The 57671-nt window shown below is 70.7% G+C and carries 49 protein-coding genes (2 of these 49 running past the window's edge); 21 read left to right on the top strand and 28 right to left on the bottom strand.

All coding sequences use genetic code 11. From position 1 onward, the window contains the following. Positions 1-581 carry the beginning of a leucine--tRNA ligase gene (leuS, locus tag BLQ63_RS19085; RefSeq protein ID WP_091038805.1) on the bottom strand. Its footprint begins 2236 nt before the window's first position, so 581 of the gene's 2817 nt are visible here — the first part of the coding sequence; it begins with the start codon at positions 579-581; its stop codon lies off the left edge, out of view. Between the two features lie 328 nt (positions 582-909). Here leuS and BLQ63_RS19080 point away from each other — a divergent pair, with 328 nt between their 5' ends. The 5 genes from BLQ63_RS19080 (at position 910) to BLQ63_RS19060 (ending at position 9292) form a co-directional block, all read left to right on the top strand. Continuing rightward, positions 910-1914, top strand: a complete 1005-nt coding sequence (locus tag BLQ63_RS19080) for an AAA family ATPase (protein ID WP_218125357.1) — start codon at positions 910-912, stop codon at positions 1912-1914. Positions 1915-1916: 2 nt separating this feature from the next. Beyond that, positions 1917-3161: a DUF58 domain-containing protein gene (locus BLQ63_RS19075; protein ID WP_091038803.1), complete on the top strand. Its 1245-nt coding sequence runs from the start codon at positions 1917-1919 to the stop codon at positions 3159-3161. Next, positions 3158-5521: a transglutaminase TgpA family protein gene (locus BLQ63_RS19070; RefSeq protein WP_143014995.1), complete on the top strand. Its 2364-nt coding sequence runs from the start codon at positions 3158-3160 to the stop codon at positions 5519-5521. Before BLQ63_RS19075 ends, BLQ63_RS19070 begins: the two co-directional genes overlap by 4 nt. 10 nt (positions 5522-5531) lie before the next feature. Then, a complete protein-coding gene (locus tag BLQ63_RS19065) occupies positions 5532-7280 on the top strand; it encodes a DEDD exonuclease domain-containing protein (protein ID WP_091038798.1) in 1749 nt (582 codons plus the stop codon). Between the two features lie 401 nt (positions 7281-7681). Further along, positions 7682-9292 (top strand): RelA/SpoT family protein, encoded by a 1611-nt coding sequence (locus tag BLQ63_RS19060; protein ID WP_245681018.1) that lies wholly within the window; start codon positions 7682-7684, stop codon positions 9290-9292. Positions 9293-9353: 61 nt separating this feature from the next. Here BLQ63_RS19060 and qcrB read toward each other — a convergent pair whose 3' ends face one another. From qcrB to ctaE, 4 genes are all read right to left on the bottom strand, one after another. Then, on the bottom strand, positions 9354-10940 hold the full coding sequence (qcrB, locus tag BLQ63_RS19055; RefSeq protein ID WP_091038794.1) for a cytochrome bc1 complex cytochrome b subunit: 1587 nt from the start codon (positions 10938-10940) through the stop codon (positions 9354-9356). Next, a complete protein-coding gene (qcrA, locus tag BLQ63_RS19050; RefSeq protein ID WP_419774933.1) occupies positions 10937-12061 on the bottom strand; it encodes a cytochrome bc1 complex Rieske iron-sulfur subunit in 1125 nt (374 codons plus the stop codon). Before qcrA ends, qcrB begins: the two co-directional genes overlap by 4 nt. Then, the gene (qcrC, locus tag BLQ63_RS19045) at positions 12055-12864 is read right to left on the bottom strand and encodes a cytochrome bc1 complex diheme cytochrome c subunit (RefSeq protein ID WP_091038789.1); all 810 of its coding nucleotides are present in this window, start codon (positions 12862-12864) and stop codon (positions 12055-12057) included. Before qcrC ends, qcrA begins: the two co-directional genes overlap by 7 nt. 181 nt (positions 12865-13045) lie before the next feature. Beyond that, positions 13046-13699, bottom strand: coding sequence for an aa3-type cytochrome oxidase subunit III (ctaE, locus tag BLQ63_RS19040; RefSeq protein ID WP_218125356.1), 654 nt, complete (start codon positions 13697-13699; stop codon positions 13046-13048). A 225-nt stretch (positions 13700-13924) separates the two neighbouring features. On the opposite strand from ctaE, the gene BLQ63_RS19035 reads away from it, so the two are divergent. Together BLQ63_RS19035 and trpD are read left to right on the top strand one after the other, a co-directional pair. After that, a complete protein-coding gene (locus BLQ63_RS19035) occupies positions 13925-14284 on the top strand; it encodes a response regulator (RefSeq protein ID WP_245681017.1) in 360 nt (119 codons plus the stop codon). A gap of 21 nt (positions 14285-14305) precedes the next feature. After that, positions 14306-15367 carry an anthranilate phosphoribosyltransferase gene (trpD, locus tag BLQ63_RS19030; RefSeq protein WP_091038783.1) on the top strand — a complete coding sequence of 354 codons (1062 nt, stop codon included), beginning with the start codon at positions 14306-14308 and terminating at the stop codon, positions 15365-15367. A gap of 78 nt (positions 15368-15445) precedes the next feature. On the opposite strand, the gene BLQ63_RS19025 is transcribed toward trpD, so the two are convergent. The 3 genes from BLQ63_RS19025 to BLQ63_RS19015 form a co-directional block, all read right to left on the bottom strand. Further along, positions 15446-16228 (bottom strand): zinc ribbon domain-containing protein, encoded by a 783-nt coding sequence (locus BLQ63_RS19025; RefSeq protein ID WP_091038781.1) that lies wholly within the window; start codon positions 16226-16228, stop codon positions 15446-15448. A 1-nt stretch (position 16229) separates the two neighbouring features. Further along, a complete protein-coding gene (locus BLQ63_RS19020) occupies positions 16230-17054 on the bottom strand; it encodes a Nif3-like dinuclear metal center hexameric protein (protein ID WP_091038779.1) in 825 nt (274 codons plus the stop codon). A 280-nt stretch (positions 17055-17334) separates the two neighbouring features. After that, entirely contained in the window at positions 17335-18573 is a 1239-nt protein-coding gene (locus BLQ63_RS19015) for a helix-turn-helix domain-containing protein (protein ID WP_091038776.1), read from the bottom strand. A gap of 439 nt (positions 18574-19012) precedes the next feature. Here BLQ63_RS19015 and BLQ63_RS19010 point away from each other — a divergent pair, with 439 nt between their 5' ends. Further along, positions 19013-19267, top strand: coding sequence for a hypothetical protein (locus tag BLQ63_RS19010; protein WP_091038774.1), 255 nt, complete (start codon positions 19013-19015; stop codon positions 19265-19267). A 109-nt stretch (positions 19268-19376) separates the two neighbouring features. On the opposite strand, the gene BLQ63_RS19005 is transcribed toward BLQ63_RS19010, so the two are convergent. Continuing rightward, positions 19377-20171: a metallophosphoesterase gene (locus tag BLQ63_RS19005; RefSeq protein ID WP_091038768.1), complete on the bottom strand. Its 795-nt coding sequence runs from the start codon at positions 20169-20171 to the stop codon at positions 19377-19379. A 141-nt stretch (positions 20172-20312) separates the two neighbouring features. Between BLQ63_RS19005 and BLQ63_RS19000 the strand changes: the two genes are divergently transcribed. Beyond that, positions 20313-22352, top strand: coding sequence for a M3 family metallopeptidase (locus BLQ63_RS19000; protein WP_091038766.1), 2040 nt, complete (start codon positions 20313-20315; stop codon positions 22350-22352). Positions 22353-22506: 154 nt separating this feature from the next. Here the strand turns inward: BLQ63_RS19000 and BLQ63_RS18995 are convergent, their stop codons facing one another. The 6 genes from BLQ63_RS18995 to BLQ63_RS18970 form a co-directional block, all read right to left on the bottom strand. Next, on the bottom strand, positions 22507-24132 hold the full coding sequence (locus tag BLQ63_RS18995) for a stealth family protein (protein ID WP_091038764.1): 1626 nt from the start codon (positions 24130-24132) through the stop codon (positions 22507-22509). A 304-nt stretch (positions 24133-24436) separates the two neighbouring features. Then, positions 24437-25078, bottom strand: coding sequence for a 2'-5' RNA ligase family protein (locus BLQ63_RS18990; protein ID WP_143014994.1), 642 nt, complete (start codon positions 25076-25078; stop codon positions 24437-24439). A 100-nt stretch (positions 25079-25178) separates the two neighbouring features. After that, positions 25179-26942, bottom strand: coding sequence for a thiol reductant ABC exporter subunit CydC (gene cydC / locus BLQ63_RS18985; RefSeq protein ID WP_091038759.1), 1764 nt, complete (start codon positions 26940-26942; stop codon positions 25179-25181). Next, positions 26942-28645: a thiol reductant ABC exporter subunit CydD gene (cydD, locus tag BLQ63_RS18980; protein ID WP_091038757.1), complete on the bottom strand. Its 1704-nt coding sequence runs from the start codon at positions 28643-28645 to the stop codon at positions 26942-26944. The genes cydC and cydD overlap by 1 nt, the downstream gene beginning before the upstream one ends. Further along, positions 28642-29655: a cytochrome d ubiquinol oxidase subunit II gene (gene cydB, locus BLQ63_RS18975; protein WP_091038755.1), complete on the bottom strand. Its 1014-nt coding sequence runs from the start codon at positions 29653-29655 to the stop codon at positions 28642-28644. The genes cydD and cydB overlap by 4 nt, the downstream gene beginning before the upstream one ends. Positions 29656-29674: 19 nt before the next feature. Then, on the bottom strand, positions 29675-31090 hold the full coding sequence (locus BLQ63_RS18970; RefSeq protein WP_091038753.1) for a cytochrome ubiquinol oxidase subunit I: 1416 nt from the start codon (positions 31088-31090) through the stop codon (positions 29675-29677). A gap of 190 nt (positions 31091-31280) precedes the next feature. Here BLQ63_RS18970 and proC point away from each other — a divergent pair, with 190 nt between their 5' ends. Further along, positions 31281-32087 carry a pyrroline-5-carboxylate reductase gene (gene proC / locus BLQ63_RS18965; RefSeq protein ID WP_091038750.1) on the top strand — a complete coding sequence of 269 codons (807 nt, stop codon included), beginning with the start codon at positions 31281-31283 and terminating at the stop codon, positions 32085-32087. A gap of 42 nt (positions 32088-32129) precedes the next feature. Beyond that, positions 32130-32567, top strand: a complete 438-nt coding sequence (locus BLQ63_RS18960) for a GNAT family N-acetyltransferase (RefSeq protein ID WP_091038749.1) — start codon at positions 32130-32132, stop codon at positions 32565-32567. Positions 32568-32626: 59 nt separating this feature from the next. On the opposite strand, the gene BLQ63_RS18955 is transcribed toward BLQ63_RS18960, so the two are convergent. The 5 genes from BLQ63_RS18955 to BLQ63_RS18935 form a co-directional block, all read right to left on the bottom strand. Further along, entirely contained in the window at positions 32627-34240 is a 1614-nt protein-coding gene (locus tag BLQ63_RS18955; protein ID WP_091038747.1) for an endo-1,4-beta-xylanase, read from the bottom strand. A 242-nt stretch (positions 34241-34482) separates the two neighbouring features. Further along, positions 34483-34965 (bottom strand): bacterioferritin, encoded by a 483-nt coding sequence (bfr, locus tag BLQ63_RS18950; RefSeq protein ID WP_091038744.1) that lies wholly within the window; start codon positions 34963-34965, stop codon positions 34483-34485. A 176-nt stretch (positions 34966-35141) separates the two neighbouring features. After that, a complete protein-coding gene (locus BLQ63_RS18945; protein WP_091038741.1) occupies positions 35142-35327 on the bottom strand; it encodes a (2Fe-2S)-binding protein in 186 nt (61 codons plus the stop codon). 151 nt (positions 35328-35478) lie between these two features. Next, a complete protein-coding gene (locus BLQ63_RS18940; RefSeq protein ID WP_091038865.1) occupies positions 35479-36486 on the bottom strand; it encodes a GntG family PLP-dependent aldolase in 1008 nt (335 codons plus the stop codon). A gap of 58 nt (positions 36487-36544) precedes the next feature. Then, the gene (locus BLQ63_RS18935; protein ID WP_091038739.1) at positions 36545-37555 is read right to left on the bottom strand and encodes a TY-Chap domain-containing protein; all 1011 of its coding nucleotides are present in this window, start codon (positions 37553-37555) and stop codon (positions 36545-36547) included. A gap of 125 nt (positions 37556-37680) precedes the next feature. Here BLQ63_RS18935 and BLQ63_RS18930 point away from each other — a divergent pair, with 125 nt between their 5' ends. From BLQ63_RS18930 to BLQ63_RS18900, 7 genes are all read left to right on the top strand, one after another. Further along, positions 37681-38439: a DUF3159 domain-containing protein gene (locus BLQ63_RS18930; RefSeq protein ID WP_281187995.1), complete on the top strand. Its 759-nt coding sequence runs from the start codon at positions 37681-37683 to the stop codon at positions 38437-38439. A gap of 16 nt (positions 38440-38455) precedes the next feature. Continuing rightward, on the top strand, positions 38456-39136 hold the full coding sequence (locus BLQ63_RS18925; protein WP_177155012.1) for a Crp/Fnr family transcriptional regulator: 681 nt from the start codon (positions 38456-38458) through the stop codon (positions 39134-39136). Positions 39137-39142: 6 nt separating this feature from the next. After that, positions 39143-39376, top strand: a complete 234-nt coding sequence (locus BLQ63_RS18920; RefSeq protein WP_091038732.1) for a hypothetical protein — start codon at positions 39143-39145, stop codon at positions 39374-39376. Between the two features lie 39 nt (positions 39377-39415). Continuing rightward, entirely contained in the window at positions 39416-39934 is a 519-nt protein-coding gene (locus tag BLQ63_RS18915) for a hypothetical protein (RefSeq protein WP_091038728.1), read from the top strand. Between the two features lie 170 nt (positions 39935-40104). Continuing rightward, positions 40105-42075, top strand: coding sequence for a P-loop NTPase family protein (locus BLQ63_RS18910; protein WP_091038725.1), 1971 nt, complete (start codon positions 40105-40107; stop codon positions 42073-42075). Continuing rightward, the gene (locus tag BLQ63_RS18905; protein WP_091038722.1) at positions 42072-44504 is read left to right on the top strand and encodes a WD40 repeat domain-containing protein; all 2433 of its coding nucleotides are present in this window, start codon (positions 42072-42074) and stop codon (positions 44502-44504) included. The genes BLQ63_RS18910 and BLQ63_RS18905 overlap by 4 nt, the downstream gene beginning before the upstream one ends. A gap of 7 nt (positions 44505-44511) precedes the next feature. Then, positions 44512-45327, top strand: coding sequence for a hypothetical protein (locus BLQ63_RS18900; RefSeq protein ID WP_091038720.1), 816 nt, complete (start codon positions 44512-44514; stop codon positions 45325-45327). 205 nt (positions 45328-45532) lie between these two features. Here BLQ63_RS18900 and BLQ63_RS18895 read toward each other — a convergent pair whose 3' ends face one another. The 6 genes from BLQ63_RS18895 to BLQ63_RS18870 all read right to left on the bottom strand — a co-directional run bounded on the left by BLQ63_RS18895 (position 45533) and on the right by BLQ63_RS18870 (position 52608). Then, entirely contained in the window at positions 45533-46531 is a 999-nt protein-coding gene (locus BLQ63_RS18895; protein ID WP_218125354.1) for an ABC transporter ATP-binding protein, read from the bottom strand. Further along, complete coding sequence (locus tag BLQ63_RS18890) at positions 46528-47550, bottom strand: ABC transporter ATP-binding protein (RefSeq protein ID WP_091038715.1); 1023 nt, start codon at positions 47548-47550, stop codon at positions 46528-46530. Before BLQ63_RS18890 ends, BLQ63_RS18895 begins: the two co-directional genes overlap by 4 nt. Before the next feature lie 9 nt (positions 47551-47559). Then, complete coding sequence (locus BLQ63_RS18885) at positions 47560-48717, bottom strand: ABC transporter permease (RefSeq protein WP_091038713.1); 1158 nt, start codon at positions 48715-48717, stop codon at positions 47560-47562. Positions 48718-48724: 7 nt separating this feature from the next. Further along, positions 48725-49720 carry an ABC transporter permease gene (locus BLQ63_RS18880; protein ID WP_091038711.1) on the bottom strand — a complete coding sequence of 332 codons (996 nt, stop codon included), beginning with the start codon at positions 49718-49720 and terminating at the stop codon, positions 48725-48727. Positions 49721-49738: 18 nt separating this feature from the next. After that, on the bottom strand, positions 49739-51790 hold the full coding sequence (locus tag BLQ63_RS18875) for an ABC transporter substrate-binding protein (protein WP_091038709.1): 2052 nt from the start codon (positions 51788-51790) through the stop codon (positions 49739-49741). Positions 51791-52065: 275 nt separating this feature from the next. Continuing rightward, positions 52066-52608 carry a hypothetical protein gene (locus BLQ63_RS18870; RefSeq protein WP_143014991.1) on the bottom strand — a complete coding sequence of 181 codons (543 nt, stop codon included), beginning with the start codon at positions 52606-52608 and terminating at the stop codon, positions 52066-52068. 136 nt (positions 52609-52744) lie between these two features. On the opposite strand from BLQ63_RS18870, the gene BLQ63_RS18865 reads away from it, so the two are divergent. Next, positions 52745-53182: a PH domain-containing protein gene (locus tag BLQ63_RS18865; RefSeq protein WP_091038704.1), complete on the top strand. Its 438-nt coding sequence runs from the start codon at positions 52745-52747 to the stop codon at positions 53180-53182. On the opposite strand, the gene BLQ63_RS18860 is transcribed toward BLQ63_RS18865, so the two are convergent. Beyond that, positions 53179-54090 carry a 2-hydroxyacid dehydrogenase gene (locus BLQ63_RS18860; protein WP_091038702.1) on the bottom strand — a complete coding sequence of 304 codons (912 nt, stop codon included), beginning with the start codon at positions 54088-54090 and terminating at the stop codon, positions 53179-53181. The genes BLQ63_RS18865 and BLQ63_RS18860 overlap by 4 nt on opposite strands. 276 nt (positions 54091-54366) lie before the next feature. Between BLQ63_RS18860 and BLQ63_RS18855 the strand changes: the two genes are divergently transcribed. Next, complete coding sequence (locus BLQ63_RS18855) at positions 54367-55521, top strand: PQQ-dependent sugar dehydrogenase (RefSeq protein ID WP_091038700.1); 1155 nt, start codon at positions 54367-54369, stop codon at positions 55519-55521. Continuing rightward, the gene (locus tag BLQ63_RS18850; protein WP_091038698.1) at positions 55522-57099 is read left to right on the top strand and encodes a metallophosphoesterase; all 1578 of its coding nucleotides are present in this window, start codon (positions 55522-55524) and stop codon (positions 57097-57099) included. Between the two features lie 88 nt (positions 57100-57187). Here the strand turns inward: BLQ63_RS18850 and mgtE are convergent, their stop codons facing one another. After that, a protein-coding gene (mgtE, locus tag BLQ63_RS18845) for a magnesium transporter (protein ID WP_091038695.1) crosses the window boundary here: on the bottom strand, positions 57188-57671 show its 3' end. 863 nt of this gene lie beyond the right edge of the window; 484 of the gene's 1347 nt are visible here — the last part of the coding sequence; the start codon falls outside the window, past its right edge; it ends in the stop codon at positions 57188-57190.

Below are 57671 nucleotides of genomic sequence, written 5' to 3'. Positions count from 1 at the left end.
CGACCGTCGGGGGTGGCCCGCTCACCGGACTCGAACGCGGCGATCAACTCGGTGATCGGCTTGGCGCGGTCGGCCTCGGTGTCGTAGTAGGAGTTGAAGATCTGCAGGAAGATCCACTGCGTCCACTTGAAGTACTCGGGGTCGGTGGTGGCGAACTCGCGGCGGTTGTCGTAGCCCATGCCGACCATGCGCAGCTGGCTGCGGTACCGGCGGATGTTCTCCGCGGTGATCTCGGCGGGCTGGCGGCCGGTGGCGACCGCGTACTGCTCGGTCGGCAGGCCGAACGCGTCCATGCCCAGGGGGTGCAGGACGTTGTACCCGGCCATGCGCAGGTAGCGCGAGTACGCGTCGGTGGCGATGTACCCCAGCGGGTGGCCCACGTGCAGCCCCTCCCCCGAGGGGTAGGGGAACATGTCCATCACGAACTTCTTGGGCGCGCCGGCCCGCGGGTGGTCCGGTTCGGCCAGGTCGCCGACCGGGTTCGGTGCGCGGAAGGTCTGCTCGGCCTCCCAGCGGTCCTGCCAGCGCGGTTCGATCTCGTTGGCCAGCTTGGCGTCGTAACGGTGTGCGGGTTCGCTCATGACTCGTCCTGTGGTCCTGTGGTGCGGCTGTGGGTTCGCGGCGCGCTGGTGTGGACACCGACCGGCCTCGGCGAGCTTGCGAGCCGTAAATGATCCTGGCAGCAAAAAACCCCTGGCATGCAGGGGTCGCCGTGATGGTCTGGTCCACCACGGCTAGATAAGGAGCGCGAAACGCCGGGACATGCGACCAGTGTAGCCCAGCGCGACCCGGACGGCGCGGGACATCGCCTTGGGCGCGTCCGAGTACGATGGGCGGACAGGCGACCGTTACGGCGTATGCGTTGTCACGGCGCCTCTTCTCATCTCAGAGCTCTTCCCGGGAGGACCATTGACCTTCGAGTCGTCCCCAGCGCAGCCGCCGCAGGGTCCGACGCCGCTCTCCCCCCAGGAGTTCAAGGCGACGGTCGAGGGCATCTTGACGAACGTCGAGTGGGTGATCGAGGGCAAGTCCCACACGATCAAGCTCGCGATCGCGGTCATGCTCGCCGAAGGGCACCTGCTCCTCGAGGACGTGCCCGGGGTCGGCAAGACCCAGCTGGCGAAGGCGCTCGCGCGCTCGGTGGACTGCTCGGTGCGCCGCATCCAGTTCACCCCCGACCTCCTGCCGTCCGACGTGACGGGCGTGAGCATCTTCGACCCCGAGAAGCGCGACTTCGTGTTCAAGCCCGGGGCGATCTTCGGGAACCTGATCCTCGGCGACGAGATCAACCGCGCGAGCCCCAAGACCCAGTCGGCGCTGCTGGAGTGCATGGAGGAGCGGCAGGTCACCGTCGACGGGAACACGTACAAGCTGCGCAGCCCGTTCATGGTCATCGCCACGCAGAACCCGGTGGAGATGGAGGGGACCTACCCGCTGCCGGAGGCGCAGCGCGACCGCTTCACCGCGCGCCTGGCCATCGGCTACCCCGACGTGAACGCCGAGCTGGCGCTGCTGGACCGGCGCGAGGAGTACAACCCGCTCGACGCGCTGCGGCCGGTGGCCGACGCGGACATGATCGTGCGGATGATCGCCGCCGCCCGCGCGGTGCACCTGGCGCCCGAGCTCAAGCGCTACGTCGTCGACCTGGTGACCGCGACCCGCACGAACGCGCAGGTCCGGCTGGGTGCGAGCCCTCGTGCGACGCTTCAGCTGCTGCGGTGCACGCAGGTGCTCGCGGCGATGGACGGGCGCGACTTCGCGCTGCCGGACGACGTCCAGCAGCTGGCCGTCCCGGTCCTCGCGCACCGGCTCATCCCCACGACGGAGACCACGATGGGCGGAGGCGACACGAAGGCGATCGTCTCCGACATCCTCAGGCACGTCCCGGTGGTGTCCAACCCGGGGAGGTTCTAGGCGTGGAGCTCACCGGGCGCGGCAAGACCCTGCTGGCGGTGAGCGTGGTCGTCGGCCTCACCGCCCTGGCCGTGGGCGAGGGCGACCTGCTGCGCGCCGCGCTCCTGGCCGCCGTCGCGCCCCTGGGCGGCCTGGTGATGCTGCGCTGGACGCGGCCGACCCTGGAGTCGAACCGGGTGCTCAACCCCGCGCAGGTCGAGGCCGGCCAGGCCACGCAGGTGCGGTTGGGCATCCAGAACACCGGCGCCCGCCGCCCGCCCGCGCTCATGCTCGAGGACCGCATCCCCTACCGGCTCGGCAACCGGCCGCGCCTGGTCCTGGAGAAGCTCGCGCCCGGCGCCCGCAGCGTCGTCAACTACACGATCACCCCCGGCACCCGCGGCGCCTACGAGCTCGGGCCGCTGACGGTGCGCACCGCCGACCCGTTCGGGCTCGCCGTCTCCGTCCAGGAGTTCCCGGTGACCACCGAGCTCATCGTCACCCCGCGCATCCAGCGGCTGCGGAGCCTCGTGCTGCCGGGCGGAGCCGGGATGTCCTCGGGCGAGTCGGCCGCGCACGCGGTCGCCATCACCGGCAACGACGACATCGCCGTCCGCGAGTACCGCCACGGCGACGACATGCGGCGCGTCCACTGGAAGGCCAGCGCCCACCGGGGCCAGCTCATGGTCCGCCGCGAAGAGCAGCCGTGGGAGAACAACGCGGCGATCCTCCTGGACGTGCGCCGCGGCGCCCACCGCGGGGAGCTGTCGAGCTTCGAGTGGATGGTCGACGCGTCCGCCTCGGCGATGGTGCGGCTCGCCCGCGACGGCATCGACCCGTGGCTGATCACCTCCCACCGCGACTTCGAATGCCGCCAAGGCGACTACAGCCAGGCGATGCGGTACCTCGCCACGGTCGCGGCGGCGCCCGAGGCGCCGGTCGGGCACATGGTCGAGAAGGCGCAGCGGGCCCGGTCGGTCTCGGGCGTCGTCGCGTTCCTGGGGCACCTGACCCCGGAGGAGGCGGCCAGCCTCGGGCGGCTCGCCAAGCGCGGCGGGCACTGCACCGCCATGGTCGTCGACCCGGTCCGGTGGATCCCGAAGGCCCCGACCAGCCGGGTCGACCCGCGCGAGCAGGCGTTCGCGCAGCAGCACGCGGCCGCGGTCAACACGCTGGCGAACGCGGGCTGGCAGGTGATCCCGGTCGTCGCCGGGACCGAACTTCGCCGGGTGTGGAACCGCCTGGGCGCGTGGAGGACTCTGGCATGAACGGACAGCGGCACGCCACCTTGGTCGCCGCCGCCACCCTGGCGCTGACCCTGACGCCCCTCATCGGCGTCTTCGCGGGCCTGGGCTGGACGGTGCCGGTGCTCATGGCGATCACTGCCGTGGCCGTGTCCGGGTCGCTCATGCGCGCCGCCGGGCGCGGGCAGGGCCTCCAGACCCTCGCGATGGTCGGATCGCTCCTGGTCATCATGACCGCGGGCTTCAACGGCGGCACCGCGATCGCGCTCATCATCCCGACGCCGGCCACGTTCTCCCACTGGGGCGAGCTCTCCGGCGAGGGCATCCAGCAGATCATCGTGAACTCCCCGCCGGTCCCGGCCGAGGGCGGCATCCTGTTCCTGACGATGCTCGGCGTGGGCGTCGTCGCGATCCTCCACGACATGTTCGTCGTCGGCCTGCGCACCCCGGCGCTCGCCGGGCTCACGCTCCTGACGATGTACCTGGTGCCGGTCTCGGTCGCGCCCGAGGCGACCGCCTGGTTCTGGTTCATCCTCCCCGCGGTCGCCTACCTGTGGATCCTCGCCGACGACAACCTCAGGCGGGTCTCGTCGTTCGGGCACCGCTTCACCGGCGCCGGGCACCTCGTCGGCCAGCACTTCCCCTCGCCGCTGGCGCGCACCGCGCGCTGGTCGGCGGCCGGGTTCATCGCCGTGACCCTCCTGCTGCTGACCGTGGTGCCGACCAACACCTCAGGACTGATCGACAACGTCGCCGAGGACTTCGGCGGCACCGAGAACTACTCGCTCGGCGACGTCAACCCGTGGGCGCAGCTGTCCGGCTCGCTCAACCGGCCCGAAGAGGTCGACGTCCTGCGGGTCACCACGACCGACCCCAGCCCCCGCTACCTGCGGATGCACGTGCTCGACGAGCTCACCGACGACGGGTTCGGGCCCAACGACTACAGCGGCGGCGACGACGCGGACGGCCTCACCGGCGCCGGCGACGACGAGCAGGTCTTCGAGGCGCAGATCGAGAACCTCCAGATGGAGGCGCCGGTCGTGCCCGTCTACGGGGACCCCGTCGGCCTCGACATCGAAGGCGACTGGCAGATCGACGAGGACACCGGCGTCATCGTCGGCGACGGCTCCGACATGGGCGACGTCGACGAGTACACCGTCACCTACACCGAACCGGTGCCCGCCACCGAGACGCTCGCCGGGGCCGCGGGCATGGACCCCTCGGACGAGCGCTGGGAGTCCAACACCGACCACCCCGACGTGCCCGAGCTGGCCGACACCGTCGCCCAGGCCACCGAAGGCGCCGGCACCGTCCACGAGAAGGTCCTCGCCGTCCTGGCGTACCTGTCCCCCGCCAACGGGTTCCGCTACTCGCTGGAGACCACCGACGCCGGCAACGACCAGGCCATCCTCGACTTCCTGGAGACCCGGGAGGGCTACTGCCAGCAGTACGCCGCGGCCATGGCGTGGATGCTGCGCGAGGCCGGCGTCGCCGCCCGCGTCGTCATCGGCATGTCCCAGGGCTCCCGCGACGGCGACCAGTGGGTGCTCACCAGCCACGACTACCACGCGTGGGTCGAGGTCTACTTCGACGGGCCCGGCTGGGTCCCGTTCGACCCGACACCCGCCTCGGGCGTCCCCGGCTCGGTCGGCTTCCCGTGGGCGACCGAACCGGACACCGACGAGAACGAGGAGGTCAACGAGGGCGACCCGAGCGCCGAGCCCTCCGAGGCGCCCACCGACGGCGCGACCGCGCCCACCGACGCCTCCCCCGGCGCCGAGGAGAACCCGACCGACGACCCGACCGCCCTGGCGGGCGGCGACGGCGGCGCGGGCGCGACCCGCTTCAACCCCGCCTGGCTGGCACTGCTGCTGCTCCTGGCCCTCCCGCTCGTTCCCGCCCTGTGGCGGGCCGGCATCCGCCGCTCCCGGCTCGGCCCAGGGCGCCTCAGCGCCCTGACCGCCTGGGACGAGGCCACCGACCTCGCCCTGGACTACGGCGTCGCCATCGCGCCCTCGCTCACGCCGAGACAGGCCGCCGGCGTCCTCGCGCACGCCGCGCCGGGAGCCCGCGACGCGGCCACCGCCCTCGGCGCGGCCATGGCCCAGCAGCGCTACTCCCCCAGGGGCGCCGCGATCGGCGGCCTCGCCGACGCCGTCCGCGACCTCCACTCCCAGCTCGACAAGGCCGCCGAACCGCGCCGGCGCTACCGGGCCATGTTCTGGCCCGCCTCGCTCGCCGTGAAACTCAGCGCCCGGCAGGCCGAGCAGAGCGCCGACATGGCCAGGCGGACCGCCCGGACCGCCGACCGGATGCGCTCGGCGATGCGGCGGGCGCGACGTTCGAACAGCCGCAGGGAACGGTCTGTCACAGGCCGCCCTTAAGGTTGCCCTCATGCACGGAAGCGGCACGGCCAGAAGCGGCGGCACCGTAGAGAGCGGACCCGAGTCCGGTTTCACCCAGCCGACGCTCGACAGCTTCGGCACCCCGCTGTCCGAAGTGACCTTCTGCGTCGTCGACCTCGAGACCACCGGCCTGGCCGCCGACGCCTGCGGCATCACCGAGATCGGCGCCGTCAAGGTCAGGGGCGGCCGGATCATCGGCGAGTTCGGCACCCTCGTCAACCCCGGCGAGCCCATCGACCCGCGCGTCACCCGCCTGACCGGGATCACCGACGAAATGGTCGCCGACGCCCCCGCCATCGCCGCGGTCCTGCCCGCGTTCCTCGAATTCGCCCACGGCGCCACCATGGTCGCCCACAACGCCGGATTCGACATCGGCTTCCTGCGCCACGCGTGCGAGCTGACCGACACCCGCTGGCCCCGCCCCCCCGTGGTCGACACCGTGGTCCTGGCCCGGCGCCTCACCGAGAAGAGCGAGGTCCCCAACCGGCGCCTGGGCACCCTCGCGCGCCTCTTCGGCTCCGAGGTCACCCCCAACCACCGGGCCCTCGACGACGCCCGCGCGACCGTCGCCGTCCTCCACGGCCTCATCGAGCGCGCCACCGGCCACGGGGTCGGCACCGACGCCGAACTCGCCGAGTTCTGCCGCGCCATCCCCTCCGAGCTCCAGAAGCGCAAACGCCACCTCGCCGACGGACTCCCCCACGCCCCGGGCGTGTACATCTTCCGCGACGCCGACGACCGGGCGCTCTACATCGGCGTGTCCGTCGACGTCGCCACCCGCGTCCGCAGCTACTTCTCCGCCGCCGAGCAGCGCCGCAGGCTCCGCGACATGCTCGCCTCCGCCGAGCGCGTCGAGGTCGTCGAGTGCGCCCACCGGCTCGAGGCCGGCGTCGCCGAACTGCGCCTCATCTCCGGCGGCAAGCCGCCGTACAACCGGGCCGCGAAGTTCCCCGAGCACCGCAGCTGGGTGCGCCTGACCGACGAGCCGTACCCGCGCCTCCAGGTCTCGCGCAAGCCCCCCGAGCCCGGCACGCCGCGCCTCGGCCCCGCCTCGGGCACGCAGGCGCAGGCCGCCATCAGCGCCATCGAGGCCGCACTGCCGATCAGGTCGTGCCGCACCCGCCTGTCCCCCAAGCGGTTGTCGCCCTCGTGCGTGCTCGGGGAGATCGGCAAGTGCGCCGAGCCGTGCCGCCACACCGTCACCGTGGAGGAGTACGGCGCGATCGCCGAGCGCGCGGCCCGGGCCATGGACGGGGACCCCTCGCCGGTCGCCGACGCGATCGCCGACCGCCTCACCGAGCTGTCGGAGTCCGAGCGGTTCGAGGCCGCCGCCGAGCGGCGCGACGAACTGGGCGCGTACCTGGCGCTGGCCGTGCACTCGCACCGCGTCAGGAGCTTCGTGGCGGCCGGGGAGATCGTGGCGGCGGGTCGGGCCAAGGGCGGCGGCTGGGAGGTCGCGGTGATCCGCCACGGGCTGCTGGCGGGCGCGGTCAAGACGCCGCCGAGGGTCGACCCGATGCCGTACATCGCGCGGCTGCGCGAGACGGCCAGGGCGGTCGAGCCGGTGGCCGACGCCGTGGACGCGGCGCACGCGGCCGAGGCGCGGCTGCTGCTGGACTGGCTGGGGCGCCCGGAGGTGCGCCTGGTGACCGTGGAGGGCTCGTGGGCGAGCCGCCTCGACGGCGCCGGACGCTGGGAGGGACTGGTCCCCCACGACCCGTCCCCGTGGCGGCGGTGACGCATCGGTGTTCCACATCGTGAGACCGCGTTCCGGACCCTCCGCTGTCCCAGTGAAACGCACCGTTTCACCCTGCGGGAACGCCCCTTTCGGGCCAATCGGACGTGAGTCGTCTCGCATCCATTTGCGGCGCTTGAGGTTTCCGAGCCGCTGCCCGACCCGGTACGCTCAGTTATCCGTCCGTGGCGGCGGCTCTGCCGAAATCCGACAGTGTCTAGTGTCGATTCTCTCCAGGAATCGTTGTACATCTAGAATGCGGTCAACCTTGGGCATCGGAGGCTTTCATGTTGCGCGCATTGCTTTCGGCTACTCGGTCTGCCAAACCTGACGACCCGTGGGACCTCGCGGGAAAGGTGGCGCAGCTCGAAGCGGCTCACCGTGCCCACTGCGAGCAGCCCGACATGCTCCTGGTCCGCCGCGCCTACCGCATCGCCGAGCAGATGCACCGGGGCCAGGCCCGCCGCTCCGGCGAGCCCTACATCACCCACCCCATCGCCGTCGCCACGATCCTCGCCGACCTCGGCGTCGACACCCCCACGATCGCGGCCGGGCTCCTCCACGACACCGTCGAGGACACCAGCTACTCCCTCGAGGCCCTCCGCGGCGACTTCGGCGACGAGATCGCCGTCATGGTCGACGGCGTCACCAAGCTCGACAAGATCCACCTCGGGTCCGCCGCCGAGGCCGAGACCTTCCGCAAGCTGGTCCTCACCGCCGGCCGCGACATCCGCGTCATGGTCATCAAGCTCGCCGACCGCCTCCACAACATGCGGACCATCAAGTTCAAGAAGCGCCCCAGCCAGATCCGCATCGCCGAGGCGACCAAGGACGTCCTCATCCCCCTCGCCGACCGCCTGGGCCTGTACGTCATCAAGCGCGAGCTCGAGGACATCGTCCTGGAGACGCTCGAACCCGAGGTCTTCCAGCGCATCAAGGAGCACCTCGGCTCCGAGTCCGACCGGGGGCGCCAGGTCGCCGTCATCGCCCCGCAGGTGCGCCGCACGCTGCGCGAGTTCAAGGTCGCCGCGCGCCTGCTCGACCGCCCCCGCCACCCGTACTCGATCTTCCGCGAGATGCAGAAGCACCCCGGCACCGGCCCGTCCGACCCGCCGCGCCTGGTCATCGTGGTCGACGGCCCGCCCACCGACTGCTACGCGGCGCTGGGCGCGATCCACAAGCTCTGGAAGCCCATGGGCGGCAAGTTCCGCGACCTCATCGCCGCCAAGAAGTTCAACCTGTACCAGTCGATCCACACCGCGGTCGCCGGCCCGGGCGGCCTTCCGATCGAATTCCTCATCCGCACCAAGGAGATGCACGAGACCGCCGAGATCGGCATCGTCGCCGGGCTGCGCCAGTCGGGGACGAACCCGGTCGAGGTGCAGCTGCCGTGGCTCCAGCGCCTGCTCGACTGGCAGAACGAGGTGGCCGACTCCGGCCAGTTCCTCGACTCGCTCCGCTGCGACCTGGCCGACCAGGACATCCTGGTGTTCACCGGCGAGGGCCAGCAGCTCCTGGTCCCCAAGGCCTCCACGCCCGTCGACGTCGCCTACTGCTCGGGCCCCTCGAAGGGCCACCGCCTCATCGCCGCCTACGTCAACGGCGAGATCGCGCAGCTGTCGCGGCCGCTGCGCGACGGCGACTCGGTCGAGCTGGTGCTCACCACCGAGCAGCCGTACGGGCCCTCGAAGCAGTGGCTCGACCACGCCAAGACGCCCGAGGCGCAGCTGCACATCAACGACTGGTTCGGCGCGGTCGACGACATCGACTCGACCGGCGAGCTCCCCGTGATCCCCATGCAGCGCTTCGAGGACGAGCTCAAGGAGGGCAAGAACCGCCTGTGGCGGTCGCTGATCGCCCGCGGGCGGGGCCTGGCGGGCGAGCAGCCGCTCCACGGCGTCGCCTCGTCCCTGGGCTACCCGGACCTCGACTCGCTGTACCTGGCGCTCGCCCGCGAGAAGCTCGACCCCGACGAGCTGGCCGAGAAGCTCATCACCACCGTCGACCGCTACTGAGGCGACCGCCGCCGAGACGTGAAGAGGGCCCCGCCTCCCGGCGGGGCCCTCCTTCATGTCGCTACTTGTGCCCGGACTCGATCTCGTCGCGCCGTTCGGCGCCGCCGTTCTCGGACGGCTCCTCGATCGACTTGAAGAAGCCCTTGTCCGTCGGCTCCAGCGCGCCGACGCGGTTCATCTTCTTCGGGACCACCCAGCCGCCGTACTCCAGCTCGGAGTGGCCGTGCTCGTCGGGCTCGCCCAGCGGCTGGTGCACCTCGTAGAAGCGCCCGTTCGGGTCGCGCATCAGGATGCCCGTCTCCAGGCCGTGCGCGAGCACCTCGCGGTCGTGCTGCTGCAGGCCCAGGCAGATCCGGTACGTCACGTAGTACGCGATGATCGGCAGGACCACGATGCCGATGCGGCCGGCCCAGGTCATCGCGTTCAGGCTGATGTGGAACTTCTGGGCGAACACGTCGTTGCCGCCGGAGATGACGCCGATGATCCAGAAGACCACGACCATCATGCCCAGGCTCGTGCGGGCCGGGACGTCGCGCGGGCGCTGCAGCAGGTTGTGGTGCCCGCGGTCCTTGGTGAACCGCCGCTCCAGCGCCGGGTACACCAGCGGCAGCAGCACCGACAGGCCCATGCCCGCGATCGCCGGCCAGAACACCGCCGGGAGCGTGAAGTACGGCGGGACCCTGAACTCCCACGCCGGGAACAGGCGGATGAGCCCGTCCAGGTACATGACGTAGAAGTCGGGCTGCGAGGCCGAGGAGACCACCGAGACCTCGTACGGGCCGAACAGCCAGATCGGGTTGATCTGGAACAGCCCGGCCATCGCGCCGATCACGCCCCAGATGAACAGCATGAAGCCGACCTGCTTCATGACGTAGTTCGGGAACATCCGGAAGCCGACCACGTTGTGCTCGGTGCGTCCCGGTCCGGGCCACTGGGTGTGCTTCTGCGCGAACACGAGTCCGACGTGGACCGTGATGAGCGCCAGCAGGATCAGCGGGAAGACGAAGACGTGGATGATGTAGATCATCGAGATGACGCTGGTGCCGGGGAACTGGCCCCCGAACAGCGCCGCCGACGCCCACGGGCCGATGAACGGCACCGACTCGGTCATTCCCTCCATGATCCGCAGGCCCGTGCCGGACAGGCCGTCGTCGGGCAGCGAGTAGCCGAAGAAGCCCTCGAAGAAGCCGACCCAGAACAGCAGGATGCCGATCATCCAGTTCGTCTCGCGCGGTGCGCGGAACGCGCCGGTGAAGAAGATCCGGAGCATGTGCACCAGGATCGACGCCATGAACAGCAGCGTCGCCCAGTGGTGCATCTGGCGCATGAACAGGCCGCCGCGCACCTCGAAGGACAGGTCCAGGGCCGACGCGTAGGCCTTCGACATCTCGACGCCCTGCAGCGGCACGTACGCGCCGTTGTAGGTCACCTCGACCATCGACGGCTCGAAGAACAGCGCCAGGAACGTGCCCGACAGCAGCAGCAGGATGAACGAGAACAGCGCGATCTCGCCCAGGAGGAAGGACCAGTGGTCCGGGAACACCTTGTTGAGCAGGACCCGGGCCGGCCCGGCGAGCTTGAAGCGGTCGTCGAGCTCACCGCCGGCCTTGGTCAGCAGGCTGTCGCTCGTGCCTTTGCGGCGTTTCACTTCTCATCCTCCTCGGGGAGGGACGGGCGGTTCCAGAACGCCGGCCCCGGGGGCACCAGGAAGTCCGATTTGGCGATGAAGACGCCGTCGTCGTCCACGTCCAGCGGCAGGATCGGCAGGTGCCGGGTCGCCGGGCCGAAGATCGGAGCGGCGTTGTCCACCACGTTGAACTGCGACTGGTGGCACGGGCACAGCAGCCGCTGGCTCTGCTGCTCGTAGAGGCTGGTCGGGCAGCCCACGTGCGTGCAGATCTTGGAGTACGCGACGAAGTTGCCCCACAGGGCGTCCACGTCCTGGTACATCGGGTACAGGTTGCCGCGCAGGATCTCGGCGTCGGCCGCCCGCAGGTGGATCAGCAGCACCGGCGAGGTCGGGAACTGGTTGGTCGCACCGTGGTCGAGCGCCGGGTAGACGGTGATCTGCCCGCCGACCGAGACCATGTCGGGGCGCACCAGGGCGCCGTCCCGCATCATCACCTGCACGGGATCGCCGTCGTTGTACTTCTCGGCGTTCCAGCCCGTGACGGTGAGCATGTCGCCCGGGTCCTTCAGGAGCGCGCCCAGCGGGGCCACCGCGGCCAGGCCGAGCGGCGCGGCGCCCAGCAGGGCCGCCTTCACCAGGAACGGGCGGCGCTTGAGGCCCATGTCCTCGACGAGGCCGTCCACGGTGGCCTCGGCGATGCGCCGGTCCTCCGGGGACGAGCCGCCGTCGTGGCGGTCCTGGACCAGCTCCTCGACCGGCAGCAGCTTCTTCGCCCAGGTGAGCACGCCCACCGCGAACAGCAGCAGCGAGAGGCCGAGGGTCGTACCGAGGATCGGCGTGTACCAGGTCTGCGGGTCGCGCCAGGTGGCGGCGCCCTCGTACTCCCAGGGCCACCAGATGTACGCCACCACGAACAGCGTCGCGAACAGGCCGGAGAACAGGAACAGCCCGCCGACGATGCGCTCCATGCGCTTCTCGGCCTTGGTGCCCGGCTTGGCGAAGCGCGGCTCGTAGTGAATGATCTCGATGTCGTCGCGGCGCAGGCCCTCTTTGTAGACCTCGAACCGCGAGAGCTTCGGGTCGCTCAGGTCGACCGGTTCGGGTTCGTTGTGGGCACTGTCGTTGTGGGCACTCACGATTTACCTGCAATCCAGAGCGTGGTCAGCAGGAGCGCGGTCATGCCGACCAGGAAGATGGCCAGGCCCTCGGTGGCGGGGCCGAAACGTCCGAGGGTGAACACCCCGCCCGGGTCCCTGTCATCGTTCACGATGTACTGGACGTAGGCGATGATGTCGGCCTTCTGCTCGGGAGTCAGCTCGTTGTCCCCGAAGACCGGCATGTTCTGCGGGCCGGTGAGCATCGCCTGGTAGAGCTCCTCGTCGCTGACGCCCGCCAGCGACGGCGCGTGCGCGCCCGAGGAGAGGGCGCCGCCGCCGCCGGAGAAGCCGTGGCAGGAGGAGCAGTTCACCCGGTAGAGCTCGCCGCCCTCGCCGACATTGGCGTCAGCGACGAGGATCTCGAGGTCGTCGGGGACGACCGCGCCGCCGCCGAGGTACTCGATGTAGGCGCCGAGCCACTCGGCCTCCTCCTCGGTGAAGACCGGGTAGTCGGAGTCGGGGGCCTGCGCCCCCTGGGCCGCCATGGGCATGCGGCCGGTGTTCACCTGGAACTCGACGGCGGCGGACCCGACGCCGATGAGGCTCGGACCGCGCCCCTCGATGCCCTCGCCGCTGTCGCCGTGGCAGGAGATGCAACTCGTGTCGTAGAGTTCCTGGCCTTTGACGGCGTCGGCGTCGATGGTGTTCTCGGCGGAGTCCTGCGCGTAGAGGCCCGGTGAGAACACCGAGTAGAGCCCTCCGACGATGACCAGTGCGCCGGTGAACCTGGCCAGCGCGCCGAGGCGCTTGCGCCAGCCTCGCCGGCGTTTCGCTGATGCAGCCACGGTTGTTGCCTCACCTTTATCTAGCTCTCGAACCGGGCCCCGACCTGTTCGGCCTGGGCCCGACCGGCCGCCGCGAAGGGCGGCGGCCGTCGCATTTCTCGGTTGCGGCCTCGGCGCGGGCGCCGAGGCCTTTCACTTGCTGCGGACCGGACGCGGTGTGCCGCGTCCGGCCGGGTTGGCGTCAGTACTGGGCGATCGGCAGGAAGTAGATCACCGCGAACAGGGCGATCCAGACCACGTCGACGAAGTGCCAGTAGTAGGAGACCACGATGGCCGCGGTCGCCTGGGCGGGATTGAAGCGCCCCATCGTCGTCCGGATGAGATAGACGATGAAGGCCACCAGTCCGCCGGTCACGTGCAGGCCGTGGAACCCGGTGGTCAGGAAGAACATCGTCCAGTAGCCGTCGGAGGCGATCGTGTGCCCCTCGGTGACGAGGTTGCGGTACTCGTTGACCTGGCCGAGCACGAAGACGAGCCCCATGACGAACGTGATCGCGAACCAGCGCCGGAGGGCGTAGACGTCGCCCTTTTCGGCGGCGAAGACGCCCAGCTGGCAGGTGATCGAGGAGGCCACCAGAATCACCGTGAAGACCAGCGCGTAGGGGATCTCGAGGTGGTGGTAGCCCTCCTCGAACATCGACGGCGCGGCGGCCTGGATGGAGAAGTACATCGCGAACAGGCCCGCAAAGAACATGAGTTCGCTGCTCAACCACACGATGGTGCCGACACTGACGACGTTGGGCCGGGTCAGTGAGTGGATTCGGCTGGGGTCGATGGAAACTTCGGCGGCAGTCACGCGCACATTATTACGGCCCGGCGGGCCCAAGCTGCGCATGGGGTGTGTTTTTCGCGCGTGTCGCCCGGCGGTAGGCTCCCGGCCTTCTCACATCGTGTGCCCAGGTCATTCGCAGTTTGCCTACTGTAGGCGGTCCGTTTCGGGGAAGTGGCCGCGCCGGACTTCCCATTTCGGTGTGGCCGGTTTAATATGCGAAGCGTGAGCACCTCAACGGCTGAGTATGCAGTCCTCCTTTACAGTCATCGACCCACGGTCATCGAACAGATGCGCTCGGCTATCGGCGAGGAGCCGGTCGAGGGGATCAGGATCGAGTACGCGGTCGCCGGCGCCTACGACGAGGCGGTCGACCTCATCGACAAGTACGAGGTCGACCTCGTGCTGCTCGACGGGGAGGCGCAGCCCGCGGGCGGCCTCGGGATCGCGCGGCAGCTGCGCGACGAGTTCGACGAGCCCCCGACGCTCGCCGTGGTGGTGGCGCGCGCCGCCGACCGCTGGCTGGCGGCGTGGTCGCGGGCGGACGCGGTGCTGATGCACCCGCTCAACCCCGTCACCACCGGCCAGACGGTAGTAGACTTGCTGGTCAACCGCGCGTCCGGCGTGGCACCGGCGCAGCGCGCCGCGTGATCCTCCCCGACTGGAGTCCTTATGTCTAGTGCGACCTGGCCTGACGTCCTCTCGCGGCTGTCGAGCGGCGATCACCTCGACGAGGCCAGCGCGGACTGGGCGATGGCCGAGATCATGGCGGGCAACGCCGATCCGGCCCAGTTGGCGGCGTTCGCGGTGCTGCTGCGCTCGAAGGGCGAGACCTCCGAGGAGATCGCGGCGATCGCGGGCCGGATGCTCGCGGAGACGACCCGTCTGGACCTGTCGGACCTGGGTGTGGCGGTCGACATCGTCGGCACCGGCGGGGACGGCTCGAACTCGGTGAACATCTCGACGATGGCGGCGATCGTGGTCGCGTCGTCGGGTGTGCCGGTCATCAAGCACGGCAACCGTTCGGCGTCCTCCACCGTGGGGTCGGCGGACTTGCTGGAGGCGCTGGGCGTGGACCTGGAGGCCACGGCCGAGCGGGTCGAGGCGTCGGTGCGCGAGGTGGGGATCGGGTTCTGCTTCGCGCGGACCTTCCACCCCGGGATGCGCCACGCGGGCCCGATCCGGGCGGCGCTGGGGATTCCGACGGTGTTCAACCTGCTCGGGCCGCTGACGAATCCGGGCCAGCCGCAGGCGGGACTGATCGGCTGCGCGGACCCGGTGAAGGCGCCGCTGATGGCGCAGGTGTTCGCGGCCCGCGGCGCTTCGGTGTTCGTGGTGCGCGGCGATGACGGGCTGGACGAGATCTCGACGTCGGCGACGACGTCGGAGTGGATCGCCTCGGGCGGCCGGGTGTCGCAGGGTTCGATCGACGCCGAGGAGTTCGGGCTGGTGAAGGCCGGTCCCGAGGCGCTCAAGGGCGGGGACCTCGAGTTCAACATGGCGGTGGCTCGCGGCGTGTTCGCCGGCGAGCTCGGGCCGGTGCGGGACGCGGTGCTCATCAACGCGGCGGCGGCGATGGCGTCGCGCCAGGGCTTGATCGACGGCGTGGACCTGCACGACGTGAAGATCCGGCGGGGCCTGCTGGCCGGGAACCTGGAGCTGGCGTCGAAGGCGATCGACGAGGGCGCGGCCACCGCGCTGGTGGAGCGCTGGGCCGAGTTCAGCCGCGATTAGGGCGTATTCGCAAGCGCGCGATGAGAACTGAACAGGAAGGGGCGGGACGCTCGGCGTCCCGCCCCTTCCTCGTTCGCGCTACTGGTACTTCTTCAATTCGTCCTGGGAGGCGAGCGGTGCGGGCCCGGACTTCGGGAGTTCGGTGCGGATGAGGACGCATCCGCATTCCTCGCAGCGCAGGACCTCGTCGATCGGGGCGGACCTGATCGGGATCATGTCGGCCGGGGGCTTCTCGATGCGGCACGAGCCGCAGCGGCGGCCGACGAGTTCGGCGGCGGCGATCGGCTGCTTGGCGTGGATGCGCTCGTACAGTTCCACGAGCCGGTCGGGGATGTTGATGGCGAGGGCCTCGCGGGTGGAGGACGCCTCGGCGGTCTCGGCGTCGATCTCGCCGATCTGGCGGCCGCGGTCGGCTTCGGCGTCGCCGAGGACGACGCGGGCCTCCTCGACCTGGCGGCGCACGTCGTTCAGCTCCGCGTCGAGGCCTTCGCGGCGCTCCATGAGTTCGAGTTCGTCGTCCTCGAGGGTGCCCTGGCGGCGCGCGAGGGACTCCAGTTCGCTCTGGAGCCCTTCGAGTTCCTTCGCGGTGGCGGCGCCGGAGGCCATGCGGGCGCGGTCGCCGTCGGCGCGCTTGGTGACGAGTTCGACCTCGCGCTCGACGCGCTCGATGTCGCGGTCGAGGTCGGCGAGGTCGCCGGTGAGGTTCGCGGCCTTGTCGTTGAGGGCCCGCAGGCGCTGCTGGGCGGTCGCCAGGACGGGGTCGGCGTCGAGCTTGCGGCGGCGCTGCGCCAGCTGGCTGAGCTGGGTGTCCACCGCCTGGAGTTCGAGCAGTCGGCGCTGATCGAAAAGGTCGGCTTTCAACTCAGTTCACCCCGGATTTCTGGTGGAGGGTCCACGGATCGGTGTCGAGGTCGGAGACGAGGACGTCGTCGACCAGACGGGACAGGTGTCGGGCAACAGTATCGAGCCAGGGCCGCTCGGTCGCCCAGTGGGCGGCGTCGATGAGGGCCGGGCCGCTCCGGGCGAGGTGCTCGGAGGCGGGGTGGTGGCGGAGGTCGGCCGTGAGGTAGGCGCCCGCGCCCGCGGCGGTCGCGTCGGCGAGGTAGGAGTCGCCGGCGCCGCCGCAGACGGCGACGGTGCTGACGAGGCGGTCGGGGTCGCCGGCGGCGCGGACGCCGCCGACGGTGGGCGGCAGGGCCTTGGCGGCGCGTTCGACGAGGTCGGCGAGGGCGAGCGGTTCGGGGAGGCGGCCGATGCGGCCGATGCCGCGGCCGGTCCCGGCGTGCTCGGGGCCTTCGAGGGGGCGCAGCGGGCGGAGGTCGACCAGGCCGAGGCGGTCGGCGAGGGCGTCGGAGACGCCGGGTTCGGCGACGTCGGCGTTGGTGTGGGCGACGTACAGGCCCATGCCGGACTCGATGAGGGTGTGGACGAGGTCGCCCTTGTAGTCGGCCGCGGGGTCGAGGCTGGAGACGCCGCGCAGGAGGAGGGGGTGGTGGGCGACGATGAGGTCGCAGTCGGCCTCGATCGCCTCGATGACGGTGGCGGGGACGACGTCGACCACGCAGAGGATCTTGCGGACCGAGTTGCCGCTGCGGCCGCAGACGAGTCCGACCCGGTCCCAGTCCTCGGCCCAGCGGCGCGGGTACAGGTCGTCGAGTGCCGCGGTGATCTCGCTGAGCGTGCGCATGCCCCGAGCCTAGCGAGGCGGCGCGAGATGGGGGAACCGGAGTGGCGGGGCCGCGCGGGCAGGCCGCGGGCGCTCGTTCGGGTGACATTGGAGGGTCGGCGGCCGTTTCGGGGCCGGTTCCTGTCGGACCCCCGCGCCACGATCGAGCGGGGCGACAGTCTGTGCCCCTCTCGGGAGGGTGGGGGTTTGTGGACGGGCCGGGGGGAAGGCGTGTGCCCGGAGCGCGAGCAGCTTGACTCCGGGCACACCTTGCACCGGATTCCGGTGCGGTCGATGCGGTTCAGTTCAGGGCGCCTACCTCTTCGGCGAGGCGGCGCATTTCGGGGGCGGGCTCGCCCTTGGCGCGGTGCAGGATCTGGTCGATGAGCTCGATCGCGACCGGCCGGCACCGGATCTCGGCCGGGGCGTTGCGGTCGGCGGTCACCATGTGCCGCGCGGCCTGTTCGATGTCGCCGACCTGCACGCACGCCCGCGACATGTCGAGGTAGTGGTGCGCGCGCCGTTCGGCCACGAGGTCGGCCAGCGCGGCGGGCGGGATGCGGTCGTGGACGGCGAGCGCGTCGCCGCCTTCGCCGAGCTCGACGAACGCGGCCGCGCGGTGCAGCATCACGTTCGTCGGGCCGAACGAGGTGTAGTAGTAGTTCGCGTCCCGGCCGAGGATGTTGGCCGCGCGCGAGGCGCTGTCGAGCAGGTCGGCGCTGGTGGTGGCGTCTCCGGCGAGGGCGGCGGCCATGGCGCCCTGGAGCAGGAGCGCGCCGTAGACGCTGATCTCGGCGGGGCTGGAGGTCTCGCCTCCGGATTCGGAGATGAGGCCGTGGGCGACTTGGACGTTCAGGTCCAGGGCCGCCTGGTAGCGGCCGAGGGATCTGAGCGCGTTGGCGACCCGGGTGGTGGCGATGCCGGCCAGGAGCGGGTCGTTCCCGCGGTTGGCGGCGGAGATGGCGCGGTCGGCGGCGAGCCAGGCGAGCTGGGCCTCGCCGAGTTTGCGCAGCACCGTGGAGGCGATCTGGTAGACCTGCGTCATCACTTCGGCGGCGTCGGCGGCGGTGCCGCCGAGGGGCCGGTCCTCGGCGAGGGGTGTCTCGCGCAGGAGTTGGATGAGGGAGCGGGCGACGACCGGGTAGTGGCCTTTCTCGAAGGCGAGCCAGCAGTAGTTGACGGCGCCGCGCAGTTCGGGGATGGGCGTCGGGTCGATCGGGGCGGCTTCGAGGAAGCGTCCGAGTCGTTCGTAGCGTTCGAGGGATTGCCGGATGGACTCGACCTCGACTTGGTCGAGGCACCCGCCCAGGCCCGGGCGGCGCCGGGGTTCGCGGCCGAGCAGCTGCCCGGCGTCGATGCTGAGCGATTCGGCCAGTTCGGTGATGACCGAGTACTTGTCGAGGCGGCGCACGCCGCGTTCGATCTTGTCGACCCAGCTCTTGGACTTGCCGATGCGATCGGCGAAGACCTGCTGGGACATGCCGCGGCGTTGTCGCCAATAGGCGACGCGCCGCCCCATGGGCTGCGTTTCGGACTCCATGTCAGACCCCACCGTCTATAGGAGTTGCGGGTGGACTCGGGGACGTCGTCCCGTCGTCGTATTGGGTTGTGGCGGCCGCCGCGAGCGGATTGCTGGTCGTACCGGTTCGGGAACGGGAGGTCGCGGTAGCCGCGTCGGGACGCCGGCGGTGTTGTCAGCTGTGCTTGTTGTCTTGACCCGCACGAGGTTCGGTTCCGCTTGCGCGGCCCGACATTCGCCGCCTCGGCGTCCCGACCCTATGTGTTTACCGTCTTTTCCGTTCGTGCACAACGGCCGCGAGCTGCCAATGTCACGCTGTGCCGGGGCGCGCTTACAGTCTTGCCCGCCTCGTCCACTGCGACGCCGGTTATCTGGGGTTATGCCTGGTTTCGATCGCCCGAACGCAGGAAATCTGCACATGCAACGTGTCGATTCAAGGGTCTGGATCGTTGTGTCGGATATGAGACATAACCGAGTCGTCGCGCGCCGCGAACATCGACGCGCCTTCCGCAGGGCCTTCTCGGCCGCCGTCATCGCGACCGCGGCGGCGGCCGCCCTGGGCTACGCGACCGCCTTCTCGCCGCTCGCGGGGTGGGCGGTCCTGGGCATCGGCGGGGCGGTGGCGGCGAGCCTGTGGCTGGAGTCGCGCAGCGGCCGCACGGCCACGCCCGCGCCGGCCGCCCGCATGTACTTCTTCACGCAGGGCGAGGACTAGCGGGTTCGCGAACGCCTCCCGGGAAGCGTCCCGCGGGTCCGGGCGGGCCCGCGGGCACCGGAGGGCGGCGCCGCGGCGGCCTCCCCGTCGCGGCGCCGCCCGTCCCGCGTCAGTTGAGGCGGACCACCAGGCACTTGCCGCCCTGGTAGACCCCGCCGTCCACGTTGAGCGCGAGGCCGTCGCAGTAGCGGCGGGCCTCGGTCACCTGGCCCGGTTCCAGTTCGGTCGTGTCCGGGATCGTCGAATGGCCGTGGACGAGCTCGTCGCCGCCGAAGGAGCGCAGCATCCCGCGCACGCGGGCGGGGCCTTCGGGGCCCATGAACTCGTGCCGGCGGGTCAGCTCGCGGAACAGCTGCCACCACTCCTCGGGCTCGTCGGCCGACATGATCCGGCGGACCGCGGCGTTCACCGCCTCCGCGCTGCGCCCGTAGCCCAGGTACGACTCGGTGTCGGCGTGCACCAGGAGCGAGCGGTCGGCCAGGTGCACCACCCGGCGGGACTCGAGCCACTTCACCTCGTCGTCGGTGAGGTCGCCCAGCTCGTCCTCGAAGCCGCCGTTGAGGACCCACCAGTGGAGGAACTGCCGGTCCTGGCCGTCCACGTCGGTGAACGCGACGTCGCCGAACCGCCGCGAGCCGAGCACGAGCACCTCGTGGTTGCCGATGAGGGTGTCGACCGAACCGCCTTCGGCGGCGGCCTGGTCGGCGAGCGTGCGCAGCAGCCGGACCACCGCCACGCCCTCCTCTCCCCGGTCGAACAGGTCGCCCAGGATCCACAGGCGGGCGTCGGCGCCGGTCCACCCGGTGTCCCCGTCGACCAGTCCGCGGCCTCTGAGCGCCTCCACGAGCGCGTCGTAATGGCCGTGGATGTCGCTGGCCACGAACAGCGGACTCGTTTCAGACATGGACTCGATATTAATGCGGGCCGGGGCCGTTCGGTGAAGTTGTCGGCCGCTCTCCCAATGAGCTTGCCGGACGGCTAGCGCCGGGAATAGGATTCGGCCACCGCCAATCCGCGCGGCCCACGACCGCAGCGAGGAGCCTCCGTGTCCGAGAACCCGTTCCTGACCCCCTCTGACCTCCCCTATCAGCTCCCCCCGTTCGCGGACATCCGCAACGAGCACTACCTCCCGGCGTTCGAGGCCGGCATGGCCGAGCAGCTGGCGGCGGTCGCCGCGATCGGCGCCGACCCGGCGGAGCCGACCTTCGCGAACACGGTCGTGGCCCTGGAGCGCTCCGGCCAGGGCGTCTTCAAGCGCGTCAACATCGCCTTCCACAACAAGCTCTCCTCGGACACCGACGACGAGCTCAACGCGATCGAGACCGAGATCAGCCCCAGGCTCGCCGCGCACGCCGACAAGATCCTGCTCGACGCCGGCCTGTTCGCCCGCATCGAGGCGCTGTGGCGGAACAGGGCGGCACTCGACCTCGACGAGCAGGACGAGCGCCTCCTGGAGCGCTACCGCACCGAGTTCGTGCGCGGGGGCGCCGCGCTCGACGCCGCGGGCAAGGAGCGGCTGGCCGCGATCAACGGCGAGCTGGCCGAACTCGCCTCCGCGTTCAACCAGCAGATCCTCGCCGACATCAACGACGCGGCCGTCCACGTCACCGACCTCGCCGAACTCGACGGCCTCGGCGAGGACCAGATCGGCGCGGCCGCCGCGGCGGCGAAGGACCGGGACCTCGACGGCTGGCTCATCACCCAGTCGAACTTCTCGCGCCACCCGCTCCTGGAGGACCTGAAGGACCGCGGCCTGCGCGAGCGCCTCTACAAGGCCACGATCGGCCGCGGCGCCGGCAACGCCGCCACGCTCCTGCGGATGGCGCGCCTGCGCGCCGAGAAGGCCCGGCTGCTCGGCTACGAGCACTTCGCCGCCTACATCGCCGCCGACCAGACCGCCGGCAACGCCGGGATCATCGCCGAGCGCCTCGCGGGCCTGGCCGAGGCCTCGGTGCGCAACGCCCGCCGCGAGGCGGCCGAACTCCAGGAGGTCATCGATGCCGAGGGCGGGGACTACGCCCTCGCCGCCTGGGACTGGTCCTACTACGCCAAGCAGGTCCGCCAGTCCAAGTACGGCTTCGACGCCGAGGCCCTCAAGCCCTACCTCGAACTCGACCGCGTCCTCGTCGACGGCGTCTTCCACGCCGCCGAGAAGGAGTTCGGCCTCACGTTCGAGGCGCGCAAGGACCTCGAGGGCTACCACCCCGAGGCCCGCGTGTGGGAGGTCTTCGACGACGGTGAGCCCCTCGGGCTGTTCGTGGGCGACTTCTTCACCCGCGACTCCAAGAAGGGCGGCGCGTGGATGAACGCGCTCGTCGTCCAGTCCGATCTCACCGGCGACAAGCCCGTCGTGGTCAACAACCTCAACATCGTCAAGCCGCCCGCGGGCCAGCCCGCGCTCGTCTCGGTCGACAACGTGACGACCCTCTTCCACGAGTTCGGGCACGCCCTCCACGGGCTGCTCTCGGCCTGCCGCTACCCCAAGACCTCGATGACCTCGACGCCGCGCGACTTCGTCGAGTACCCCTCGCAGGTCAACGAGATGTGGGAGGACTGGCCCGAGGTCGTCGCCAACTACGCCCGCCACCACGAGACCGGCGAGGCCGCCCCGGCCGAGCTCATCGCGCAGTGGAAGGCCGCCGGCAAGTTCGGCGAGGGCTTCGCCTCCACCGAGTACCTGGGCGCGGCCCTGCTCGACCAGGCCTGGCACCGCCTCACCCCCGAGGAGGTCCCCGACGGCGGCGACGACCCGTACGCGGTCGTGCAGGCCTTCGAGCGCAAGGCCCTGGAGGACGCCGGGATCTACATGCCCGAGATCGCCCCGCGCTACCGCTCGGGCTACTTCGCGCACATCTCGATCGGCTACGCCGCCGGGTACTACTCCTACATCTGGTCGGAGATCCTCGACGCCGACACCGTCGAGTGGTTCAAGGAGAACGGCGGCCTCACCCGGGCCAACGGCGACCACTTCCGGGAGTTCCTGCTCAGCAAGGGCGGCTCGATCGACCCGATGGAGTCCTACCGCCGCTTCCGCGGCCGGGACGCCGAGATCGACCCGCTCCTGGAGCGGCGCGGCCTGAAGTAGCGACGCGGACATGACTGCGGGGCCGGGCGATGCCCGGCCCCGCAGTCATGCATGTGAATCCGAAATGGACGTTATGTCCCCGAGGGGGGACCCCCATGTTCAACGCTACGAGCCGGGTCCGACACGGACCGTTCGCGAGCGTCGCTCGGCACCGCTAGAACGCCAGCGCCTTCTCCCACGGGGAGGTCACCGGGAAGTACGACTCCAGGAATCGCAGCATCATCGCCGAGCGCTCCTCGGCCAGCTCCGGCGGGAGCCCGGCGTCGTTGATGCAGAACGTCTCCCGGTCGCGCCGCTCCAGCAGCAGCTCCAGGTGCTCGGCCACGTCGGGCATGCCCAGCTCCACGTACGCGACCTTGGCCTGCCCGGCCACGGCCCGGCCCGACAGGTACGCGTAGTAGTGCTGGAGCGTCACCGCCGAGACGTCCGTGACGTCGCGGAAGGCGCTCCTGGCGGTGCGCGCCAGGTCCTCGTCGAATTCCTTCGCCATCTCCGCGAGCACGCTGCGCTGCAACGGGTACGGCACGTGCTTCATCATCCGCGAGATCGTCCGCCCGAAGGCCCGCTCGATGAGCGCCCGGTCGTTCTTGAACGCCGCGTTCGGCGGCGAGTCGGACACGCTCACCGGGTCCATGCCGACGAACGTCTGGGCGGGGAAGAACTTCGCCAGCCCGTTGGGCTCGAAGAACAGCTGCGGCCCGATCGGCAGGCCCACGAACATGTCGTCGTTGAAGTACAGGAAGTGCTCGCTGAGCCCCTCGATGCGGTGCAGCTGCGTCTCGATCGCGTGTGAGTTGAACGTCGGCAGGCAGTCGGGGTCGTCGAACAGGTCGCGGTGGTCCACGACCGTCAGGCCCGGCGCCTCGTCGTCGAGCCAGTGCGGGCGCTGCTGGTCGGTCACCAGGTACACGTGGCGCACCCACGGCGCGTTCAAGTGCAGCGAGCGCAGTGAGAACCGCAGCTCCTCGCGGTCGAGGAAGCGCGCCACACTGGCGGACTCGACGTGGTACGGAGACTGGTCGGCCTCGGCGCGGCGGCGCAGCCACCCGTGGTCGGAGCCGTCGACCCACGTGTAGACCACGTCGATCGGGAAGCCCACGTGGTCGGGCCCGGGGACGCCGAACTCCGAGCGGGTCGCCACCGACGGCAGGACCGCGCGCGGGCCCGATCCGAGGGCCGTGAAGAAGCGGCCGGGAGCGGAGACGCGGGCGCCGTCGCGGCGGACGACCGGGGTGATCCGGTTGTGCCTGGGGGCGAGCAGGTGGCCGTCGCCGGTGTCGGACCAGAACTCGATGTCGCAGCCGTAGTCGGCGCCGAAGACCAGGTCGCGGCCCGCGTCGGTCCACAGCCAGTCGGCCCGGATCATCGGCACGTCGCCCATGTCGGCGCGCTGCGCCCACAGGGGTCGGTCGAGGCCGAGTTCCGATTCGCGGAAGGCCGGCTCGGGCACGGAGAGGCGCCCGCCCGTCGATTCGCACAGCATCGCCAGCGCGGTGCACACCCGCTGGCGGTCGGCGGCGTCGACGCCGAGGACCGGGCGGGTGATGCTGAAGCCGGGCACGGAGAAGAAGTCGATGCCGGCGGCGGTGAGGATGGCGGTGACGATCTCGAGGTTGCGCCGCCACACTTCGAGCGGCGTGGCCTGGGCGAGGGTGTAGGCGGGCCGGATCTCGCCGCCGTGGAGGACGTGGGCGGCCTCGAGGTCGGTGAAGTAGCCGTACGGTTCGGTGACGGCTTTGATCGTGGGCGGCTCGATGGGACGGGGCTCGGTGCGTCCCACCGCTTCCTCAAGCGGGGGAACGAAATCTGTCGCTCGGGTTGCGATGCGACGGTCATTGTCTGCGAACAATCGACACCTCCTGACGCTCACGGCTCATCGCCGCCCCGGTGGTGACCGGGAACTGCTACCGGCAGGGTGGAGGCGGGTCTCCGATGACCACGCCTGAACGCCACGTGGCCGGGCTAAGACTCTTACCTCAACAGTAGGCCACAGGCCAGTGACAAAATGGTGTCAGATCGTTGTCGGAACCGTCAACTGCAACGGGCGCCGCCGGTCGGCGACGCCCGTGAGGCAGACGAGATGCTTACTCCCCCAAGGGAATCCGTGCGACGTGTTTCCAGGTGTAGGTGGACGCGTCGTCGGATTGGATGACTCGGACGAGGTCTACCCCGGTGACGGTGATTTCGGTCCTACCGGGGCGGACGTCGCGGAGCTTGTTCTGGATCGCCCCGCGCTGGCGGTCGACGCCCACGTCATCGGCCCGGTAGGACAGGGAGACGTGTCCGGGTCCGCCGCAGGGGCGCCCGACGTCGCCTTCGACGATGTCGTTGACGCCCTCGACGCACGCGTCGACGAGCGTGTTGAAGGCGCTGTCGGGGAAGGTGTCGAGCATGATCGCGCCGGTGGCGGCCAGCGCGGGTCCGACGGTGAGCTGGAAGGCCGGGATCAGGGCGGCCTTCTCGCGCAGGCGAGCGATGAGCTTGAGCGTGGTCGGGGCGTCGATGCCGGCGGCGTCGCACTCGACGGAGGCGACGGTGGCGTGGAGCCATTCGTGCGGCACGGGCCGGTCGCCCGCGGTGAGGTCGATGACGTCCCGGTAGGACTCGGCGACCGCCTTGACCTGGTCGAGGTCGGTCAAGTAGACGTGGAGTTTGGTCCAGCCCTCGGGCCAGCGCTGTCCGGAGCTCGGAGCCTGGGTCCCGGTCATGGGCGCAGATTCGTTCACTGCTGCATCAAAGCCTTAGTGATTCAAGTGTGACGGCCTCCCGGGCGGGGGCCGTCGGGTCGTTCCACCGGGTCGATCTCGGTGTCACCGTTTCGGGAGTCTACCCAGCGGGAGCGACGTCCAATAGTCGGTTGTTCGGCGCGTCACGTGGTGTCGGCACGGGCGCGCCCAGATGGACGACGCGGTCGACCACTCCGTCGGGGAGCGGCCGGTGCGTGATCACGATCGCGGTCTTGCCTTCAAGAGCGGCGGCGGTGGTGCGGAGTACGCGTGCGGCGGTGGCGGCGTCGAGGTGGGCGTCGGGTTCGTCGAGGACGAGGACTTCGCGGTCGGCCAGGAGGCAGCGGGCGAGGGCGATGCGGCCCCGCTCGCCGCCGGAGACGGCGCGGCCGTGTTCGCCCAGGCGGGTCTGGAGGCCGGCGCCGGGGCGGTCCGCGGGAGCGCCGTCGTCGGGGGCGTCGTCTCGGGCGGCGCGGTCGAGGCCGTCGAGCCAGTCGCGCAGGCCGGCCCAGCGCAGGGCGCGGACGAGGTCGTCGTCGGTGGCGGAGGGCCGGGCGAGGCGGAGGTTCTCGGCGAGCGTGGTGTCGAAGATGTGGGCGTCCTGGGAGCACAGGCCGACGGTGCGGCGGATGTCGTCGCCGTCGTACTCGGAGAGTTCGACGCCGCCGAAGCGCAGGCTGCCCTCGTAGGGCAGGAATCCCATGAGCGCGGCCGCGAGCGTGGACTTGCCGGAGCCGGAGGGGCCCATGACGGCGACGCGCTCGCCGGGCTGGACGGTGAGGTCGAAGCCGTGGAGGGCGGGCGTGTCGCTGCCGGGCCAGGTGACGGAGAGCCGCTTGATCTCGATGTAGGGCGGGCCGCCGAGCGGGTTGGGTTCGAACTCCATGGGCTCGGCGGGGTCGGGCCGCGGTTCGGGTGCGCGGGTGATGTCGAGGAGCCGCTTGCCGCAGGCTTTGGCGACGGCGGTCTGCTGGGCGGCGGCGGGCAGGGCCAGGACGGGTTCGAACGCGGCGAGGGGCACGAGCGCGACGACGGCGAGCAGGACGCCGTCGAGGGTGCCGGCGGCGACGGCGGGCACCCCGGTCCACAGTGCGCCGATGAGCGCGGCGGCCATGGCGGCGAGGCCCACGGCCTGGCCGAGTCCGGCGGTCCAGGCGATGCGGGCTTGGGCGACCCGTAGGCGGTTTTCGACCTCGACTACGCGTTCGAGGGCGACGGCGTCGGTGCCGGCGGCGACGAGCTCTTCGCGGCCGTGCAGGCAGGAGCGGACGCCTTCGGTGAGGTCGCCGCGGGCGTCCCTGGTGGCGCGCAAGGCGATCCGCGAGGACCACGAGGCGAGCGCGGGCCCGCCGAGGGCGGCGGCGAGCAGGGCCGCGGCGAGTATCGCCCCGGCGGCGGGCAGGAGCGTGGCCTGGAGGGCGACGGCGGCGGCCGCGACGATGCAGGCGCTGGTGACGGGGAGGGCGCCGCGCAGCCACCGGTCGCCGACGCCGTCGACGTCGTCGACGACGCGGGCCTGGAGGTCGCCCGAGCGCCATACGGGGATGCCGGCGGGCGCGAGGCGGATGAGCTTGCGCCACACGGCGATGCGGAGGCGTTCGAGGCCGCGGAAGGCCGCGTCGTGGGAGACGAGGCGTTCGGCGTAGCGCAGGACGCCGCGGCTGATGCCGAACAGCCGCACCGAGGTGATGGCGACCATCAGGTAGAGGATCGGCGGCTGCTGCCAGGCCCGGGAGATGAGGTAGGCGGCGACGGCCAGGAGCGCGAGCGCACTGAGCTGGGCGAGGGCCCCGAGCACGGCGCCGAGGCCGAGTTCGAGTGCGATCGCGTTGCGCCACTGGGACAAAGGACGGCGTGGGAACATCACCAGTCCACCTCTCGGTCGGCGATCGCGCGCACCGCGGAGCGGTGGGAGGCGATCAGGACGGTCCGCGATTCGCGGTAGGGCGCGAGCGATGCGAGTACGGCTACCTCGGTGTCGGTGTCGAGGTGCGCGGTGGGCTCGTCCAGGAGCAGGATCGGCGGGTCGAGCAGGTCGGCGCGCAGCAGGAGCCGAGCGAGGCCGACCCGGGCGGCCTCCCCGGCGGAGAGGCCCGAGCCGTCGGCCGCGACGCGGCGGCGCGGATCGGGCGCGTGGGCGGCGGCGATGGCCTTGGCCAGGGCCGGGTCCGAGATGTCGCCGGGCGCGGCCAGGCGCACGTTCTCGGCCACGGTGCCGTCGATGAGGACGGGCCGCTGCGGGAGCCACGCGATCGTGCGGCGCACGGCGGCGAGGTCGAGCACGGTCAGGTCGGTGTCGTCGAAGCTGATCGAGCCGGACACGGGCCGGCGGAATCCCAGCAGCGCGGCCATGAGCGTCGACTTGCCCGCGCCCGAGCGCGCGGTCAGGACGGTGGTCTGCCCGGCCGGGACCGTGAGGCTCAGCTCCGGGAGCGGTTCGCGTCCCGGATAGGCGAAGACGGTGCGGCGGAACTGGATCGTGGGCGCCCGACCCAGCGGCGTGCGCAGGTGCGCGGCACTGGTGATCGCGGTGGCGCCGGTGGCGGCGGGGGTCCCGGACGGTGCCGGCGGGGCGTCTTCGGGCCGTTCGGCGAGGATCGCGAAGACCTTCTCGGCGGCGGCCAGGCCCTCGGCGCTGGCGTGGTAGTGGGCGCCGACGTTGCGCAGCGGCAGGTACGCCTCGGGGGCGAGGATGAGCACCAGCAGCGCCGTCTGGAGCCCGAGAACGCCGGTCATGCCGCCGTGGACGAGGTCGACGCCGACGGTCACGGCCACGACGGCGACCGACAGGCTCGCGGCCAGTTCGAGGACCAGGGCCGAGCAGAACGCGATGCGCAACAGCGACATCGAGCGGCGGCGGTACTCGCCGGTGGTGACCTCGATGGCCCCGGTCTGCCGCGCGGCCCGCCCGAACGCCTTCAGGGTCGGCAGCCCGGCCACCAGGTCGGCGAAGTGGTGCGCCAGGCGGGAGGTCGCGGCCCACTGGCGGTCGGCCCGGGTCTGCGTGTAGCGGCCGATGAGGATGCCGAAGACCGGGATGAGCGGCAGCGTCGCGAGCACGATGAGCGCCGCGGGCGGGTAGACGGCGAGCATGACCGCCAGGATTCCGACCGGGACGACGGCCGCGAGCACCAGCTGCGGCAGGTACCGCGCGAAGTAGTCGTCGAGCGCGTCGATGCCGCGGACGAGGAGCTGGGCGGCCTCGCCGGTGTGGTGCGTGCCCGAGGGCAGGCGCATGAGCTGTTCGAGCGCCTGGCGGCGCAGCCCGGACTTGACGCCGGCGGCGGCGCGGTGCGCGGCCGCCTCCTGGACGGAGGCGAGCAGGGCCCGCGCGGCCAGGACCGCGGCGAGCGCGATGATCTGCGGCGACAGTGCGGCGAGGTCCTCGCCGCCCGCGAAGGCGCCGGCGACGACGCTCGCGGTGAAGTAGGCCCCCGCGACCACGCACGCGGTCTGGACGAGGCCGAGCGCGGCGCACACGCCGATGTAGGCGGTGGCGCCCCGGGCGCGGTGCAGGAGGCGGCGGTCGAAGGAGCCGCGGGTCCGGTTCGGCGCGAGCGCGGTCATGACGCCACCGCCTTGCCCGCGGGGATGTGGTCGACCGAGACCCTTCTGCGGAACACCCAGTACGTCCACCCCTGGTAGAGCAGGACGATCGGCAGGAACACCAGCGCGGCCCACGTCATGATCCCGAGGGTCTTGTCGGTGGCCGCGGCGTTCTCGCGGTTCAGGCCGTTCGCGGGGTCCGAAGTGGAGGGCAGGACGTCCGGCCACAGGGCGCAGAACAGGGCCGCCGAGGCGAGGCCGATCGTCAGCGCCGTCGCCGCGAACGCCCAGCCGCCGCGGCCGGTGAAGTCGAGCGCGAGGCCCGCGACGAGGGCGAGCACCGCGAGGACAATGAGCACCAGCGAGACCCCGCTCCCGAAGGAGGCCTGCGTCCAGATCAGGAACACCAGGGCCGGGACGGCCGCGGCGGCGCCGAGTCTGAGGCCGAGGGCGCGGGCGCGCTCGGAGAGCTCCCCGGCGGTCTTCAAGTGCAGGAAGTACGCGCCGTGCGTCGCGAACAGCAGCAGCGTCGTCAGCCCGCCCAGCAGCGCGTACCCGTTGAGGAGCCCCCAGATCGAGCCGGTGTAGTCGAAGTTCTCGTCCAGCGGCACCCCGCGCACGATGTTGGCCATGACCGTGCCCCACAGGAACGCCGGGACGACCGAGCCGACCCAGATGCACCGGTCCCAGTTGCGCCGCCACCGCGCCGTCTCGCCCTTGCCGCGGTACTCGAAGGCCACGCCGCGGACGATCAAGGCGAGGAGGATCGCGAACAGCAGCAGGTAGAACCCGGAGAACAGGCTCGCGTACCAGTGCGGGAAGGCCGCGAACATGGCCCCGCCGGCGGTGATGATCCAGACCTCGTTGCCGTCCCAGACCGGCCCGATCGTGTTGATCAGGGCGCGCCGCTCGCGGTCGTCCCTCCCGAGCACCGGCAGCAGCGCCCCGACCCCGAAGTCGAAGCCCTCCAGGATGAAGTACCCGGTGAACAGGACCGCGACGGCAATGAACCAGATCGTCGTCAATTCCATGAGCGTCCCCAGTCGGCGGTCAGTAGGCGAAGGCCATCGGCCTGTCGGCGTCGTCCGAGTCGTCGGGCGGCCTGGAGGAGGCCAGCGCGTCCTCCTCGCTCGGCGGGCCCGCCTTCACGAACTTGATGAACAGCTTCAGCGCGATGACGGCCAGCACCAGGTAGACGAGCGTGAAGCCGATGAGCGAGATGACGACGGTGGTCGCGCCGACGCGCGGCGAGACCCCTTCACTGGTCTGGAAGAGGCTGAACACGACCCAGGGCTGGCGGCCCATCTCCGTGAACAGCCAGCCGGCGCTGTTGGCGAGGAACGGGGTGAGTGCCATCCACATCGCGGTCGGCCAGAACAGGCGGTGGGTCGGCATGCGGCCGCGGCGGGTGGACCACCAGACGATGACGGCCATGGCGACCGCGAGCATCCCGAAGCCGATCATGAGCCGGAACGACCAGTAGGTCAGCGGGATGTACGGGATGTAGTCGCCGGGGCCGTAGAGGGCGTTGTACTGGGCGTTGAGGTCGTTGATGCCTTCGACGCGGCCTTGGAACGAGCCGGTGCCGAGGAAGGACAGGAGCCCGGGGATCTCGATGATCGGCGTCCCGGTGCGCCCGTCGAGCGGGCCGATGGTGAGCACGGAGAACGGCGCGTTGTACGTGGTCTGGTACAGCGCTTCGGCGGCGGCCATCTTCATCGGCTGGGTGGCGGTCATGACCTTGCCGAGCGGGTCGCCCGACAGGACCAGGCCGACGCCGGCGACGACGGAGGTGAGGATGCCCAGGCGCATCGCGGGGCGGTGCACCTCGAGGTCCCTGCGGTGCATGAAGTGGTAGCCGGAGACGGCGATGACCACGGTGCCGGCGGTGAGCCACGCGGCGAAGACGGTGTGCGGGAACGCGGCGAGGACCACCGGGTTGGTGAGGACGGCGCCGAAGTCGGTGAGTTCGGCGCGTCCGGCGGTCTCATTGATCTGGTAGCCGACGGGGTTCTGCATGAACGCGTTGGCGGCGAGGATGAAGTAGGCGCTGGCGGTGGAGCCGAGGGCGACCATCCAGATGCAGGCGAGGTGCAGGCCCGGTTTGAGGCGGTCCCAGCCGAAGATCCAGATGCCCAGGAACGTCGACTCGAGGAAGAACGCGACGAGCGCCTCGAAGGCGAGCGGGGCGCCGAAGACGTCGCCGACGAAGCGCGAGTAGGCCGACCAGTTCATGCCGAACTGGAACTCCTGGACGATGCCGGTGACCACGCCCATGGCGATGTTGATGAGGAAGAGCTTGCCCCAGAACTTGGTCGCGCGCAGGTAGGCGGTCTTGCCGGTGGTGCGCCACAGGGTCTGGAGGATCGCGACCAGGAGCGAGAGCCCTATGGTGACGGGCACGAAGAGGAAGTGGTAGACGGTCGTGACGCCGAACTGGATCCGGGCCAAGTCGAGAACGTCCATACCGCCCCAATCGTGCATTGCGTGACTGAGTGATTATCGTGGCAGCCTCCCGGGACCTCAGGGGACGAAACGCTCAAGCGCGCATGTTTTCGCGCGGGCGTTTCGCCCGCGGCCACCTGTTGGCACGACGGGCCGGTCCGGGCGCGGCGCGAGGCACAATCGATGGGGCCATCGATCGTGAGGAGACGGTATGCGGACAGTCGCGGTGCTGGGTGCGGGGAAGATGGGGCAGGCGATCGTGTCGGGCCTGCTGCGTGCGGGCTGGTCGAAGGAGGCGGTGATCGCCACGGCCCGCAGCGCCGACCGGGCCGCGGAGCTGCGCGGGGCCTACGGCGTGCGGGTCGAGTCGAACGCGGTCGCCGCGCAGCGGGCGGACGTCGTGGTCGTGGCCGTCAAGCCGCAGGACGCGGGCTCGCTCCTGGAGGAGCTGACCGGCGTCTTCGACGGGGGCGCCCCGGTCGTGAGCATCTGCGCGGGCCTGCCGGTGGCGTTCTTCGAGAAGCGGCTGCCGGACGCGACGCCGGTGGTGCGGGCGATGCCCAACACCCCGGCCCTGGTCGACGAGGCGATGACGGTCCTCTCCCCCGGCTCGCACGCGGACGCGGCGTGCCTGGCGGCGGTCGAGGAGCTGTTCAAGCCGCTGGGCCGCACGCTGGTCGTGGACGAGAAGCACCAGGACGCGGTCACCGCGATCTCCGGTTCGGGGCCGGCGTACTTCTACTACCTGGCCGAGGCGATGACCGAGGCGGGCGTCCTGATGGGACTGCCGCGGGCGGTGGCCTCGGAGCTGGTGACGCAGACGGCGCTGGGCGCGGCGCGGATGCTGCGCGAGAGCGGCTCGTCGCCGGTGGAGCTGCGGGAGGCGGTCGAGTCGCCGGCGGGGACGACGATCAGCGCGGTGCGGCAGCTGGAGAACCACCGGGCGCGGTCGGCGGTGACCGACGCGATCGAGGCCGCCCGGGACCGTGCGCGTGAGATCGCCGACGAATACGCGTGAGCGAGGGGCGCCGTCGCATCCGGCGCTGCTCTAATGGCGGGTATGCGGGAGATTCGGCAGGGAGCCTTCAGTGAGCTCGACGGCGCGGCGGTGTTCGCGCTGGCCCGGTTGCGGCAGCAGGTGTTCGTGGTCGAGCAGGAGTGCGCGTACCCCGACCTCGACGACTACGACACCGCCGCGGACACCAGGCACTTCTGGATCGACGGCGAGGGCGGCGCGGTCGCGTGCCTGCGGGTGCTGCGCGACGGCGGGGGCTGGAAGATCGGCCGGGTGTGCGCCGCGAAGGCCGCGCGCGGGACGGGGCTGAGCGCGAGTCTCATGGCGGCGGCGCTGGAGTGGATCGGCCCGGAGGCCGACGTGGCGCTCGGCGCGCAGACGTACGCGGCCGGGTTCTACCGCAGGTTCGGGTTCGCCGAGGAGGGCGAGGAGTACATCGAGGACGGCATCCCGCACATCACGATGCGCCGCGCCGGTACCTAGCAGAGTCCGGGAGCGGGGCCCCGGATCTACATGCCCCGCTCCCGGACGTTCAGCGCCCCTTAGCTTTCGGGCAGCGGTTCGAGTTGCGTCGGGTCGACCACGCCCCAGTAGGCGGCCTTGGCCTGGAGACGGTCGTCGAAGAACAGCGGGGCCTCGTGCGGGCGCGAGACGGGCCAGTTCCGCAGCCACGAGACCGCGTCGTACAGGCCCCACATGGTCACCGACTCGAGGTCGTCGGCCCGCTCGCGCAGGACTGCGAACAGCTCGTTGTAGTACCAGCCCTGCGCGACCAGCCGCTCGGGCGGGGTCGCGGGTAGGCTCTCCTCCATGTGGTCGGAGACGGACACGTCGAGTTCGGTCACGGCCTGGAGGACCCTGAGCCGCTTGAACGCGTCGATGGACTCGCCGAGGAGCTGGGGGTCGCGCCGGTAGTCGACGTGCGCCTGGTGGCCGATCCCGTCGACCGGGACGCGCCCCCGTTTGAGGTCCTGGACGAGGTTGTACATCGCCTCGCGCTTGTCGGGGAACTCGGTGTTGTAGTCGTTGACGAAGAGCTTGACGCAGCGGGGGAAGGCCCGGCGCGCGATCTTGAAGGCCTCGCCGATGTACTTGCCGCCGCCGAAGATCTCGTACCAGCGCGAGTGGCGCAGCCCGTCGGTCTGCTCGGGGTCGAGCACCTCGTTGACCACGTCCCAGGCCCAGACGCGGTCGCCGTAGTGCTCGGCGATCGCCTCGACGTGGGCTTTGAGCCGGTCGAGGATGAGCCGCTGGTGGGCGCGGGTGTTCTGGAGCGGGGCGCCGTCGGCGTCGAGGAACCACCAGGCCGGGGTCTGGTTGTGCCACAGGAGGGTGTGGCCCCAGATCCGCATGCCGTTCGCCTCGGCGAAGTCCACGATCTGGTCGGCCCTGGTGAAGTCGAAGACGCCCTCGGTCGGCTGGATCGCGTCGGGCTTCATCTGGTTGCCGGTGGTGACCTGCCCGAAGTGCAGGGCCAGGAGCTCGGCGGGCCTGCCGACGACCTCGGCCGGCTCGACGGCGCAGCCGATCGGGAAGTCGTCGGCCAGGAAGTCCTTGAGCGGCAGGAGGTCCTGGATCTCGGGTTCGGCGATCCGGGTGAGCGTGAACGAGTCGATCATGACCGGGACGAGGCTCGAGTCGGACTCGACGTAGAACTGGAGCAGGTCGGCGGCCTGGCTGATCGAGTACGTGCCGGTGAACTCGGTCCAGGCGGCGTCGGTGACCGCGGTGTTCCACTTGACGGTGTCGTAGCTGGAGGACCCGGCGGTGTCGCGCTGCACGGTGGTGCGCAGGTCGGCGGGCTCGGCGCCTTCGAGCAGGCGCAGGGAGACCTGGAGCCGGTAGCGGACGCCGACCTCGACGTGCTCGGTGATGTCGATCGCGGCGCCGTGCCAGGTGGCGGTGCGGTCGGAGACGAGGAGGAAGTCCGCGGCGTCCACCGCGAGGGTGACGGGGCCGCGGGGGTTCCAGCCCTCGGTGGTGCCCGAGGCGAAGTCGCTGGAGAGCAGGACCTCGTCGGCGTGGGCCGGGGCCGCGGCGAGGGCCACGACGCCGGCGGGGATGAGGGCCGAGCCGCCGACCGCCGCGGCGGCCGTCAGGACCGAGCGGCGGCTGGCGGGGCTGTCGCGGAGGGGGTGCGCGGAGGGGTTGGACATGGACGCTCCTTTGCGAAGTGAGGGGACGGCGCGCCCGGTAGGGGGGGGTCGGGGAGGTGCCGGGCCGCGACCGAGATTCCGAGAGTTTCGGAAACTTTCATTCGAAGTATTGATATGTTACGATCCTCGTGTCGACGCTGTCAAGGCGACGACCTACCACTGTGGTGGAGATGTGAGGGGCTCTGCCGCAAGAGTAAGGAGGGGGCCGGCTGTGAAGCCGGCCCCCTTCGCTCGCGTCTCGGCTACGCCTCTTCGGGCTGCTCGATCAGCGTCTGGATGTACAGCGACTCGCCGATCTTGGCGATGATGTCCAACTGCGTGTCCAGGTAGTCGATGTGGTGCTCCTCGTCCTTCAGGATGCCCTCGAAGAGGTCCCGCGAGACGTAGTCCTTCACCGATTCCATGTGCTCGATGCCGCGCTTGAGGCGGTCGATCGCCTCGACCTCGACCTCGCGGTCGCAGCGGAAGACCTCCTCCACCGACGAGCCGATCCGCAGCGGGAACAGCCGCTGGTAGTTCGGCATGCCGTCGAGGAACAGGATACGGTCGGTGAGGATCTCGGCGTGGCGCATCTCGTCCATCGACTCGGCCCTGGTGTACTTCGCCAACTTGACGTAGCCCCAGTTCTCCTGGATCTTGGCGTGGAGGAAGTACTGGTTGATCGCGGTCAACTCCGCCGTCAACTGCTCGTTGAGGAATTCGATGACCTGCTTGTCGCCCTGCATTCGCAATCCGTCCTTCCCGGTTCGTCAATGGTCGGCCGCTTGTCCGACGACCCCAGACTAGGACCAGGTGAGGGCCCATTTCCAGCCAGGAATGCCTAAAATAGGACAACCTATCCTAAGGGAGGACAACCTAAAGCGGCAGGCAAATGCCGATAAAAGGAAGCAAGGAACGCGGCCTACGCGGCGGCGGGGACCGAGTCGGTGAAATAACTCTCGATCATGTCGACCAGGCGCTCGTGGCACGTGCCGCAGCTGGTGCCGGCGTCGCAGGCCTCGCCGATGGCGGCCTCGGTGTGCGCACCGGCGCTGATGTGGTCGCGGACCTCGTTCTCGTGGACCGCGTGGCAGATGCAGGCGTACACGCACCGACCTCCGAACAGGTTAGGCAAGGCTTATGAAGGCATGCCTAACCTACCTGCGGCCGGGGCGTTCGGCAACCCCCGTTCCGGTGGATCACTCGAACCCGAACGGCCGACCCGCGCCCCACCGGGCGCGGGCCGCGGCGGCCGGGTGTCAGCGGACCAGGTCGCCGAGCACCTTGACGGCGTGCTCGATCCCGGCGTCGTCCACGTCCAGGTGCGTGAGCATCCGGCCCCAGTCGGGCCCGAGCACCGAGACCCGCACGCCCTGCTCGGCCGCCGCGGCGGCGAGCTTCGCGATCTCCGGGTGGCGCAGCAGCACGATGTTCGTCTCCACCTGCGAGGCGTCGCAGAGGCCGAACGGCTCCAGCGAACCCGCCAGGTGCCGGGCGCGGGCGTGGTCCTCGGCGAGGCGCTCGACGTGGTGGGCGAGGGCGTACCGCCCGGCCGCGGCGAGGAACCCGGCCTGGCGCATCCCGCCGCCGAGGCGCTTGCGGATGATCCTGGCCCGCGCGGCGCGCTCGGCGTCGGTGATGAGCAGCGAGCCGACGGGCGCGCCGAGGCCCTTGGAGAGGCAGACCGAGACGGTGTCGAACAGGCGCCCGTAGTCGGCGAAGGGGGTGCCGGTGGCGGCGTGGGCGTTCCAGATGCGGGCGCCGTCCAGGTGCAGGCCGAGGCCGTAGGCGTCGGCGAGGCCGCGGAGGGCCCGCAGCTCCTCGACGGGCTGGACGGTGCCGCCGCCGATGTTGTGCGTGTTCTCCACGGCGATGGCCCGTGTGACGGTGACGTACGGGTTCGGCCGGTTGATCAGCGGCTCGATGAGCGCGGTGTCGAGGCGGCCGTTCGGCGAGGCCCAGGTGCGGGTGGAGATGCCGCCGAGCGCGGCGGCGGCGCCCATCTCGAAGTTGACGACGTGCGCCTTGACGTCGGCGAGCAGTTCCTCGCCGGGCCGGACCAGGAGTTGCAGCCCGATCTGGTTGGCCATGGAGCCGGTCGGGGTGAAGACGGCGGCCTCCTTGCCGAACAGGGCGGCGGCCTCGGCTTCGAGGGCGTTGACGGAGGGGTCCTCGCCGTAGACGTCGTCGCCGACGTCGGCGGAGGCCATCGCCTCGAGCATGGCGGGGGTCGGACGGGTCACGGTGTCGGACCGGAGATCGACGATCATGACCCGATCTTAGCCGCGCGGCTAGTAGTGGCCGCCGACTCCGGGGCCGGGCGCGCTAGAAGGGGTCGCTGCCGTTCCCGATGCCCAGGACGGGCAGGTACATGCGCTCGCCGTCGGCGGTGAAGCCGTCGTAGACGATGTCGAACAGGTCCTGGATGCCGAAGGCCCGCAGGGCGTCGACCATCATGTGCGCGGCCTGGTTGGTCGCGGTGCGGTCGGAGGAGTTGAAGCTGCGCGACCAGTTGGGCTGGTTGCCGCTGGGGGCGCGGAAGCCCATGCTCGGCAGGTTCGAGAGCCCCGAGCGCCAGGAGCCGCTGACGGCGGCGCTCGCCTCGACCCGCAGGCCGTCGTCGACGAACGCGGCGACGTAGCGGGCCGACCAGTCGCCGGTGCGCAGCAGGACCGTCCCGGAGGTGTCGACCACGGAGACGTCGGCGGCCATGTCGGCCAGGAGGGAGGAGAGGCGCTCGGTGAACTCGCCCATGTCGTGGCAGGCGGGCTCGGGAGGGCGCTGGCCGGCGCGCGCGTAGGCGGACCAGCCGGAGACGTCGCCCTTGCCGACCGCGTGCGCTTCGAGCTGCTCGAAGAGGTCGGGCGAGAGCAGGCGCAGCGTCACGCCCCCGTGGAAGCGGCGCAGGTGGAGCTCGAACAGGAGCCCGTCGCGGTACCAGCGGACCCAGGGACCGCCGTCGCCGCCGCGGATCTCGGGGGCGCCGAGCTCGTTCATCATGGTGCGCAGGACTTCGCGGAAGATCAGGGTGCGGTGGTTCTCGCCCTGGCGGCCGCGCTCGGCCGAGCGCAGGACCATGACCTCGATGGAGTAGAAGTCGGCGCGCCCGTAGAGCGGGGTCTGGGGCGGGACGGAGTCGGCGATGGCGTTGCCGGTGTCGTACCCGGTCTCCGCGCGCCACATGCCGATGTCGACCTCGGCGGAGCGCACCTGCCAGCCGAGATCGGTCATGCCGCGCGTGAGGTCCGCCTTGCTCCAGCGTCCGAAATCGGTCTTTCTGGCCCGGCGGAGCAGGTCTACGAGCTGCGCTTCACTGATCCGATGTGTGCCGAGCATCCGGTACCGTGCCAATCCGTCCGTAGATGGGGCTGCGAGGCTGACGCCCGGCGTGCCACTGCGGTTAGGGTAGCCTTGCCTGTCGTAGCGAATCGCGAAGCGGGGGTCGACAGTTGTCCGATACTGTGCGGCAAGACACGCTTGTCAGCCTACTAGGCGGCAGGCGCGGCGCCTTCGACGCCACCGCCCCGCTCGTGGTGTTCATCCTCACCTGGCTCCTGACCGGCGACTCGATCGGCTGGGCCGCAGGGGCTTCGCTCGCCTGCGCGGGAGTGATCGCGGGAGTGAGACTCGGGCAACGCCGCAAACCACGGGCGGTGATCCTGGGACTGCTGAGCGTCGCCGCCGCGGTCCTCGTCGTCCTCTACACCGGACGGGCGCAGGACATCCTGCTCCCCCGCATCGTCTCGAACGCCGCCAGCGCGCTGGTGTGGGCGGGCTTCATCGTCTTCCGCAGGCCGCTGCTCGGGTTGATCGTGGGAGGCCTGCTGGGCCAGCGGACGACCTGGCGGCTGGATCCGGCGCTGCTGCGGGCCTACTCGCTGGCGTCGTGGGCGTGGGTGGCGATGTACGCACTGCGGGTGGCGATCCTGACCCCGTTCTGGAACAGCGACAGCGACGACCTGGCGGTCATCGGCGGAGGCGTGGCCCAGGTGGCGCTCTCCTGGCCGCTGCTGGTGCTGTGCCTGATAGTGAGCGGCTGGATCATCAAGGCGGCGCTTCCGGAGGCGCATCCGGGCCTGCGGCACCCGATCGACCCGAGCGAGCCCGCCGCATCGGAGAAGGCGGCGTCCTTACTCGATCCCCTTCCGCCACAAAGGGACCAATTTTCTGTCGGGATTGCGACACGCGGCCTGTCAATGCCAAGATCACGCTATGTGTAGTCATACACTTAGCTACATGGACAGGTACACATCCGCGGAGAACCTCCTCACCGACGAGGAGCGTGAGTCGCTGCTGCCCCTGAGCCATCCGGTGACCTACCCGGGCGGAAGCGTCCTGGTCCGCGAGGGCGATTCGTCGACGTTCGTGCTGTATCTGCGAAGCGGCCACATCAAGGCGGAGACCTCCAATCCGAGGGCGATCGTGTACATCTACTCCCCGGGGAAGATCGTCGGCGAACTCGCGGCGATCACGAGCGCGCGCCGGACCGCGGACCTGGTCGCCCTCAACGGCGTCGAGGCGGATCTCATCCCGGGAGACGTCTGGCTGGACTTCCTCCTCAAAAATCGCCGCGCGACCCTGGCGATGTTCGAGCATCTCGCCAACCGGATCGTGTCCAAAGACCTGTCCCGGCCCGAGTCGGTGACCAGCACCGAGCACAAGATCGCCAAGGGCCTGCTGCGGCTCGTGGCGGCGGGCATGGGCAAGCCGGTCGAGGACGGACTGCGCATCTCGGGCGTCACCCAGCGCGACATCGGATCGCTGAGCGGGCTCTCGCGGGAGTCCGCGGCGGTCGTACTGCGCATGCTGCGAGAGTCGAACACCGTATCGACCGGACGCGGACATCTGACCATCCACGATCTGGGGGCGATCGAAAAACTGGCGCAGCGCAACGGCCCTGCCCCTTTAGCGAGGTGACCGGACATGTTCCCTTCAGAGCTGCTCCCGATCGCCGCGTTCATGCTCCTCGCCACGCCGATCGCCCTGACCTCCCGAGCCTGGTTCCTCCATCGGACCGCGGTGGCGAGGGAACGGGCGCGGACCGAGCGGATGCAGCAGGCGCTGGCGAGCACGACGCCGGCCGAGCGCGCCGCGATCCTGCGCGCGCTCCACGGGCTCGAAGCGGGAGCGTCCGGTCCGACCGACGACGAACGCTGACCTCTCACCTCCCCGCACCTATCGCATTGGAATGTATTCGTGGCGCACGAGCGCGATGCCGCATACGGCAAGGACGAACTCACCGGGCTGCTCCGCAGATTGATCGACGACGAGGGCTTCGTCGAGACCGACTTCGTGCTCGCGGGCAGCGCGCGACTGCTGTTCCAGGACATACTGCTTCGCGTCTCGGACCTCGACGTCGTCGCCAGGGGGACGACACTGGAGCGGGCGTTCGAGCTCGCCGGGGGTCCGGGCCACGACGGCGTCACGACCGGGGAGAACACCGGCGACGACATCGCGCAGCTCTTCGGCGGCAGGATCAACGTCAGCGGCAAATGGGTGCACAGCCGCGACCGGACCGACGCGCTGATCGACAGCGCCGAGACGGTCGGAGGGTTTCCCTGCTTCCGCTGGCGCGACATCAGGTCCTACAAGCAGGACCTCGACCGCGAGAAGGACCGCTCCGACCTGGCCCGGCTCGAACAGGTGTTCGGATCGCCGCTCGTGTTGGCGACGAGGCTGAGCTCGCCGGCGCGGGCGACGGCGGGGGCCCGGTAGGCGCCTGACCCGCGTCGATCGGTGCGGCCCACCGGCGGCGGGCGCCGACTTCGCGACCCGCGATCGCGGCGGCGGTGATCTACAGTTGCATGCAACGCACTGTTCAGCCGGAGGATGCCGTGCCCCCCGACGCCCCTCACGCCGTCATTCTGAGTTCCCTCAAAGTCCAAGTGAAGGATGGGGGCCGGACGTTCCCGCTGCTCGAATTCGACGCGCAGATCGAGGGCTTCCGGGACGCGCTGAAGCAGTACCGGTACACCGTCCGCTGGGACCGGCTGACCGAGCACCAGGACATCGAACCGCTCAAGGCGGTCCGCGCCTTGATCGAGGACAATCAGGACCTCCGGATCGTCCACGTCATCGGGCACGGCACCGAAGGGGTCGACCGCTTCCTGCACCTGGTCCCGCCGTCGGGGACGACGTGCACCCACACCAACCTCAACGCGCTCTGCCAGAACGCGCAGACGGTCTGCGCCAACGACCCGCAGCGCGACCTCCTGATCATCCTCGACGTGTGCCATGCGGGCACCGCGGTCGACAGGCTGGGCCTCGAGCAGTCGGACCAGGTCTGGTTCGCGGCCGCCGCCACGCCGGGCGAGGGAACGCTGAAGGGTCATTTCACCACCGCGTTCGCCAAGGCGCTCAAGGACATCACCGACGGCTGGGTGGTCGCCGACCCCGGCCGGGAGTACATCAAGATGTCGCTGCTCCGCGAGGTCTTCGCGGAGCACTTCCAGGCGCTCATGGCCGCGGAGGGCGTCATCGCCCCGAAGTCGAAGTTCCTGGGCAAGTGGACGACGAGCCCCGAGCCCGAGTCGACCGTCATCCCCAATCCGCGGTACACGCCCGAGGCGAAGGAGCGCAGCCGGGCCCGCGCCGGGATCGATCCCGCCATGCGCGAGTACCTGGACGCCGGCCTCGACATCGGACACTTCCACGATCGGGTCGGACGCAACTTCACCGGTCGCGGTTCGATCCTGGACCGCCTCGGCACCTGGCTCGGCGGCGAGCCCCACCGGTCCGAGCTCCAGATCGTGACGGGCAGTGCGGGCGTGGGCAAGTCGACGGTGCTCGGCGCGATCGTGCTGACCCAGCATCCGCACATCGACCGGGTGCGGTCGTACCAGACGGCCATCCGCACGCTGCGGCGGCGGTTTCCCGAGAGCTTGCGGGCGCTGCGGCCCGCGGGCCCGGTCGCGGCGGTCCACGCCCGCCAGCGGCGGTTCGAGGAGATCGTGGGATCGTTCATCGAGCAGCTGCGGACGCAGATCCGAACGCCGCCTCCCGACGTCCGCGACCACGACGCCTTCATCGCCTGGATCTCGCGGGCGCCCGAACCGCCGCTCCTGATCCTCGACGCGCTCGACGAGTCGATCAATCCGCCGCACATCTCCGACACGCTGCTGCGCGGCCTGATGCAGGCCGGCGCGCAGCGCGGGCGCCCGGTCTGCCGGCTCCTCGTCGCCGGGCGGAACGCCGATGCCGACCAGCGCATGATGTTCACCCGGCTCAAGCGCTCGGCCCTGGGCTCGAACGAGTACGACCTCGACGGCACTCCCCCGGAGGAGCTGCGCAAGGACCTGACGGACTTTCTGCTCCGCGAGTTCGACACCGTCGCGCCCGGAGCCTCGGCCGGGACGATCGACACGATCGCGGAGCGGACCGCCGCGGTGCTGTCGGCCGGCGACCGCGACAGCGGCTACGGCGCGTTCATGGTCGCCGCGCTCTTCGCCCGGTACCTCAATCGCGCCGGACTGCTGGAGGACGGCGGCGACGCCGTCGACAGGGCGCTGGACCGCATCCCCCGGAGCCTGCCCGGGGTGTTGGAGATGGACCTCGCCAACGAGCATCTGGGATCGAGCCCCCAGGACCGGCGGGCGGTGCTGGCCGCCCTGGCGCACGCGAAGGGGACGGGGATGCCGGTCTCCGTCGTCGACCTGCTCGGCCGGGAGGTGTTCGAGGCGGGCCCGCATCTGGACACCGTGGACCTGCTGACGCGGAGCACCGACGTCAAGGTGTACCTGCGGACCGATGTGGACCCCTCGAGCGGGGAGGTCCTGTTCCGCCTGTTCCACCAGGGCCTGGCCGACCACCTGGCGAAGCACCCCCGCAACCCGCCGTCGGGGAGGAGGGTCTCGTGAGCGCCGAATCCCGGGACCGCCGGTCCATCGCGCGGGCCATCATGTCGGTGGCCTCGACGGTGCAGTGGGAGAACACGAGCGCCTACCTCAAGCGCCACGGGGCCGAGCACGCCTACGAAGGCGAACTGCTCGACGAGCTGGTGCTCCAGGAGGACTTCCTCCTGCACGCCAACGCGGAGAACCTCCTGCCGATGCTGTGGCACGTCCGCGGGGCGCGGTCGCAGCTCGCGGCCACGGCCTACCGCACCAGCGCCACGGCGCACGCGTCGGCGGGCGACCTCCGCGACCGGCACGAGATCCTGCGCCGCGACCAGATCCGCGTCAAGATGGAACGCCCCAGCGTGTCCGAGCCGGACCAGCTGTGGAACCCCCGCTGGGTCCTCGGACAGGGGATCACCTCGTCGCTGGCCGGAACGCTCACCGGCCACACCCGGCGGATCGAGGACATCGCGTTCGGCCTCCTCGACCGGCGCCCCGTCGCCCTCACCGCGAGCTGGGACCAGACGGGCCGGATCTGGGACCTGGCCACCGGCGACCAGCTCGGTCCCAGCCTCACCGGCCACACCGATCAGCTGACCGCGGTGAAGTTCGGGCACCTGCGCGGCATCCCGATCGCGCTCACCGCGAGTCTCGACGGGACCGCGCGAGTCTGGGACCTGCAGACCAGTCGCCAGATTCGCGTCCTTTCAGGACATGTCGGCGCCGTCCACAGCATCGCGTTCGGCGACATCGAGGGCGCGCCCATCGCCGTCACCGGCGGGTGGGACCAGACCGTCCGCGTCTGGGACCTGATCGCGGACCGGGAGAGCCGGGTGCTCCGCGGGCACACCGGCACCGTGCGCGGCGTGGCGTTCGGGACCGTCGACCGGGTCCCGGTGGCGCTGTCCGCCGCCTGGGACGGAACACTCCGGGTCTGGAACCTGCTCGACGGCTCCCAGACCAATGAGTTCGACGGGCGCAACGGCCTGCTGAACACCGTGGCCTTCGGCAAGGTCGACGGGACCGCGCTCGCCGTGACGGGCGGCATGAACGGCCCGGTCCTGGTCTGGAATCTGCAGGAGGGCACGGCCACCGACCTCTTGGGAGAGCCGGTCGCTCCGGGCGCCTTCACCGGCCTCGGCGGCGGCAACGTCGTCTCCGTGGCCCTCGGGTACCTGGGGGACGCGCCCGCGGTCATCATCGCCGACGACACCAACACCGCCACCGTCTGGAACCTTCAGGCCCGCCGCCGCGAGAACGTCCTCACCGGACACACGAACTACGTGACCGCGGTCGCGCTCGGCAACTCCGGCGGCCAGTCGATCGCGCTCACCGGAAGCGTGGACCAGTCGGCCCGCATCTGGGACCTCACCGGAGACGGCCGGCCGCGACGGGAGACCTCCGGCCACTCCGGCCCGGTCGAGTCGATCGCGCTGGGCCTCCTCCGCGATCGTCCGGTCGCCCTCACCATCGCGCGCGAGCCGAACGCGCTGATGTGGGACCTGCATTCCGGCACGCGGATCGGCCCGCCGCTGACGGGGCACGCCAAGGACCTGACCGCGGTGGCGTTCGGGCGTCTCCACGATGGCCCAGCGGCGGTCACCACCGCGCGCGACGGAACCGCCCGGGTATGGGACCTGAACTCCTGGAAGCAGATCGGAACGCTCGCCGGCTACACCGGGACGGTGAACGCGGTCGCCTTCACCCGGTTCGGCGACCGTCCCGTGGCCGCGATCGTCAGCGGCGCGGGAACCGCCTCGTACTGGGACCTGACCGTTCAGGCCCCGGCCCGCGGCGGCCCGAGCTCGGCGAGGGCGTTCGCGCCGCTGTCCGCCGCCAGGACCGACCTGTGCGGTGTCGGGCGGGCCTCCGACACGGGCGACTCCCGGCCCGGCGCGGGCGACGCCTCCGACGGGTCGGGCTCGTCCGACGGGAACGTCGGGGACGACCTCCGCCGCCTGGTGACGGCGGTGGCGTTCGATCGCCGGGGCAGGAATCCGATCGCGGTCAGCGCCATGAACGACGGCCAGGTCCACACCTGGAGCCTGCGCGGCGAAACGATCTCCGGCACCTTCCTCGACCAGACCGGCCCGTTGAGCGCGCTGGCGCTGGGGACGATCGGCGAGGAACCGGTGGCCATCGGCGCGGGCAGCGGCGGCGTCGCCCTCGTCTGGAGCCTCGCCTCCCGCTCCCGGCGCGGGAGCCCGATTCGCGGACACACCGACGAGGTGACGGCGGTGGCGCTGGGAGCGGTCGACGGCAAGCCGATCGCCGTCACCGGCAGCCGTGACGAGACCATCCGGGTCTGGGATCTGACCTATCCCGAGCACGCCCTGATCCGAACGATCCTGCTGCCCGCGCCGTGCAGGGCGGTGGCCGTCAGCGCAGAAGGCGCGATCGTGGCCGCGGCGGGAGACGAGGTCCTCATGTACGACCACACCGGCCGATAGGAGTCCCATGGGCCGCATCGTGGGCGTCCACGGCATCGGGAACTACCTCCCCGAGCCCCCCGTCCTGGCCGCACAGGTCAAGACCCGGGAATGGGCGGCGGCACTGGCCGGGTCGCCGTTCCGCCGATCATCCGAACCGGACGCGGACGTGCGGGTCGCGTACTACGCGGATCTGCTCCAACCTCCCGGACGGCAGGGCGGGCCCGAGCTCGACCAGGACGCGGAGTCCATGTTCCTGGAATTCCTGAAGGACTGGATTCCCGAAGGCGCCCAAGGATCCTCGACCTGGCTGCTGCGGCTGGCCGCGAGCAGGCTCGCCGACGCCGTCGCACTCTCGCCCGCGGCGGCGTTCGGATTCCTCAGCGCCTTCTTCCCCGAGGTGGCGGCGTTCCTGCGCGTCGAGGGCGCCTTCACGCCGAAGCACCACGTGCTCGCCCGCGTCGCCTCCGAACTGGCAGGGGCGGAGGTCGTCATCGCCCATTCGCTCGGGTCGGTGGTCGCCTATGAGGCGCTGTGGAAGTACGGCATCGAGGTGCCGCTGCTCGTCACGCTGGGCTCCCCGCTCGCGATGCCGACGGTGTTCGGACGGCTCACCCCCGCGCCCGTCGGGGCGCTCGGCGCCCGGCCTCCCGGAGTGGGGCGCTGGGTGAACATCGCGGACCGGGGGGATCTGGTCGCCGTTCCACCCGGCGGCATGAGCAAGCGGTTCGACGGCGTCGACGTCGACGTGCACGACACGATCGGGGCGTTCGACTTCCACCGCGTGGCCAAATACCTCCGGTGCCGCGAGCTCGACGCGGCCCTGCACGACCGGGCCGTGTAATCGTCGCCGGAGCGGCGGACGGGCCCGCGCCCCCGGCGGCCGGGTCGGCGCTCGCGGAGGACCGCGGTCGCTCCGGGTTCGAGGATTCGGGCTGGGGCCCAGGGCTTTCCGGTGAGGAGGGCTCCGAGGCATACGGGGCGGGTCGCGGTGCACCAGACTTCGCCTCGGTGCCCTTCGGCGGGAGGCCACGGGTGCAGAAAGCGCATCAGGACGGGGTGCCGACGATGCCCTGCAGGTCGAGTTCGCCGCTGCGCACGCAGCGGGCGCCGTCCCGCAACTCGATCGTCCCGGTGTCGCAGCGGCCCTCCTCGGCGTAGCGGCAGCGGCGAGCGAACGCGCAGCCCGGCGGCGGGTTCGCCGGGTCCGGCAGCTCGTCGGGCAGCAGGATGCGGCCCCCGCGGCCCTTCAGGGCGGGATCGGGGATCGGCACGGCCGACATGAGCGCCTCGGTGTACGGGTGCCGCGGGCGCTCGTACAGGTCGGCGGTCCCGGCGAGCTCGACGATCCGCCCGAAGTACATGACCGCGACGCGGTCGGCGAGGTTCTCGACCACCGACAGGTCGTGCGAGATGAACAGGTACGTCAGGCCGAACTCGGCCTGGAGCTCCCTGAGCAGGTTGAGGATCTGCGCCCGCACCGAGACGTCCAGAGCGGACACCGGCTCGTCGGCGACCACCAGGCGCGGGTTCACGATCAGCGCCCGCGCGATGTTGACGCGCTGGCGCTGCCCGCCGGAGAACGCGTGCGGGTACCGGTCCATGTAGTCCGGGCTCAGGCCCACGCGCCGCATCATCTCGGCGATGCGGTCCTCCAGCTCCGACCCGCGCGCCTCCCCGGTGGCCACCAGCGGGTCGCCGATGATCTGCCGCAGCGTGAACCGCGGGTTGAGCGACGAGAACGGGTCCTGGAAGACCATGCGGATCTGGCGGCGCAGCGGCGCGCGCTCGCGCCCGCCCATCGCCGTCAAGTCCCTGCCCTCGAACAGGATCGAGCCGCTCGTGGCCTTCTGCGCGCCCACGATGGTGCGCCCGAGCGTGGTCTTGCCGCACCCCGACTCACCCACGAGCGCGAGGGTCTCCCCCGCTTTGAGGGTCAGGTCGACGCCGGAGACGGCGTGGTTCTCGACGGTGGTGCGCCCGAGCAGGTTGCGGCGCACCGGGAAGCGGACGTGGAGGTCGCGGATCTCCAGCAGCGGTTCGGTCATGCCCGGACCCCTTCGGTCTCGTAGAGCACGCATTCGGCGGTGCGGCCGTTCCCGAAGTCCACTTCGGGCGGCGCTTCGACGTCGCAGGTGCCGGCGATCGCCTCGGCGCACCGGGGGTGGAACGAGCAGCCGCTCGGCCGGTGCAGCGGACTGGGGACCGCCCCGGGGATCGTCGGCAGGTCCCGGCCCCGGTCGCGACCGAGCACCGGCACGGAGGCGAGCAGCGCCTTCGTGTACGGGTGCTTGGGATCGGCGAACAGCTCCTCGACGCTCGCGCGCTCCACCACGCGCCCGAGGTACATCACGGCCACCTCGTCGGCGAGCTCGGCGACCACGCCGAGGTCGTGGGTGATGAACATGACCGCCATCCGGTGCTCGGCCTGGAGCGAGCGGATGAGGTCGAGGATGCGCGCCTGCGTGGTCACGTCGAGCGCGGTCGTGGGCTCGTCGGCGATGAGCAGGGACGGGTTGGCGCACAAGGCGATCGCGATCATCACGCGCTGGCACATGCCGCCGGAGAGCTGGAACGGGTAGGCGTCGACGCGGCGGGCCGCGTCGGGGATGCCCACGGTGTCGAGCAGTTCGATCGCCTTGGCGCGGGCCGCCTTCTTGTCGAGTCCGGTGTGGAGGCGCAGCGTCTCGACGAGCTGCGCGCCGACGGTCCGCAACTGCAGCAGCGAGGCGGCCGGCTCCTGGAAGATCATGCCGACGTCGCCGCCGCGCAGCTTCTGGAGCCGCTTGTCCCCCGGGTCCAGCGTGAGCACGTCGAACGCCTCGCCGGTGCCGTCGATCAGGTCGCCGTTCCAGGTGACCGTCCCGGCGTCGATGCTCCCGGAGTCCTCGATCAGGCGCAGGATCGAGCGGGCCGTCACGGACTTGCCGCAGCCGGACTCGCCGACCACGCAGAGCGTCTTGCCGGGGTGGACGGCGAGGTCGACGCCGTCCACGGCGCGGACCTTCCCGTCGAAGGTGTCGAAGCTGGTGTGCAGCCCCGAGATCTCAAGCAGTGGTTGCTCCATCGCCCTCACCTAGTGCTTGTAGGGGTCGGCGGCGTCGCGGAGGCCGTCGCCGACGAAGTTGAACGCCAGGACCACGAGCACCACGCACAGGCCCGGGATGAGCAGCCACGGCGCGCCCGACAGGACGCTCCACTTGCTCGCGTCCTGGAGCTGCACGCCCCAGGAGACCGCCGGCGGGCGCAGGCCCATGCCCAGCCACGACAGCGCGGTCTCGGCCAGGATCATGCCCGGGATCGACAGCGACAGCGCCGCGATGATGTGCGAGGAGAACGAGGGCAGCATGTGCCGGAACATGACGCGGCCGTGGCTGGATCCGTCCAGCCGCGCCGAGGTCACGAACTCCTCGCTGCGCAGGGCGAGGAACCGCCCGCGCACTTCTCTGGCGAGGCCCGTCCACGCCACGAGCGCGAGGATCGTGGTGATGATGAAGTACCGGCCCACCGGCCCCATCTGGGTCGGCAGCGCGGCCGCGAGGCCGAGCCACAGCGGGATCGACGGGACCGCCATGATCAGCTCGATGAGCCGCTGCACCGCGTTGTCGATCCACCCGCCGAAGTAGCCCGAGACGGCGCCGAGCACGATGCCGAGCATGAACGCCAGCAGCACGCCGATGATGCCGACCGAGGCCGAGACGCGGGTCGCGTAGACGAGCTGGCTCAGCAGGTCCTGGCCGTCCGTCGTGGTCCCGAACAGGTACATCGGGTCGTCGACGTCCTTGGGGCCGATGAGGTGCCGGTCCATCGGGATGAGCCCGAACAGCTCGTACGCCTCGCCCTTGACGAAGAACCCGACCTCGACGCGGTCCTCGGGGTTCGCCTCGTAGGTGATCCGCAGGGACCGCGGGTCCTGTTCGGACGTGTAGCCGTCCACGTGCAGGCCCCACCGGAAGCCCTCGGGGCCGTCGGTGTCCCACAGCTTGAGGACCTGGGGCGGCGCGGTGGTGTACTCGGAGTCGCGGTGGCGGTCGTCGAACGGGGCCATGAACTCGCACAGGGCGATCACGACGAGCATGCCGGCGAGCAGCCAGGCCGAGACCAGGGCCAGCTTGTGCTTCTTGAAGGCCCACCACACGAGCTTGCGCTGGGGGGCGCGGGTGCGCACGGCCTCGGCCGAGTTCTCGGGCGGGATGCCTTCGCCCTCTTCCAGGGGCGCGGGTTGCGGACTCATCGGGGCGTCACCTCTGGTGTCCGAGTCGGATGCGGGGGTCGAGCCAGCCGAGCAGGAGGTCCGAGATCAGTGTGCCGATGACGGTGACCACGCTGAGGACCATGATGATCGAGCCGGCCAGGTACATGTCCTGGCTCTTCAAGGAGCCCAACAGGATCGGGCCCAGCGTCGGCAGGCTCAGGATCTGGCCGACGACGATGTCGCCGACCAGCAGCAGCGGCAGGATCCAGCCGATCGTGGACACGAACGGGTTGAGCGCCACGCGCAGCGGGTAGCGGCGCAGCAGCGCGCCCTCGGGGACGCCGCGGGCGCGCGCGGCCGTGACGTAGGGGCGGTGCAGCTCGTCCAGGAGGTTGTTGCGGATGATCCGCACGAGTCCCGCGACGCCGCCGGTGCCGATGACGATCATCGGGATCCACAGGTGGCCCAGCAGGTCCAGGAGCTTCCCGAGGTTCCACGCGGCGTCGCACCACTCCGGCGAGCACAGTCCAGAAGGGACCGAGCCGAACCAGGTCACGCTGAAGTAGATGAACACCAGCGCGATCAGGAAGTTCGGCGTCGCCAGGCCCAGGAAGCCCACGGTCGTCACGGCGTAGTCGCCGGCCGAGTGCTGCTTGACGGCGGAGTAGACGCCGATCGGGAAGGCCAGCGCCCAGGTCACCAGGAGCGTGATGACCGAGACCGCGATGGTCCAGCCCAGGCGCGGCGCGATGACCTGGGCGACGGGCTTCTCGTGCTCGAAGGACATGCCCAGATCGCCGTGCACGACGATCTGCGTGAACCAGTGCCAGTACTGCTGCAGCAGATTGCCGTCGAGGCCGTACCTGACCCGCAGGTTCTCGAGGTCCTGCGGGTTCAGGCCCTGGCCCTGGACCGCGTAGCGGGACTGGAGGGCGGTCACGTAGTCGCCGGGCGGCAGGTTGATGATGACGAACACCACCAGCGAGATCGCCAGCAGCGTCGCCGCCATGTAGAGCACGCGGCGACCCAGGTATCGAACCACTGTCGTTTCCTCAGCCCGCTAGTTCTCGTCGATGTACCACTGCTCGGGCGCGGCGGGGCCGGGCGTCCCGTAGCTGGGGTTCTCGGGCATCGAGCCGCCGACGTTCTTGAGCCGGTTGGTGACGACCGCCCAGGCGCCCTGGCCGCGGACGGTGCCGATCGCGAAGAACTCCTCCTTGGCGATGGCGAGGATCTGCTTGAAGATCTCGTCGCGGGCGGCCTCGTCGGGTTCGGACTTGAACTGGTCGTAGAGGTCCCACTGCTCGGTGATGGCGGCGGGGGGCTCCACGATCAAGGGGTCCACGGTGGCGCCGGCGGTGTAGAGCTCGGACCACTGGCGGGCGAAGAACGCCCCGCCGCCGGGCCCGGCGGCCATGTACCAGTAGACCGAGTTGGTCTCGTCGATGTGGCCGCCGTCGCCGGTCCACACGGTCAGGTCGAAGTCGCCCTCGTTGACGAGGTTCTGCCAGTTCTCGCGGGGCTGGCTGCCGACGTGGAGCTGAACGCCGACCGCGGCCCACATGTCCACGATCATGTCGAGGGCGTTGATCCACACGGTGCCCAGGAGGGCGTCGTCGGCGACGGCGGCGGTGAACTCGAGGCGCGTGCCGTCGGCGGCGGTGCGCACGCCGTCGGAGCCGGTGGTGTACCCGGCCTCGTCCAGCACCTGGTTCGCGAGGTCGGGGTCGAACTCGAGGTACTGGGTGTCGAACGCCTCGTCGTAGAACCGGGACTCGGGCCGGGGCGCGGCCTGGGCGGGCTCGCCGACGCGGTTCCACAGGACGTCGATGAGCTCCTGCCGGTCGATGGCGTGCGACATGGCGACGCGGAACTGCTTGTCCTGGAACACCGCGCGGAGGGCGGCGTTCTCGTGGTTCATGTTGAACGCGATGTTCATGTCGGTGGAGTAGGTCGATTCGAGGTCGACCACGGTGTAGTTCCCGTTGCCCTCGTTGTCGACCGCGTCGGCCCGGTGGGAGTTGTCGTTGAAGTGGCGCGAGTGGAAGTCGTAGTCGCCGTTGATGGCGTGGGCGAACATGGTCTCGACGTCGGCGATGATGTTGAAGCGGACCTCGTCCAGGTACGGGAGCTGGCTGCCCTCCTCGTCGACCTTCCAGTAGTACGGGTTGCGCTCGAACAGCGCGTAGTCGGCGTCGGAGATCGGCTTCTTGCAGATCCACGGGAGCAGGCTCGGCAGTTCGGCGTTCTCCCACTGGAAGTTGAAGAGGTTGCCGAGGGAGGTGAAGCGGGCGACCCAGCCGTCGAAGCCCGCGTCGATCGCCTCCTGGTCGGCGTTCGGGTTGAAGTCGACGTGGAACTGCTCGAGGTAGTGGCGGGGGTACATGGTGAAGCGCTGGCCGGAGACGCCGACGGCCATGTCCTCGCGAAAGAGCGGCTTGGGTCCGGAGAAGCGGACGGTGAAGGTGTAGTCGTCGACGATCTCGAGCACGGCCGGGGTGCCGTCGGTGGAGGAGAGTTCGGTCGGGAAGCCTTGCGTCAGTTCGGGGTTGAGGGCGACGCTGTTGTAGGCGAACTCGACGTCGGCGGTGGTGAGCGGCTCGCCGTCGGACCATTTGACGCCCTCGCGGAGGACGACGGTGAACTCGGAGGCGTCCTCGTTCGGCTCCAGGGAGGTGGCGATGTTGGGGAGGATCTCGTCCCATTCGCGGGAGCGCTCGAGCAGGTGGCCGTCGTTGACGGTGCGCCACAGCCAGGGGCCGTCGGCGGATCCGGTGATGGCCGAGGTCCAGGTGCCGCCGTAGGCGCCGATGGACTCGGTGGCGGTGACGACCAGCGGTTCCTTGGGGAGGCGTTCTTCGACGGGGGGCAGGTCGCCGGCTTCGACGCGCTCGGCGAGCATGGGGGCTTCGGGTCCCTTGTCGCCTCCGCCGCCCTCGCCCTCGGGGTCGGTGGAGAAGAAGCTGCATCCGGCCGCGGCGGCGGTGACGGCCGCGCTGCCGGTGAAGACGAGTCCGCGGCGGCTCAGTGCCGGGTCGGGCCACGGGAGGGTCTTCCCCTCCGGTTTCGATCGGTTTCCGAACGGGTGCTGGCGGGGCTGCTGAGTGCTCATCGGCGAGCGCTCCTTCCGTGGTCGCGCGCAGGCCGCCGGTCGCACTCGCGGGCTGCGCCAAAAAGGGGTGCGACGGAGCCCTGCACGACTCCGTGCGAGTACCGAAAGTACTGATCGACTTCCGGAATAATTCCGAAAACTTTCGGTAATAGCGGTGAGACTACGGCAACACCAAAACAGCGTCAAGGCTGGTAAGTCGCCACAAAGGTCACGATAGGGTCACGATGGCAATCGCATTCCGTTGACCTGCAACTGAACTGTTTCGAAAGTTTCGGTCATTCGTCCAGTGACGTCGGTCGATGCCCTGAATAGTGCTCGCGTTGCGGCGGGAGGCCGCGCCGGTACCCCTCCCAGAGGCTGCGCATGACGAAGATCTTCTCGTCCAGCGCGTCGTCGGACGACAGGGCGCGGCCGGAGTAGGGGGCCCGCAGGCGCCAGGGCCGCTGCCGGGGGTCGGTCAGGTAGACGACCGGGACGGTGCGCCCCGCGCGGCGCTCGGCGCGGATGTCGGCGATGTCGGTCCAGGCGGCGTACCGCTCGGTGCGCGGCGTCCCTTGGGCGGCTTCGGTTTCGAGCGGGTGCATGCCGCGCTCGTCGAGCACGACGCCGTGCCTCCTGGCTCCGGCGTAGGCGACCGCCAGCGCGACGGCGGCGGCGACGAGGACCAGGCCCAGGAGGGTGAGGCGGTACCAGTGGCCCACGGCCAGCATGTAGCCGGCGGCCGGGACGAGGGCGACCACGACGGAGAGGAGCGACAGGAACAGCGCCCGCCCGAGGACTTGACGGGACGTCGGACGGAATGTGATCTTGACGGCCATCACCACCCCCACCAGGCTCGATCGGCTGCCGTTGAGGTGATCGTGTCACGTCGCGCCCACGCGTCAAGCGACAATCCACCAGAAAACGGACTGGGCTCTTCGCATTCCACGCGTTCGGGTGTGTCAGGCTGGTCCCATGACGAGCACCGAAGCCCCCGTTTCGCGACGGCGCCTGCGCATCCGCCGCTCGGCGGCGATCACCGGCGCGGCCTTCGTGGCCTGGCTGATGGTCGCCCCGCTGGCCCTGTCGCTCATCCTCGAGCAGCCGGTGTGGGGCGCGTTCTCCGTGGCCCTCGGGGTCGTCCTGTTCCTCGCGCCGGTGGCGCTCTCGATGTGGGCGTGGCGCTCGGGCGTCGACGTGACCGCCGAGGGCATCTCGATCCGCGGCATGTTCACCAGCCGCACCATCGCATGGAAGCACATCGACGGCTTCGCGACCGGGGACGAGGGCGTCGCGGCGATACTGGACGACCAGTCCCAGGTCCGCCTCGACCCGCTCAAGCCCGAGAACCTCCCGCAGGTCCTGAGGATCGGCGGCCAGGAGCTGCGCACCGCCGACGCGGACAGGCCCTAGTAGCCGTCGGCGACGACGTTCTCCAGGGGCTCGCCGTTCGCGAAGCGGCGGATCTGGGGCCCCACGGGCGCATAGGCGCGGTCGAGGGTGCCGTCCACCGAGGCGCCCGCGTGCGGGGTGATCAGGGCGCCTTCCAGATCCCAGAGCGGATGGCCCTCGGGCAGCGGCTCGGGGTCGACCACGTCGACCGCGCAGCGCAGCCGCCCGGAGGCGACCTCGGCGACGAGCGCGTCGGTGTCCACGATCGGGCCGCGCGCGGCGTTCACCAGGAGCGCGCCGTCCTTCATGCGGGACAGGAACTTCGCGTCCACCAGGCCGCGCGTCGCGTCGGTGAGCGGCAGGATCAGGACCACGACGTCGAAGTCCGGCAGCAGCGCGTCGACCGCGTCGATGGCGTGGACGCCGGGGCGGGCCGAGCGGGCGACCTTCTCGACCTCGGCGCCGAGCACGGTGAGGACCTCGCCGACCTTCTCGCCGATGTCGCCCGCGCCGACGATGAGGACGCGCTTGCCCACGACGGTGGTGGTCCACTCGACCTTCCACTCGTGGCGCGGCTGCTTGCGCGCGAACACGTCGAAGCCGCGCATCGAGGCGATGACCGCGCCGACGGTCCACTCGGCGGTGACGCCGGTGTGCACGCCGCGCGCGTCGCACAGGACCACGCCCTCGGGCACGACCGGGACCCACACTTCGGCGCCGGCGCTGAGGAGCTGGATCGCCTTGAGCGAGGTCATGTCCAGCAGCGGGGTCGTGACCTTCGAGCGGGCCAGGAACGGCGGCACCCAGAAGTCGAGCGCCGCCGGATCGGAAGGGTAGTCGCCGCGCCCGTCGTAGACCTCGACCTCGACACCTGCCGGGAGCGGCCCGAGCAGCGCGCGGCCCTCCTCATGAGCGATCCAAACCTTCACGCGCCCCAGCGTAAACGATTGCTCCGGGGGTTAGCCCGCTCCCCGCTGGGGACCCTCGTCGCCATGGAAAGCAGCGTGATCACGTTGCCGGGAGTGGCCAGGCCGGGCCCGGTGGTCCCGGGCGAGGCCGCGCCCGAGTCCATTCGTTCGGTCGCAAGGCGGAAGGCCTCCCCGATACCGGGGTTGTATCGGGGAGGCCGACAACGCAGCGAGCGGGCGAATGGGCCGGGCGCGGACCGGACGGGGCCACCGGGCCCGGCCTATAGTCTTGTGCGCATGCGCAGGTTGCTCTCGGCCGCGGCGGCGACCGCCGCGGCACTCACGCTCGCCTCTTGCTCCTTCGGCGAGCCTCCCGAGCCCGAGACGGGCCAACCGCCGAACCTCCCCACGCCCTCGGGCTCCCCCGAGGCGCCCGCCTCGTTCATGGACGTCGTCGCCGAAGACCTCGAGGTCCCCTGGGGCCTGGACTTCCTGCCCGACGGCACCGCGATCGTCGGCGAGCGCTCGACCGGCCGCATCCTCGCGATCACGGTGGCCGAGGACGGCACGGTCGGCGCCCCCGAGGAACTGCGCAGCATCGACGTCGACGCCGACGGCGAAGGCGGCCTCCTCGGCCTCGCCGTCTCCCCCGGCTACGCCGAGGACCACGCGGTCTACGCGTACTACACCGGCGACGGCGACAACCGGATCGTCCGCCTCGACCTCGAGTCCGACGCCGCCCCCGAACCGGTCCTCACCGGCATCCCCTCGGGCCCCAACCACAACGGCGGCGCGCTCGAGTTCGGCCCCGACGGGTTCCTGTACGCCGCCACCGGCGACGCCGGCCAAGGCGACACCGCCCAAGACCCGGAATCCCTGGGCGGCAAGATCCTCCGCATCACCACCGCGGGCGAGCCCGCCGAGGGCAACCCCGACGCCGACTCCCCCGTCTACTCCTCGGGCCACCGCAACATCGAGGGCCTCGCCTGGAACGCCGCGGGCGACCTCTACGCCACCGAGTTCGGCCAGGACATCGCCGACGAGGTCAACCGCATCGAACCGGGCGGCAACTACGGCTGGCCGATGTTCGAGGGCGACGACGCCGGCGACGAGGCCTACGTCGACCCCGTCCTCACCTGGGAGCCCTTCGAGGCCTCCTGCGCGGGCGCGATCTTCCTCGAGGACGCGCTCGTCACCGCCTGCCTGCGCGGACAGCGCCTCTGGATCGTCCGATTCGACCAGTCGGGCGCGCCCGCGGAGGAGCCCCAAGCTTCCGTCGTCAACGAATTCGGTCGACTACGATCGGTCGCGATGGGCCCCGACGGGATGCTGTGGGTGACGACCTCCAACCGCGACGGCCGCTGCATCGAGGAGCGCGGCTGCACCGCGAACGAGGCCGACGACCGCATCATCCGCTTCACGACCAGCTACGCCGCACAAGGAAGGGTCTAGATGAACGACCGGCTCGCCGCCGCACTGCACCGCACCAGGGACGCCGCCCGCACCGCTCGACGCGGCGCGGGCTCCTTGTGGCGCAGAACGAGGACGGGCTGGTCGCGCCTCAGAGCCTCCCAGCGGGCGCGCCGGGCCGGACTCGCCGTCGCGGTCCTGTTCGTCGGGACGGCCTCGGCCGCCGGCGGCCTCGCCCTGGTCGGCGGCACCAGCGCCGACATCGGCCCGTTCGACACCACCGTCGCCCTGCACCCCGACCTCCACGGCGAGACCGTCGTGACCATCCCCCCGCTCGGCGAGGTCGCCTTCGACAGCCACGACGGCCCCATCGGCCTCAACCTCAAGCTCGACTCGGTCGACCCCGTTGCCGCCCAGGCCATCATCAACACCCCCGGCGGCGTCACCGCCGCCTCCGAGAGCCTCGCGACCGACGTCACCGACGCGGTCGTCCGCGTCGTCGTCGAAGCCCTCGCGATCGTGACCCTGTGTGGACTCCTGGTCGGCGCCCTCGCCTTCCGCACCTTCCGCAGGACCCTCCTGACGGGCCTCACCTCGCTCGCGGTCACCGCGTCCCTCATGGGCTACGCGGCCTCAACGCTGCGCACCGAGTCCATCTCGCAGCCGCGGTACGAAGGCCTGCTCGCCTACGCCCCCAGCGTGGTCGGCAATGCCGAGGACATCGCCGTGAACTACGAGACGTACGTCGCGAACCTCCAGAAGTTCGTCACCAACATCTCCGAGTTCTACGCGCTGGCGATGGACATGCCGCAGCTGGGCATCGAGGACGACTCGATCCGGGTCCTCCACGTCTCCGACATCCACCTCAACCCCTCCGCCTGGCACCTCATGGAGTCGGTCGTCGGCCAGTTCGACATCGACGCGGTCGCCGACACCGGCGACCTCAACGACTGGGGCTCGGAGCAGGAGGCCGAGATCTTCTCCCAGGGCGTCGAGCAGATCCAGGTCCCGTACGTGTTCGTCAAGGGCAACCACGACTCCGCGACCACCGTCGCCGCGCTCGCGGCCTACGACAACGTGATCGTGCTCGACGGGGAGGTCCAGCAGATCGCGGGCCTGGACTTCGCCGGCGTCGCCGACCCGAGGTTCACTCCCGACAAGGGCAGCCAGCCCTCCAGCGAGTACGCCCAGCAGATGCTCACCCAGTCCGGCGAGCGCCTGGCCGACGCGATCGAGGACGCCGGCGGGGCCGACGTGGCGATGGTCCACGAGCCCCCGATGGCCGACCCGCTGGCCGGGGTGGTGCCGCTGGTCCTGGCCGGGCACACCCACGAGCGGGCCGTCCACGACCTCGGCGACGGCACCACGCTCATGGTCGAGGGCTCCACGGGCGCGGCCGGGCTGCGGAACTTCCAGTCCGAGGACCCCATGCGGATGGAGATGGACGTCCTCTACTTCGACCCGACGACCAAGGCGCTCACCGCGTACGACTCGATCTCGGTCGGCTCCGGGACCGAGACGGACGTGACGCTCGAGCGCACCGTCATCCCCACCGACGACCAGGTGAGCGACGCCGACATCCAGGGCACCGAGGAATCGAGCGCGCCGCCGCAGGACTGAACCGGGCGGTCGGCGGGCCCGCCCCGAGATCGGAGAAGGCCCCGACGCGGCACGGCGTCGGGGCCTTTCCTCTGCGCTCCTTGGGGTTTCAGCCGGTCAGCGCCGGTCCGAGGATCAGGGCGGCGACCGAGAAGTAGATGAGCAGGCCCGTCGCGTCGCACAGGGTCGAGACCATCGGGGCCGAGACCAGAGCCGGGTCGATGCCGATCTTCTTCGCCACCAGCGGCAGCAGCGAGCCGACGAACGTCGACCAGGTGCAGATGACCAGGAGCGTCAGGGCGATGATGAGCCCGATGTCCCAGCCGTAGACGAGGCCGACCACGGGACCGCCGACGGCGGCGAGCATGACGCCGAGCAGGAAGCCCACCCGCGACTCGCGCCAGGTGATCCGGAAGGCGTCGGAGAAGCGGACCTCGCCGACGGCCATGGCACGGATGATCGTCACCGACGCCTGCGACCCGGAGTTCCCTCCGGTGCCGGTCAGCAGCGAGATGAACACCGCCAGGACGGTGACGTTCGCGAGGTAGGTCTCGTAGTAGTTCAGCACCGTCACCGTGAGCGAGGCCGAGACC

The sequence above is a fragment of the Glycomyces harbinensis genome (genome assembly GCF_900101745.1).
GTDB lineage: Bacteria > Actinomycetota > Actinomycetes > Mycobacteriales > Micromonosporaceae > Glycomyces > Glycomyces harbinensis.
This window is presented reverse-complemented; position numbering and strand designations above follow the sequence as displayed.

What these genes read in the sequence shown, in the direction of transcription:
- BLQ63_RS19070 (WP_143014995.1), top strand. Translation starts at nt 3,158, where the DNA reads ATGAACGGACAGCGGCACGCCACCTTGGTCGCCGCCGCCACCCTGGCG.
- BLQ63_RS19065 (WP_091038798.1), top strand. Translation starts at nt 5,532, where the DNA reads ATGCACGGAAGCGGCACGGCCAGAAGCGGCGGCACCGTAGAGAGCGGA.
- BLQ63_RS19060 (WP_245681018.1), top strand. Translation starts at nt 7,682, where the DNA reads ATGCTCCTGGTCCGCCGCGCCTACCGCATCGCCGAGCAGATGCACCGG.
- ctaE (WP_218125356.1), bottom strand. Translation starts at nt 13,699, where the DNA reads ATGCGCAGCTTGGGCCCGCCGGGCCGTAATAATGTGCGCGTGACTGCC.
- BLQ63_RS19035 (WP_245681017.1), top strand. Translation starts at nt 13,925, where the DNA reads ATGCGCTCGGCTATCGGCGAGGAGCCGGTCGAGGGGATCAGGATCGAG.
- trpD (WP_091038783.1), top strand. Translation starts at nt 14,306, where the DNA reads ATGTCTAGTGCGACCTGGCCTGACGTCCTCTCGCGGCTGTCGAGCGGC.
- BLQ63_RS19020 (WP_091038779.1), bottom strand. Translation starts at nt 17,054, where the DNA reads ATGCGCACGCTCAGCGAGATCACCGCGGCACTCGACGACCTGTACCCG.
- BLQ63_RS19015 (WP_091038776.1), bottom strand. Translation starts at nt 18,573, where the DNA reads ATGGAGTCCGAAACGCAGCCCATGGGGCGGCGCGTCGCCTATTGGCGA.
- BLQ63_RS19010 (WP_091038774.1), top strand. Translation starts at nt 19,013, where the DNA reads ATGAGACATAACCGAGTCGTCGCGCGCCGCGAACATCGACGCGCCTTC.
- BLQ63_RS19005 (WP_091038768.1), bottom strand. Translation starts at nt 20,171, where the DNA reads ATGTCTGAAACGAGTCCGCTGTTCGTGGCCAGCGACATCCACGGCCAT.
- cydC (WP_091038759.1), bottom strand. Translation starts at nt 26,942, where the DNA reads ATGTTCCCACGCCGTCCTTTGTCCCAGTGGCGCAACGCGATCGCACTC.
- cydD (WP_091038757.1), bottom strand. Translation starts at nt 28,645, where the DNA reads ATGACCGCGCTCGCGCCGAACCGGACCCGCGGCTCCTTCGACCGCCGC.
- cydB (WP_091038755.1), bottom strand. Translation starts at nt 29,655, where the DNA reads ATGGAATTGACGACGATCTGGTTCATTGCCGTCGCGGTCCTGTTCACC.
- BLQ63_RS18970 (WP_091038753.1), bottom strand. Translation starts at nt 31,090, where the DNA reads ATGGACGTTCTCGACTTGGCCCGGATCCAGTTCGGCGTCACGACCGTC.
- proC (WP_091038750.1), top strand. Translation starts at nt 31,281, where the DNA reads ATGCGGACAGTCGCGGTGCTGGGTGCGGGGAAGATGGGGCAGGCGATC.
- BLQ63_RS18960 (WP_091038749.1), top strand. Translation starts at nt 32,130, where the DNA reads ATGCGGGAGATTCGGCAGGGAGCCTTCAGTGAGCTCGACGGCGCGGCG.
- BLQ63_RS18955 (WP_091038747.1), bottom strand. Translation starts at nt 34,240, where the DNA reads ATGTCCAACCCCTCCGCGCACCCCCTCCGCGACAGCCCCGCCAGCCGC.
- bfr (WP_091038744.1), bottom strand. Translation starts at nt 34,965, where the DNA reads ATGCAGGGCGACAAGCAGGTCATCGAATTCCTCAACGAGCAGTTGACG.
- BLQ63_RS18935 (WP_091038739.1), bottom strand. Translation starts at nt 37,555, where the DNA reads ATGCTCGGCACACATCGGATCAGTGAAGCGCAGCTCGTAGACCTGCTC.
- BLQ63_RS18925 (WP_177155012.1), top strand. Translation starts at nt 38,456, where the DNA reads ATGGACAGGTACACATCCGCGGAGAACCTCCTCACCGACGAGGAGCGT.
- BLQ63_RS18920 (WP_091038732.1), top strand. Translation starts at nt 39,143, where the DNA reads ATGTTCCCTTCAGAGCTGCTCCCGATCGCCGCGTTCATGCTCCTCGCC.
- BLQ63_RS18900 (WP_091038720.1), top strand. Translation starts at nt 44,512, where the DNA reads ATGGGCCGCATCGTGGGCGTCCACGGCATCGGGAACTACCTCCCCGAG.
- BLQ63_RS18895 (WP_218125354.1), bottom strand. Translation starts at nt 46,531, where the DNA reads ATGACCGAACCGCTGCTGGAGATCCGCGACCTCCACGTCCGCTTCCCG.
- BLQ63_RS18890 (WP_091038715.1), bottom strand. Translation starts at nt 47,550, where the DNA reads ATGGAGCAACCACTGCTTGAGATCTCGGGGCTGCACACCAGCTTCGAC.
- BLQ63_RS18885 (WP_091038713.1), bottom strand. Translation starts at nt 48,717, where the DNA reads ATGAGTCCGCAACCCGCGCCCCTGGAAGAGGGCGAAGGCATCCCGCCC.
- BLQ63_RS18875 (WP_091038709.1), bottom strand. Translation starts at nt 51,790, where the DNA reads ATGAGCACTCAGCAGCCCCGCCAGCACCCGTTCGGAAACCGATCGAAA.
- BLQ63_RS18870 (WP_143014991.1), bottom strand. Translation starts at nt 52,608, where the DNA reads ATGGCCGTCAAGATCACATTCCGTCCGACGTCCCGTCAAGTCCTCGGG.
- BLQ63_RS18865 (WP_091038704.1), top strand. Translation starts at nt 52,745, where the DNA reads ATGACGAGCACCGAAGCCCCCGTTTCGCGACGGCGCCTGCGCATCCGC.
- BLQ63_RS18855 (WP_091038700.1), top strand. Translation starts at nt 54,367, where the DNA reads ATGCGCAGGTTGCTCTCGGCCGCGGCGGCGACCGCCGCGGCACTCACG.
- BLQ63_RS18850 (WP_091038698.1), top strand. Translation starts at nt 55,522, where the DNA reads ATGAACGACCGGCTCGCCGCCGCACTGCACCGCACCAGGGACGCCGCC.